At 39.3% G+C, this 57,671-nt stretch carries 56 protein-coding genes, 2 tRNA genes and 1 other annotated feature (2 of these 59 cut by a window edge); of the genes, 49 read left to right on the top strand and 9 right to left on the bottom strand.

The features are described 5' to 3' along the window. The 11 genes from tilS to EYB29_RS07590 all read left to right on the top strand — a co-directional run. On the top strand, positions 1-1,040 hold the 3' portion of the coding sequence (gene tilS, locus EYB29_RS07640; RefSeq protein ID WP_166627029.1) for a tRNA lysidine(34) synthetase TilS. Its footprint begins 205 nt before the window's first position; 1,040 of the gene's 1,245 nt are visible here — the last part of the coding sequence; its start codon lies beyond the left edge, outside the window; it ends in the stop codon at positions 1,038-1,040. Further along, positions 1,024-1,566: a hypoxanthine phosphoribosyltransferase gene (gene hpt / locus EYB29_RS07635; protein ID WP_205710601.1), complete on the top strand. Its 543-nt coding sequence runs from the start codon at positions 1,024-1,026 to the stop codon at positions 1,564-1,566. Before tilS ends, hpt begins: the two co-directional genes overlap by 17 nt. A gap of 72 nt (positions 1,567-1,638) precedes the next feature. Then, positions 1,639-3,708, top strand: a complete 2,070-nt coding sequence (gene ftsH / locus EYB29_RS07630; RefSeq protein ID WP_026866177.1) for an ATP-dependent zinc metalloprotease FtsH — start codon at positions 1,639-1,641, stop codon at positions 3,706-3,708. 156 nt (positions 3,709-3,864) lie between these two features. Then, complete coding sequence (gene hslO, locus EYB29_RS07625) at positions 3,865-4,737, top strand: Hsp33 family molecular chaperone HslO (protein ID WP_166627028.1); 873 nt, start codon at positions 3,865-3,867, stop codon at positions 4,735-4,737. Between the two features lie 70 nt (positions 4,738-4,807). Next, positions 4,808-5,743 carry a cysteine synthase A gene (cysK, locus tag EYB29_RS07620; protein WP_026866175.1) on the top strand — a complete coding sequence of 312 codons (936 nt, stop codon included), beginning with the start codon at positions 4,808-4,810 and terminating at the stop codon, positions 5,741-5,743. A 150-nt stretch (positions 5,744-5,893) separates the two neighbouring features. Then, complete coding sequence (gene folP, locus EYB29_RS07615) at positions 5,894-6,682, top strand: dihydropteroate synthase (RefSeq protein WP_166627027.1); 789 nt, start codon at positions 5,894-5,896, stop codon at positions 6,680-6,682. Continuing rightward, positions 6,682-7,047: a dihydroneopterin aldolase gene (gene folB / locus EYB29_RS07610; protein WP_026866173.1), complete on the top strand. Its 366-nt coding sequence runs from the start codon at positions 6,682-6,684 to the stop codon at positions 7,045-7,047. Before folP ends, folB begins: the two co-directional genes overlap by 1 nt. After that, positions 7,047-7,514, top strand: coding sequence for a 2-amino-4-hydroxy-6-hydroxymethyldihydropteridine diphosphokinase (gene folK / locus EYB29_RS07605; protein ID WP_026866172.1), 468 nt, complete (start codon positions 7,047-7,049; stop codon positions 7,512-7,514). The genes folB and folK overlap by 1 nt, the downstream gene beginning before the upstream one ends. A gap of 22 nt (positions 7,515-7,536) precedes the next feature. Further along, positions 7,537-9,024 carry a lysine--tRNA ligase gene (gene lysS / locus EYB29_RS07600; RefSeq protein ID WP_166627026.1) on the top strand — a complete coding sequence of 496 codons (1,488 nt, stop codon included), beginning with the start codon at positions 7,537-7,539 and terminating at the stop codon, positions 9,022-9,024. A gap of 132 nt (positions 9,025-9,156) precedes the next feature. After that, positions 9,157-9,231, top strand: a tRNA-Gly gene (locus EYB29_RS07595). 28 nt (positions 9,232-9,259) lie between these two features. Further along, positions 9,260-9,333, top strand: a tRNA-Ile gene (locus tag EYB29_RS07590). Between the two features lie 58 nt (positions 9,334-9,391). Here the strand turns inward: EYB29_RS07590 and EYB29_RS07585 are convergent. Then, a complete protein-coding gene (locus EYB29_RS07585) occupies positions 9,392-10,714 on the bottom strand; it encodes a MurT ligase domain-containing protein (RefSeq protein ID WP_166627025.1) in 1,323 nt (440 codons plus the stop codon). A gap of 118 nt (positions 10,715-10,832) precedes the next feature. Between EYB29_RS07585 and EYB29_RS07580 the strand changes: the two genes are divergently transcribed. After that, positions 10,833-11,642 (top strand): ZIP family metal transporter, encoded by an 810-nt coding sequence (locus EYB29_RS07580; protein ID WP_166627024.1) that lies wholly within the window; start codon positions 10,833-10,835, stop codon positions 11,640-11,642. Between the two features lie 47 nt (positions 11,643-11,689). On the opposite strand, the gene EYB29_RS07575 is transcribed toward EYB29_RS07580, so the two are convergent. Then, positions 11,690-12,901: a NupC/NupG family nucleoside CNT transporter gene (locus tag EYB29_RS07575; RefSeq protein ID WP_026866168.1), complete on the bottom strand. Its 1,212-nt coding sequence runs from the start codon at positions 12,899-12,901 to the stop codon at positions 11,690-11,692. Positions 12,902-13,114: 213 nt separating this feature from the next. On the opposite strand from EYB29_RS07575, the gene EYB29_RS07570 reads away from it, so the two are divergent. The 29 genes from EYB29_RS07570 (at position 13,115) to tuf (ending at position 43,768) form a co-directional block, all read left to right on the top strand. Beyond that, on the top strand, positions 13,115-13,582 hold the full coding sequence (locus tag EYB29_RS07570) for a CtsR family transcriptional regulator (RefSeq protein ID WP_026866167.1): 468 nt from the start codon (positions 13,115-13,117) through the stop codon (positions 13,580-13,582). A gap of 4 nt (positions 13,583-13,586) precedes the next feature. Next, positions 13,587-14,102, top strand: a complete 516-nt coding sequence (locus EYB29_RS07565; protein WP_026866166.1) for a UvrB/UvrC motif-containing protein — start codon at positions 13,587-13,589, stop codon at positions 14,100-14,102. Continuing rightward, on the top strand, positions 14,092-15,108 hold the full coding sequence (locus EYB29_RS07560; protein ID WP_035855726.1) for a protein arginine kinase: 1,017 nt from the start codon (positions 14,092-14,094) through the stop codon (positions 15,106-15,108). The genes EYB29_RS07565 and EYB29_RS07560 overlap by 11 nt, the downstream gene beginning before the upstream one ends. Further along, the gene (locus EYB29_RS07555; RefSeq protein WP_026866164.1) at positions 15,109-17,553 is read left to right on the top strand and encodes an ATP-dependent Clp protease ATP-binding subunit; all 2,445 of its coding nucleotides are present in this window, start codon (positions 15,109-15,111) and stop codon (positions 17,551-17,553) included. A 233-nt stretch (positions 17,554-17,786) separates the two neighbouring features. Beyond that, positions 17,787-19,166: a DNA repair protein RadA gene (radA, locus tag EYB29_RS07550; protein WP_026866163.1), complete on the top strand. Its 1,380-nt coding sequence runs from the start codon at positions 17,787-17,789 to the stop codon at positions 19,164-19,166. 32 nt (positions 19,167-19,198) lie between these two features. Next, a complete protein-coding gene (locus tag EYB29_RS07545) occupies positions 19,199-20,251 on the top strand; it encodes a PIN/TRAM domain-containing protein (protein ID WP_026866162.1) in 1,053 nt (350 codons plus the stop codon). Then, positions 20,248-20,922 carry a 2-C-methyl-D-erythritol 4-phosphate cytidylyltransferase gene (ispD, locus tag EYB29_RS07540; RefSeq protein ID WP_026866161.1) on the top strand — a complete coding sequence of 225 codons (675 nt, stop codon included), beginning with the start codon at positions 20,248-20,250 and terminating at the stop codon, positions 20,920-20,922. The genes EYB29_RS07545 and ispD overlap by 4 nt, the downstream gene beginning before the upstream one ends. Before the next feature lies 1 nt (position 20,923). Further along, a complete protein-coding gene (ispF, locus tag EYB29_RS07535; RefSeq protein WP_026866160.1) occupies positions 20,924-21,409 on the top strand; it encodes a 2-C-methyl-D-erythritol 2,4-cyclodiphosphate synthase in 486 nt (161 codons plus the stop codon). After that, positions 21,409-22,860, top strand: a complete 1,452-nt coding sequence (gltX, locus tag EYB29_RS07530; protein ID WP_371807499.1) for a glutamate--tRNA ligase — start codon at positions 21,409-21,411, stop codon at positions 22,858-22,860. Before ispF ends, gltX begins: the two co-directional genes overlap by 1 nt. Positions 22,861-23,108: 248 nt before the next feature. Further along, positions 23,109-23,765: a serine O-acetyltransferase gene (gene cysE / locus EYB29_RS07525; protein ID WP_026866158.1), complete on the top strand. Its 657-nt coding sequence runs from the start codon at positions 23,109-23,111 to the stop codon at positions 23,763-23,765. After that, entirely contained in the window at positions 23,749-25,143 is a 1,395-nt protein-coding gene (cysS, locus tag EYB29_RS07520) for a cysteine--tRNA ligase (RefSeq protein WP_026866157.1), read from the top strand. The genes cysE and cysS overlap by 17 nt, the downstream gene beginning before the upstream one ends. Beyond that, entirely contained in the window at positions 25,136-25,537 is a 402-nt protein-coding gene (locus tag EYB29_RS07515; protein WP_026866156.1) for a Mini-ribonuclease 3, read from the top strand. Before cysS ends, EYB29_RS07515 begins: the two co-directional genes overlap by 8 nt. Further along, entirely contained in the window at positions 25,534-26,274 is a 741-nt protein-coding gene (gene rlmB / locus EYB29_RS07510; protein WP_026866155.1) for a 23S rRNA (guanosine(2251)-2'-O)-methyltransferase RlmB, read from the top strand. Before EYB29_RS07515 ends, rlmB begins: the two co-directional genes overlap by 4 nt. A 1-nt stretch (position 26,275) precedes the next feature. Continuing rightward, positions 26,276-26,800: an NYN domain-containing protein gene (locus tag EYB29_RS07505; protein ID WP_235678858.1), complete on the top strand. Its 525-nt coding sequence runs from the start codon at positions 26,276-26,278 to the stop codon at positions 26,798-26,800. A gap of 63 nt (positions 26,801-26,863) precedes the next feature. After that, complete coding sequence (locus EYB29_RS07500; protein WP_166627022.1) at positions 26,864-27,520, top strand: RNA polymerase sigma factor; 657 nt, start codon at positions 26,864-26,866, stop codon at positions 27,518-27,520. A 10-nt stretch (positions 27,521-27,530) separates the two neighbouring features. Beyond that, positions 27,531-27,668, top strand: a complete 138-nt coding sequence (gene rpmG, locus EYB29_RS07495; RefSeq protein WP_084145681.1) for a 50S ribosomal protein L33 — start codon at positions 27,531-27,533, stop codon at positions 27,666-27,668. Between the two features lie 17 nt (positions 27,669-27,685). Beyond that, a complete protein-coding gene (secE, locus tag EYB29_RS07490; protein WP_026866152.1) occupies positions 27,686-27,862 on the top strand; it encodes a preprotein translocase subunit SecE in 177 nt (58 codons plus the stop codon). Between the two features lie 18 nt (positions 27,863-27,880). Then, positions 27,881-28,420 carry a transcription termination/antitermination protein NusG gene (gene nusG, locus EYB29_RS07485; protein ID WP_026866151.1) on the top strand — a complete coding sequence of 180 codons (540 nt, stop codon included), beginning with the start codon at positions 27,881-27,883 and terminating at the stop codon, positions 28,418-28,420. Positions 28,421-28,567: 147 nt separating this feature from the next. Continuing rightward, the gene (rplK, locus tag EYB29_RS07480) at positions 28,568-28,993 is read left to right on the top strand and encodes a 50S ribosomal protein L11 (protein WP_026866150.1); all 426 of its coding nucleotides are present in this window, start codon (positions 28,568-28,570) and stop codon (positions 28,991-28,993) included. 59 nt (positions 28,994-29,052) lie between these two features. Beyond that, positions 29,053-29,751, top strand: coding sequence for a 50S ribosomal protein L1 (rplA, locus tag EYB29_RS07475; protein ID WP_026866149.1), 699 nt, complete (start codon positions 29,053-29,055; stop codon positions 29,749-29,751). A gap of 44 nt (positions 29,752-29,795) precedes the next feature. Then, positions 29,796-29,940, top strand: a sequence feature (ribosomal protein L10 leader region). 27 nt (positions 29,941-29,967) lie between these two features. Beyond that, positions 29,968-30,474, top strand: a complete 507-nt coding sequence (rplJ, locus tag EYB29_RS07470) for a 50S ribosomal protein L10 (RefSeq protein ID WP_026866148.1) — start codon at positions 29,968-29,970, stop codon at positions 30,472-30,474. Positions 30,475-30,514: 40 nt separating this feature from the next. After that, positions 30,515-30,880, top strand: coding sequence for a 50S ribosomal protein L7/L12 (rplL, locus tag EYB29_RS07465; protein WP_026866147.1), 366 nt, complete (start codon positions 30,515-30,517; stop codon positions 30,878-30,880). A gap of 77 nt (positions 30,881-30,957) precedes the next feature. After that, complete coding sequence (locus EYB29_RS07460) at positions 30,958-31,545, top strand: class I SAM-dependent methyltransferase (RefSeq protein ID WP_166627021.1); 588 nt, start codon at positions 30,958-30,960, stop codon at positions 31,543-31,545. A 239-nt stretch (positions 31,546-31,784) separates the two neighbouring features. Further along, the gene (rpoB, locus tag EYB29_RS07455) at positions 31,785-35,327 is read left to right on the top strand and encodes a DNA-directed RNA polymerase subunit beta (RefSeq protein WP_026866145.1); all 3,543 of its coding nucleotides are present in this window, start codon (positions 31,785-31,787) and stop codon (positions 35,325-35,327) included. A gap of 41 nt (positions 35,328-35,368) precedes the next feature. After that, positions 35,369-38,989 (top strand): DNA-directed RNA polymerase subunit beta', encoded by a 3,621-nt coding sequence (gene rpoC / locus EYB29_RS07450; protein WP_166627020.1) that lies wholly within the window; start codon positions 35,369-35,371, stop codon positions 38,987-38,989. Positions 38,990-39,355: 366 nt separating this feature from the next. After that, positions 39,356-39,778 carry a 30S ribosomal protein S12 gene (rpsL, locus tag EYB29_RS07445; RefSeq protein ID WP_026866143.1) on the top strand — a complete coding sequence of 141 codons (423 nt, stop codon included), beginning with the start codon at positions 39,356-39,358 and terminating at the stop codon, positions 39,776-39,778. A gap of 65 nt (positions 39,779-39,843) precedes the next feature. Further along, entirely contained in the window at positions 39,844-40,314 is a 471-nt protein-coding gene (gene rpsG, locus EYB29_RS07440) for a 30S ribosomal protein S7 (protein WP_026866142.1), read from the top strand. Positions 40,315-40,373: 59 nt separating this feature from the next. Continuing rightward, a complete protein-coding gene (gene fusA, locus EYB29_RS07435) occupies positions 40,374-42,455 on the top strand; it encodes an elongation factor G (RefSeq protein WP_026866141.1) in 2,082 nt (693 codons plus the stop codon). A gap of 125 nt (positions 42,456-42,580) precedes the next feature. Next, positions 42,581-43,768: an elongation factor Tu gene (gene tuf, locus EYB29_RS07430; RefSeq protein ID WP_166627019.1), complete on the top strand. Its 1,188-nt coding sequence runs from the start codon at positions 42,581-42,583 to the stop codon at positions 43,766-43,768. A 53-nt stretch (positions 43,769-43,821) separates the two neighbouring features. Here the strand turns inward: tuf and EYB29_RS07425 are convergent, their stop codons facing one another. From EYB29_RS07425 to EYB29_RS07415, 3 genes are read right to left on the bottom strand one after another with little or no spacing between them, the layout of a single operon-like run. Then, complete coding sequence (locus tag EYB29_RS07425; RefSeq protein ID WP_166627018.1) at positions 43,822-44,994, bottom strand: M20 metallopeptidase family protein; 1,173 nt, start codon at positions 44,992-44,994, stop codon at positions 43,822-43,824. Then, complete coding sequence (locus EYB29_RS07420) at positions 44,994-46,181, bottom strand: M20 metallopeptidase family protein (RefSeq protein WP_026866138.1); 1,188 nt, start codon at positions 46,179-46,181, stop codon at positions 44,994-44,996. The genes EYB29_RS07425 and EYB29_RS07420 overlap by 1 nt, the downstream gene beginning before the upstream one ends. After that, positions 46,172-47,359: an amidohydrolase gene (locus tag EYB29_RS07415; protein WP_026866137.1), complete on the bottom strand. Its 1,188-nt coding sequence runs from the start codon at positions 47,357-47,359 to the stop codon at positions 46,172-46,174. The genes EYB29_RS07420 and EYB29_RS07415 overlap by 10 nt, the downstream gene beginning before the upstream one ends. Before the next feature lie 166 nt (positions 47,360-47,525). Between EYB29_RS07415 and EYB29_RS07410 the strand changes: the two genes are divergently transcribed. The 8 genes from EYB29_RS07410 to EYB29_RS07375 all read left to right on the top strand — a co-directional run bounded on the left by EYB29_RS07410 (position 47,526) and on the right by EYB29_RS07375 (position 54,949). Next, on the top strand, positions 47,526-48,716 hold the full coding sequence (locus EYB29_RS07410; protein WP_026866136.1) for a glycine C-acetyltransferase: 1,191 nt from the start codon (positions 47,526-47,528) through the stop codon (positions 48,714-48,716). A 29-nt stretch (positions 48,717-48,745) separates the two neighbouring features. Further along, positions 48,746-49,693 carry an NAD-dependent epimerase/dehydratase family protein gene (locus tag EYB29_RS07405; protein WP_166627017.1) on the top strand — a complete coding sequence of 316 codons (948 nt, stop codon included), beginning with the start codon at positions 48,746-48,748 and terminating at the stop codon, positions 49,691-49,693. 39 nt (positions 49,694-49,732) lie between these two features. Beyond that, complete coding sequence (locus EYB29_RS07400) at positions 49,733-50,434, top strand: HAD family hydrolase (protein ID WP_026866134.1); 702 nt, start codon at positions 49,733-49,735, stop codon at positions 50,432-50,434. Next, the gene (tadA, locus tag EYB29_RS07395; RefSeq protein ID WP_035855716.1) at positions 50,427-50,918 is read left to right on the top strand and encodes a tRNA adenosine(34) deaminase TadA; all 492 of its coding nucleotides are present in this window, start codon (positions 50,427-50,429) and stop codon (positions 50,916-50,918) included. The genes EYB29_RS07400 and tadA overlap by 8 nt, the downstream gene beginning before the upstream one ends. Before the next feature lie 157 nt (positions 50,919-51,075). Further along, entirely contained in the window at positions 51,076-52,020 is a 945-nt protein-coding gene (gene qoxA / locus EYB29_RS07390; RefSeq protein ID WP_026866132.1) for a cytochrome aa3 quinol oxidase subunit II, read from the top strand. Between the two features lie 18 nt (positions 52,021-52,038). Continuing rightward, positions 52,039-53,985: a cytochrome aa3 quinol oxidase subunit I gene (gene qoxB, locus EYB29_RS07385; RefSeq protein ID WP_026866131.1), complete on the top strand. Its 1,947-nt coding sequence runs from the start codon at positions 52,039-52,041 to the stop codon at positions 53,983-53,985. Further along, a complete protein-coding gene (gene qoxC, locus EYB29_RS07380; RefSeq protein ID WP_166627016.1) occupies positions 53,978-54,583 on the top strand; it encodes a cytochrome aa3 quinol oxidase subunit III in 606 nt (201 codons plus the stop codon). The genes qoxB and qoxC overlap by 8 nt, the downstream gene beginning before the upstream one ends. Next, the gene (locus tag EYB29_RS07375) at positions 54,584-54,949 is read left to right on the top strand and encodes a cytochrome C oxidase subunit IV family protein (RefSeq protein ID WP_026866129.1); all 366 of its coding nucleotides are present in this window, start codon (positions 54,584-54,586) and stop codon (positions 54,947-54,949) included. It begins immediately after the preceding gene. A 58-nt stretch (positions 54,950-55,007) separates the two neighbouring features. Here EYB29_RS07375 and folE2 read toward each other — a convergent pair whose 3' ends face one another. The 4 genes from folE2 to thiD all read right to left on the bottom strand — a co-directional run. Further along, the gene (folE2, locus tag EYB29_RS07370; protein ID WP_026866128.1) at positions 55,008-55,886 is read right to left on the bottom strand and encodes a GTP cyclohydrolase FolE2; all 879 of its coding nucleotides are present in this window, start codon (positions 55,884-55,886) and stop codon (positions 55,008-55,010) included. An 11-nt stretch (positions 55,887-55,897) separates the two neighbouring features. Continuing rightward, positions 55,898-56,572, bottom strand: a complete 675-nt coding sequence (gene bshB2 / locus EYB29_RS07365) for a bacillithiol biosynthesis deacetylase BshB2 (protein WP_026866127.1) — start codon at positions 56,570-56,572, stop codon at positions 55,898-55,900. Positions 56,573-56,583: 11 nt separating this feature from the next. Continuing rightward, entirely contained in the window at positions 56,584-56,946 is a 363-nt protein-coding gene (locus tag EYB29_RS07360) for a DUF1806 family protein (protein WP_026866126.1), read from the bottom strand. Between the two features lie 69 nt (positions 56,947-57,015). After that, on the bottom strand, positions 57,016-57,671 hold the 3' portion of the coding sequence (gene thiD, locus EYB29_RS07355) for a bifunctional hydroxymethylpyrimidine kinase/phosphomethylpyrimidine kinase (protein ID WP_026866125.1). 178 nt of this gene lie beyond the right edge of the window; 656 of the gene's 834 nt are visible here — the last part of the coding sequence; its start codon lies beyond the right edge, outside the window; it ends in the stop codon at positions 57,016-57,018.

Genomic DNA, 57,671 nt, shown 5'->3' with positions numbered 1-57,671 from the left:
GTGTAAACTTTGAGTCAGTTGTTCTTGATTTTGAGGGGCATTTTTCTCAAGAAGCAGGACGTAAAAAGCGGTATGCATTCTTTAGAGATATTGTAAAAAAACATCGTCTAAATGTTTTGTTGATGGCGCATCATGAGGATGATCAGTATGAAACTGTCTTGCATCAGCTATTAACTGGACGGTATTTACACGGCAACCTCGGTATACCAGAAGCCAATGAAACAGCAGGTATAAAAATATCAAGGCCGCTGATGATGGTACGTAAAAGAGACATCAAGAAATATCAACGCACACATATGGTGAAGTATTTTGAAGATGAAAGTAACCATGAAGATACTTACACAAGAAATTATATTCGGCATCATATTGTTCCAGACATCGAAGACACAGAGACTTTAGATTTAAAGCAGTTAGTGAGTCTAAAAAATGACATAAATGCGTTAAGTGATTTTGTTAGTGGTTTTGCTAAAAACTTTACTAGTAATGGTAGTCTTTCGAGGGAAACTTATAAACAATATAGTCCATTAGTTAGAATATATATTTTAAATGCACTCTTATCTGAGTCATCAACTATAATGAGCCGAAAGGCTTTGGAATCACTTGATCAAACATTGATGTCAGGACCATCACAGACGGTATATCAACTTGATTCCCATACAGTACATATCGAATACGATCAAGTTTATGTAAAAAAAACAACGTTAAGCCCCATTAGCGAACCTCTGATTGTTGAGGATAATGGGAACTTTATTTATAATAATTATCATATCGTGGTAAAATTACCGAGTGATGAACTTCCGTTGACTATACGTCCTAGATTAGATGGTGACCGTGTTCAACTTAAACAAGGCGGTAGTAAGAAAGTCAGTCGTCTTTTTATCGATAAAAAGATAGTGGCAAGCGAAAGAGAGGCGATGCCGGTGGTTTTGAATCAACACGGTATAATTGTTGCAGTCGGTACCATTTATAATATAATTGAACCAGCTGAAAATCGAATTTTAAAGATAACGAAGGAGCAAGAAGATGACAATAAAAAATGATATCAGTGAAATTGTACTTTCTGAGTCAGATATAGATGCAATTAACAAACGTCTCGGAGAGAAAATCACTAAAGACTATGAAGGTAAGACGCCGATTATGGTGGGCCTTTTAAAGGGATCAATTATGTTTATGGCAGACCTCATTAAGCATGTGGATACACACATGGAAATTGATTTCATGGATGTCTCTAGCTATGTTGGGACAAAGTCAACTGGAGAGGTTAAAATACTTAAGGACTTATCAACTTCTGTAGAAGGTAGGCATATACTGATTGTTGAAGACATTGTTGAAACTGGAACAACTTTAAATTCTATTATCGAATTTCTGCAGTATAGAAAGGTTGCATCCATTGAAATTGTAACCTTATTAGATAAGCCTGTTGAAGAAAGAAAGTTAGATGTTAATGTAAAATACGTTGGAACAGAAATTCCAGATGGGTTTGTTGTAGGATACGGCTTGGATTTTGATCAAAAATACAGAAATTTACCGTACATTGGTTTGTTAAAACCTGAATTTTACAGCTAAATCATATCACTGGAAGTTAAAAGTTATTTTTGTTACTATTTTTTGTAATGTATTAGAAATGGAGGATTACGGATGCCGAAGAATACTGGCCGTAACATATTACTTATCGCCATATTAACAGTTGTCATGTTTGGTATATTCCAACGTTTCAACGGCTCTGACGGCGACGAAGAAGAACTTCAATATAATGAGTTCGTCGATGCCCTAGAAAATGGTGAAGTGGCTGAGTTAACATTGCAGCCTGAAAACAATGTTTATTTAGTTAGCGGTCGCTTAGCTGATCAAAGTGACCAAGAGTCATTTACTTCTGTTGTGCCTTTTAATAGTGCGGATGATATCCAGCAAATTACAGACACGGCACGAAATCAAGATGACCTAACATTTAATGTAGAACCTGAAGAAGAACCAAGTCCTTGGACAAGCATGTTATTTACAATTATTCCATTACTTATTATCTTCTTCTTATTCATCTTCCTCATGAGCCAAGCCCAAGGTGGCGGCGGAGGCGGCGGAGGCCGCATGATGAACTTTGGTAAGAGTAAAGCCAAGCTTTATGACCAAAGTAAAAAACAAGTTCGCTTCGACGATGTCGCTGGTGCAGATGAGGAAAAAGCTGAACTAGTGGAAGTTGTCGACTTCCTAAAAGATCCACGTCGCTTTGATAGAATCGGTGCCAGAATTCCTAAAGGGGTACTACTTGTTGGTCCTCCAGGTACTGGTAAAACATTGATTGCAAGAGCGGTAGCAGGTGAAGCAGGGGTACCATTCTTCTCAATCAGTGGTTCTGACTTCGTTGAGATGTTTGTTGGTGTTGGTGCATCTCGTGTACGTGATTTATTTGAAAATGCTAAGAAAAACTCGCCTTGTATCATCTTTATCGATGAGATTGATGCAGTGGGTCGTCAGCGTGGTGCTGGTGTTGGTGGTGGTCACGATGAGCGTGAACAAACACTAAACCAACTATTAGTTGAGATGGACGGTTTCGCAGATAATGAAGGTATCATTATGATTGCTGCAACTAACCGCCCTGATATTCTAGACCCAGCACTCTTACGTCCAGGTCGTTTCGACAGACAGATTCAAGTAGGGCGTCCGGATGTTAAAGGTCGTGAGGCTGTACTTAAAGTACACGCACGTAACAAGCCACTTGATGAGACTGTAGACCTTGCAGCACTTGCACAGCGTACGCCAGGTTTCTCTGGTGCAGACCTTGAGAACCTATTAAACGAAGCTGCTTTAGTCGCTGCTAGACAAAACAAGAAGTTGATTGATATGCGTGATGTCGATGAAGCGACTGACCGTGTGATTGCAGGACCAGCTAAGAAGAGTCGTGTAATGAGTAAGAAAGAACGTAATATCGTTGCCTACCATGAGGCAGGACATACGATTATCGGTATGGTCTTAGACGATGCTGAGACAGTTCACAAGGTTACCATTGTCCCTCGTGGACAAGCTGGTGGTTATGCTGTAATGCTTCCTAAAGAGGATCGTTACTTTATGACGAAACCAGAATTGGAAGATAAGATTGTTGGATTACTTGGTGGTCGAGTATCCGAAGAAATTAACTTCGGTGAAGTATCAACAGGTGCCCACAATGACTTCCAAAGAACAACAAGTATCGCTAGAAGCATGGTAACTGAATACGGTATGAGTGAAAAACTCGGGCCAATTCAGTTCGGTGAATCAAACGGTCAAGTATTCCTTGGTAAAGATATGTCTAACGATTCGAATTACTCAGATAGTATCGCTTATGAAATCGACCAAGAAATGCAAAACATTGTGAAAACACAATATGAGCGTTGTCGTCAGATCCTTACAGAGCATAAAGAACAGCTTCAATTAATTGCTGAAACATTACTTGAAGTGGAAACACTCGACAGAGAACAAATCGAAGGACTTTTCTACAACGGTAAACTACCTGAAAGAAACTTTGATAATGAACCTGTTGAGGAAGATAAGGATTCAGACAAAGCAGGAGCATCTTATGATGAAGTTAAAGAAAAGATGTCACATGATGAAAAAGACCTTGAGTCTGAAGAACAAGTTGAGGAAAGACCAGACATGGTTGAACCTGATGAGTCGACTGACCAAGAAAATCAATCTTCAAATGACTTAGAAGAAGACCGTAAAGATAACAGATAAGAAACTTTAAGCGCAGCGGATGATGCTGCGCTTATTTTTTCGTAGGAAATGACATAAAGCACGTGAATTGACTATCTTTGACGTTTACTATATTATGCATGATAGTAAACTATGTTTATAAAAAATTTGATGTAAAAATCGTTTGGAGGAACGACTATGACAGACCACTTAATAAGAGGATTAGGATTAAATGATGAAGTAAGAATATTTGCTGTAGATACTACAGCTACTATAAATGAGGCAGTGCAGAGACATGTGGCTTACCCAACTGCAGCTGCAGCACTAGGTAGAGCGATGAGTGCAGGAGTAATGATGGGTGCTATGTTAAAAGGTGAAGACAAGAATACAATTACCATTGAGGGTGGTGGACCAATTGGTGCGATTGTTGTAGATAGTGATGCAAACGGTCATGTCAGAGGATACCTTGGTAATCCACAAGTCCACTTTGATTTAAATGATCAAGGAAAGCTTGATGTTAGACGAGCAGTTGGTACAAATGGTTACCTTAGAGTCGCTAAGAATATTGGTTTAAAAGATAACTTTGTTGGATCTACTGAGATTGTTTCTGGAGAATTAGGAGAGGACTTCTCTTATTACTTCTATGCGAGTGAACAAGTCCCATCTATTGTCGCTTTAGGCGTGCTTGTAAACCCGGATAACACAATTCAAGCAGCGGGTGGCTTTATAATCCAAGTTTTACCTTCAGCAAGTGAGGAAACGATTAACTGGCTTAATGAACGTGCCAAAGAAATGACGCCGGTTTCTAAACTGCTCGCTAAGGGTATGACACCGAACCAAATTATTGATGAAGCAATCGGTGAGGAAAATTGGAGACAACTGAGTGAGATGCCAGTTAGTTTTGAATGTAACTGTTCTAAAGAACGCTTTATTAATGCGATAAGTGCCTTAGACCCTAAAGAAATTATGTCTATGATTCAAGAAGATGGCGGTGCTGAAGCGGATTGTCATTTCTGCCGTAATAAAGAATGGATTACAAAAGAAGAGCTTCAAGCCCTTATCACACACTAATTAATTGAAAAATAGTAGGGATAATGTTATATTATTCATAGTTAAAAACTAGGAATAGGAGTGTTTGATTGTGAGTAATGTATATAACAATATTTTAGAAACAATTGGAAATACGCCTTTAGTGAAATTAAATAAGTTAACAGATGAAAATAGTGCAGATGTCTATGTAAAAGTTGAATTTATGAATCCAGGTAGTTCCGTAAAAGATCGTATCGCCTTAGCGATGATTGAAGCTGCAGAAGAAGCAGGCAAACTTAATGAAAACACGATTATTGTTGAACCAACCAGTGGTAACACGGGAATTGGTCTGGCAATGGTAGCAGCTGCAAAAGGGTACAAATCAGTTCTTGTTATGCCTGATACGATGAGTAAGGAACGTCGTAATCTATTACGTGCATATGGTGCAGAACTTGTCTTAACACCAGGTGCTGACGGTATGAAAGGTGCAATTAAAAAAGCTGGAGAACTTGCTGAGAAAGATGGATACTTCATGCCCCAACAGTTCGAAAACCCAGCAAACCCAGAAATCCACGAGAGAACGACTGGTAAAGAGCTAGTGGAACAAGCGAATAGTGCTGGCTTGTCTATAGATGCTTTCATCTCTGGTATTGGTACAGGTGGTACGATCACCGGTGCAGGTAAAGTGTTGAAGGATAACTTTAAAGATGTACAAGTGATTGCTGTTGAACCAACGGATTCAGCAATTCTAAGTGGTAAAGAACCAGGACCGCATAAGATTCAAGGGATTGGTGCTGGCTTTGTACCAACGACATTAGACACAGATATTTATGATGAAATCATTACGATTGAAAATGAAGAAGCAATGGATACTGCTCGTCAGTTAGGTAGAGAAGAAGGTATCCTTGGTGGAATTTCGTCTGGTGCTGCTGTCTTAGCAGGGCTTCAGACAGCCAAAAAACTAGGCAAAGGTAAAAATGTGGTCGTTGTACTACCATCAAACGGTGAGAGATATTTATCTACACCACTATTTAACTTTGAAGCTTAAGTCAATAATCTTAATCCAAACTAAAGAGCTTAGAGATCTATATGAACATAGATTTCTAAGCTTTTTTGTATGAGATTTTTAATCAGGCATGTACTTTTAAACATGTTATAATATGACTATTCAACAAATGTATAAGTAGAGGTTGGTATGATGGAAAAACTGAAGATAATGGGTATTTTAAACACAACACCAGACTCTTTTAGCGATGGTGGAAAATATGACTCTGTAGAGAAAGCCGTAGATCGTGCCAAGGAAATGGTAGAGGAGGGCGTCGATATTATAGACGTCGGTGGCTACTCTACACGACCTGGCTATAGTGAAATTACAGTGGAAACAGAGATAGAGCGGGTTGTCCCTGTCGTACAGGCGATTCGAGCAGCAGGTATAAAGACAGACATCTCTGTAGATACATTTCGCTCAGAAGTTGCAAGGGCAGCCTTAGAAAAGGGTGCAACGATGATTAATGATCAGTGGCGAGGTCTTTATGATGAAAAAATCTTAGATGTTGTTGCTGAATTCGATGCTGAAATATTCCTTATGCACAACAACAATCACGCTCAATATGAAGATGTGGTTAGTGAGATGATTGATGAGTTAAAATTATCAGCTGATAAAGCCCTTGAAGCTGGCGTTAAGAAAGAAAAAATTTGGCTGGATCCAGGTATCGGTTTTGTAAAATCTAGAGATGAAGAAATCGAGGTCATGCGTAACTTGGATGAACTCGTTAAAGAGGGATATCCTGTTTTACTCGCGACAAGCCGTAAACGTATGGTAAAAGAACTGATTGGTCATGATACAGATGCTGACGAACGGGACGCAGCAACCCTCGCAACAACGATTTTAGGCATTGATGCAGGTGTCGATGCTGTGAGAGTGCACAACGTAAAAATGAATAGGCAGGGTGCAGATGTCTATATGAAGTTAAAAGGTGAACTATAATGGATAAAATTCATATCAACGGTATTAAAACTTATGCTTATCATGGTGCAATAAAAGAAGAACGTGTGCTTGGTCAGTACTTTATTACTGACTTAGTAATTAGCTTAGATTTATCTCAAGCATCTTTGACGGATGATTTGAATGAAACGGTACATTACGGTGAAGTATACGAACTTGTTGAAAATATTGTTAAAGGTGATTCAGTGAGTTTAATTGAGCATTTAGCAGGGAAAATCAATGCCCAGCTATTTGACCGATATGCTAAAATAGTAGAGGTAGAAACTACGATTACTAAACCTAATCCACCGATAGATGGTAACTATGACAGTGTGGGTATTACCTTAAAAGGAAAGCGGGAAAGATAATGGCTATAGCGTATCTCGGACTCGGTAGTAATATCGGGGACAGAGAAGAGAGTTTAAGACAAGCCCTAAAAAAAATATCTGAAGTTCCTGGGATTACCGTTACTAAAATATCTTCAAGATATGAAACTAAACCATATGGTAAGACAGATCAGCCAGATTTTATAAATATGGCTGTAGAATTGGAGACAAATTTAACGCCTTTGGATTTGCTTGAAGTCGTACTTGGCATTGAACATGAACTTGGTCGTGTACGTAAGGAAACATGGGGTCCGAGGTCGATTGATATCGATGTACTCTTATACGAAGATTTGGAACTGGATTTAACAGATTTGAAGGTGCCTCATCCGGAAATGCACCTCCGTTCTTTTGTGATTGATCCGATGAGTGAGATTGCACCAAAAAGAGAACATCCAACTTTGAAAATGACAATCGAAGAAATTAAAAACAAATTAGATAACGAACAATAATGACTTTTAGGAGTGGAATATAGTGTCTGAAGAACTAAATGATCAGCTGGCTGTACGCCGCGAGAAAATGCAACAATTAAGAGAACAAGGATTAGATCCATTTGGTAAACGTTTTGACCGTTTACATTATGCTAATGAACTCGTTGAAGAGTGGGACCAGTTCTCAAAAGAAGAATTAGCAGAAAGAGAAGATGAGTCAGTAACAGCAATTGCTGGACGTATCATGACTAAGCGTGGCAAAGGTAAGGCTGGATTTGCACATATCCAAGATATCAACGGTCAGATTCAAATATACGTTAGAAAAGATCAAATTGGTGATGAAGCGTTTGAGGTATGGAACCAGGCAGATTTAGGTGATTTTGTTGGTGTTAAAGGACCGATGTTCAAAACGAATACGGGCGAATTATCGATTAAACCAACAGAGTTTACATTACTTACAAAAGCCCTTCGTCCACTTCCCGATAAATATCACGGTCTAAAAGATGTTGAAGAGCGTTATCGTAAACGTTACTTAGATTTAATTACAAGTAAAGAGTCTAGAGAAACATTTATTAAAAGAAGTAAAATTATACAAGAAATGCGTAACTACTTAAATGAGAATGAATTCTTAGAAGTAGAAACACCAATGATGCACTCAATCGCAGGTGGTGCGCAGGCACGTCCGTTCATTACTCATCACAATGCTTTAGATACAGATTTATATATGCGTATTGCCTTGGAGCTGCATTTAAAACGCCTCGTAATCGGAGGTATTGAGAAAGTCTATGAAATTGGTCGCGTGTTTAGAAATGAAGGGGTATCTACAAGACATAACCCTGAGTTCACAATGATGGAACTATATGAAGCTTATGCTGATTACAGAGACATTATGACTTTAACAGAAGAGATGATTGCTTATATTGCTGAGAAAGTGAATGGGACGACTAAAGTTGTGTATGATGGTGAAGAGATTGACTTAGCACCAGAGTGGAAACGCGTGCACATGGTAGATATCGTTAATGAATATACAGGGGTTAACTTCTATGATATTAATTCAGTAGAAGAAGCAAGAGAAGCAGCTAAGGCACACAATGTAGAAATTGGTGACAACATGCAGTATGGTCACATTCTAAATGAATTCTTTGAACAAAAAGTAGAAGAAGAATTAGTGCAACCGACCTTTGTATACGGCCATCCTGTAGAGATTTCACCGTTAGCTAAGAAAAATGATGAGGATCCTAGATTCACTGATAGATTTGAGTTATTTATCGTTAGACGTGAACATGCCAATGCGTTTACAGAGTTAAATGATCCGATTGATCAGCGTGAGCGCTTTGAAGCACAAGTTGCTGAGCGTGATCAAGGTAATGATGAAGCGCATGAAATGGATGAAGACTACCTAGAGGCGATGGAATACGGTTTACCACCAACAGGTGGACTGGGTATCGGAATTGATAGATTAGTAATGTTACTGACAGACTCAGCTTCAATCCGTGATGTTTTATTGTTCCCTTCAATGAGAGAAAGATAAGAAAAATCGTACTTATTCTTAAAGAATAAGTACGATTTTTGTAATTATTAATTTTGTGTAAAAATTGGTTGACAATTTAGGTGGTTATCGCTAAAATAATTAATAGTTTGATTTTGCTGCTATACATATTATGCGGAAGTAGTTCAGTGATAGAACATCACCTTGCCAAGGTGGGGGTCGCGGGTTTGAATCCCGTCTTCCGCTCCATTTTATTTTTTTGCTTTTTTCCATATAAGGGCCTATAGCTCAGCTGGTTAGAGCGCACGCCTGATAAGCGTGAGGTCGGTGGTTCGAGTCCACTTAGGCCCACTAATATAAAAGGTCACTGATGAGTTTTCATCAGTGACCTTTTTGTTTAGAGTGAACTTTATTTAATGTGACCTTTTTCTATTAATGCTTTACGAATCTCAAGCATAGCAGTATAGGTGGCGATCATGTGGATTTTTGTCGTCGGTGCTTTTTCAATAGCTTCTACAACATTTTCTAGTGTACCAGCACTATAAAGTATTGAGGAATCGAATCCAGCAGTGAGCAAGCGATCTGTCATCTTATCGACTGCGATACCACCAGTAATTATTTGTTTGATGTCTAAGTCAGTTAGGGATTCAAAGTTTGTATCAGCTAACCAAGATAGGTCGACACCGTCTGCTGGTCGGTTGTTCAAGAGTGATACAAAAGTAAATGGTTCTTTTTCAAGTTTAATAAGATTCAATACCTGATCTAACCCTACTGGGTTTTTAACAACATTAAGGACGATTTTCTTATCGTATGCGACGATGACTTCTTGGCGACCGAAAACACGTTCATTGACATTAAATGCATCGACAATATCTTCTTTTGGAACATCAAAATGACGACCGACCGAGTAGGCTGCTAGGGCATTGTATATGTTGTATATTCCCGCATTATGCAGAGTGTATGTGTGATGGTCGATCGTAAATGTGGAATGCGTAACATCTAATTCTTTGACCGAAGTGACTCTATGGTCTAATTCAGGGCGTTTATACCCACAAGATGAACATGAATAGTCTCCAAGGTTTGCATAAGTATAAATTGTATACTCTAAATCATGTCCACAGTTTGGGCAGGCTGTGTCTGCTTTTGATTGGTTCCCTGTATCAACATTTGTGTCAAACCCAAAGAATTTTCTGCTGTTAGGTAGTGCGACAGAATTAAATAACGGTAAATCACCATTTGCTATAACAGTAGCATCTGGGGTACTGTTTGCAGCGTCTGTTAGCAACTCATATATTTTTTCTATTGAACCGTAACGATCGAGCTGGTCTGCAAATATGTTAGTATGTAGAAATACTTTAGGTTGTAATTCTTCTACAACATTTTTTAAGGATCCCTCGTCAACTTCTAAGACAGCAATGGCATCTTTTGTCACTCGCGGTGCATTCAGGAAGGCACCAACGATGCCTTGCTTCATGTTAGAACCTGCCTTATTAGTAATTACATTGTTATACTTCTTCGATAAAACACTTGTCGTTAGTGTCGTTGTTAAGGTTTTACCGTTCGTCCCAGTTACAACGACAACATCGTAAGACGCTGCTAAGTTTTTTAGCAGGTTTTTGTCGATTGATAAGGCAACCTTACCTGGTAAGCTGCTGCCTCCATTTGTATATCTCGTTAGGAAATAACTTAATGTTTTTCCGACGTTCTTGGCAATAGTGGATTTAATTGTCATTCGTAGCGCTCCTTTAAGTTCCTTATGAGAAACCATTATATCATTCAGTTTTAATAGGTACTATAATTTTTTGGAAAGCGTTATAATTATTATTAAGAAAATTCTAAGGAGAATGAATATGTTAGATTATCTAATGACCTTGGACCCTTGGCTACAGGCACTTATAGCAACCTTGTTCACATGGACAATGACGGGGCTCGGTGCAGCAGTTGTCTTTTTAACTAAAGGTGTTAGTGAAAACTTTTTAAATATCACGCTTGGCTTTGCAGGCGGTATCATGGTGGCCGCGAGTTTTTGGTCGCTTTTATCACCTGCGATTGATGCGAGTGCAGATAATCCAATAGGAGAATGGTTCCCTGCTTTAATCGGCTTTTTAGGCGGTGCCTTATTTATTTACTTCTTCGATAAAATTATCCCTCACCGTCATAGGGGAGAACACACTGCTGAGGGGCTTACAGTTGCTAGCTCCAGAAGAAGTACCTTACTAGTAACATCCTTAACACTTCACAATATTCCTGAAGGACTCTCTATCGGTATTCTCTTCGGTGCAGCAGGGTTGAGTCAAGATCCAGTCATGATTGCCAGTGCACTTACCTTAGCAGTAGGGATTGGTCTACAAAATATCCCAGAAGGTACTGCAGTTTCCATGCCGTTAAGAGCAGAGGGTGCATCTAAATTTCGAGCATTCTTTTGGGGCTGGATGTCAGCAATCGTTGAGCCGATGGCAGCACTTGTTGGTGTCTTGCTTGTGGCCTCAATGGAGCCAGTATTGCCGTATGCTTTAGCTGCAGGTGCAGGTGCAATGATATTTGTGGTGGTGGAGGAAGTTATTCCAAGCACACAAAAAAATGGTCATTCCGATGCAGCAGTCTTTGCATTCCTGATTGGATTTTCTGTGATGATGGTATTAGACGTAGCTTTAGGATAACAAAAAAGCCTCTAGGGTCTTCCCTAGAGGCTTAAAATTTATAAATTTTAATAGAAGAAACCGATGATTACAGAGCTTAAGATAGATACAAGAGTCGCACCGTATACTAGTTTAAGGCCGAATCTCGCAACTTTGTCTCCGCTCTCACCGTGAAGTCCTTTAACAGAACCAGCGATGATACCGATTGAACCAAAGTTAGCAAATGAGATTAAGAATACTGAAATCATTGCTTGTGTCTTCTCAGAAAGTCCTTCTGCAACATTTATGAATTCAAGAATTGCAACAAATTCGTTAGTGATTAACTTAGTTGCCATTAATGAACCGGCAGTTTGTGCCTCAGCCCAAGGAATACCCATTAGGAAGGCAACTGGCATAAAGATGTAGCCCAAGATATCTTGGAATGAAAGGTTTGAACCAGGAATTAATAAGAAAATCTGGTTCAGTAAACCGATTAGAGCGATGAAACCAATTAACATCGAACCAACGACGAGTACGATTTTACCACCATCGATGATGTAATCACCAAGGACTTGGAAGAAAGATTTACCTTTTTCTGGATTAGTTGAGATTTCAATGTCACCATCTTCGATAACTTCATCATATGGATTGATGATGTGTACGATGATGTAAACACTGAATAAGTTCAGTACAATCGCAATGATGACAAATTGAGGGTCTAACATTGTAAAGAATGCGCCGACAATAGAAAGTGAAATTGAACTCATTGCCTGTGCAGCTAATGTATATAAACGACGTGTTGTAAGCTTAGGCAGCTGATTTTTAAGAGATACGAATACCTCTGACTGTCCAAGCATCATAGATGCCGCACCATTGTATGACTCGATGTATGGCATTCCAGTAATCTTAGTCAGTAAGAAGCCTAATCCTTTTATGATGAAAGGTAAGATTCTAGTGTAAGAAAGAATACCGATAATTGCTGAGATAAAGATGATCGGTATAAGCACGTTGAATAGGAATACATCAACTGGTTCGCCTTCCGCGTTCGTCATCAAATCTCCAAACACAAATTGTGCACCTTCTCTTGCATATCCTAGTAAGTAGTCGAAACCGTTCGCTAAACCAAGGATAATCGTTTGTCCACCCGTAGTGTTAAGGAATAAGAACGTAGCGATAAACTGTAATGCAACTAATATTAATATGTTCTTCCAATGTTTGAACGCAAGTTTTTTGTTGCTACTTGCAATCCAAGCAAGAAAGACAGTGAATAGTATACCAACTATTCCCATTACAATACTCATTGTGAAAGCCTCCAAAAATTATTATGTAAGAAATATTGAAAATGATTTCATTTGTAAATTATATACCAAATGATACATTTATGCGATACTAAATTATTATAATGCAACCGGTTCCAAAAATAAACCCTTTTAATTAAAAATAAACATGTTATTTGCCAATTTTGTTCACAACTTGTATACTTTAGTCAAAGTAGGTCAAGGGAGAGTGATGAGATGCGTAATATGTCGGATATTATTGAAAAATATTTAAAAGAAATGATTGAGAAATCCGGTAACGAAGTCGTTGAAATAAAACGTGCGCACATCGCTGAAAAATTTGATTGCGTACCGTCGCAGTTAAACTATGTTATCAAAACGCGTTTTACAAATGAACATGGCTACGTCGTTGAAAGTAAACGTGGCGGTGGCGGCTATATAAGAATCACCAAAGTAGAAACACATTCTGAGACAGAATACTTAGCGCACTTACAAAATCTTATTGGGGATAACATATCTCAGTTGAATGCGGGTCACCTTGTTCAATCAATGTTTGAAAATGGTGTTATTACCTATAGAGAAGCACAGATCATCGATGCTGTTATGGAAAGAGAAGTTCTATCCATTGAGTTACCTTATAGAGACCGCTTAAGAGCGAAAATTTTACGCCGTGTAATCACGGCAATACTGTACGCTAAGGAGTGAATATATGAAGTGTGAGATATGTAACGAAAATGAAGCCACAGTCCATATTTCGGAAGACTTAGGTCTTGCTCAAAATGTACGGTATTTGTGTGAGCAGTGTGCTGAAAAATCGCTACACGTGAATGACTATCAAGTGGATAATCCTTTTGACATCCATACATTACTGAAGATGTTAGCGGCTAATGCAGAGAAAAAAGAGGTTGAAGTTGAAGCGCCTGAATGTCCATCATGTGGTTCAACATTAAGAAGCGTCGTCGACAATGGCTTGTTTGGTTGTAGTTATTGCTATGACTACTTCGGCGAATACGTACCTCAAATTGTTGAACGTGTGCAGCTGAACCAAAATAGACATCTTGGGAAGATTCCTCATCAAAAAGTAGATGCACTGCGCCTCAAAAGAGACATAGAGTCCTTACAACAGAGACTAGATGACAAGGTGAAAACCCAGGCCTTTGAAGAAGCAGCGGTGATTAGAGACCAGATTCAGGCACTGAAGGATGGTGAGTCACATGGAGAATAATATTAGTAAGTGGCTCAATAGAACAGCAGTCACTGATATTGAACTTTCCTCACGTGTGAGGCTAGCACGGAATATTAATGGTGTACCTTTCACACATATGCTTGAAGATGATGAAGACATCACAGCGCTTGGTAAAATAGTAGAGAAAACTTTACCTAATTTGACTCGTCTCCGCTTATCTGAATTTACTGATGTAGGCCGTGCCTTATTGGTCGAAAAGCATTTGATTAGTCCTAGATTTTCACAAAATGGAGAAAGTGTCTTCATCAATGAAGAGGAAGACGTGTCGGTGATGATTGGTGAGGAAGATCATTTACGAATTCAAAGTCTCGGTGTAAATGAATCCCTTGAGTCGCTATACGAGAAAGCAAGTGCTATAGATGATACATTAGAGAGTAAGATAGAGTATGCATTTGATGAACGATACGGCTATCTTACAGCTTGCCCGACTAATCTAGGGACAGGAATGAGAGCCTCTATAATGCTGCATTTACCTGCCTTGACAGCCTTGAAAAGAATTCAACGTTTTCATAATAATTTAACGCGCTTTGGTTTTACTTTACGAGGTATATACGGGGAAGGGTCTAAGCCCATTGGTTCTGTTTACCAGTTATCGAATCAAGTGACGCTTGGTTTTAGTGAAACAGATATCATTGAAAATTTGACAGAATTAAAAGAACGCATTATTGAAGAAGAACGTAGCGCAAGAGAGCAATTAAAAACTTTAGAAACCTGTGACGCTGTCAATCGTTCTTTTGGTATTCTACAATACGCCTACAAATTACCTTTAAAAGAAGCAGCAATGCATTTGAGTAATGTGAAACTAGGGATTGATTTAGGCTATATAGATTTTGACCGTTTTAACTTTCAAGCATGGTTTCAACAAATCCAACCGGCTTTTATTAGCCAAAAACTGAATGAATTTGAATATGACACTAGTCGACCAAATAATCAGCACGAAAGATTACGGGCGACACTGACACGCGAACTATTAGGAGGGAAATAGATGCTATTTGGAAAACTGACAGAGCGAGCACAAAAAGTACTCGCATTTGCCCAAGAAGAAGCGATCACACTTAAAAACTCTAATATCGGTACAGAACATTTACTATTAGGTTTGGTAAAAGAAAAAGAAGGCATCGCTGCAAAAGTTCTAGCATCGTTTAATATCGATGAACAACGAGTTAATGAAGAAGTGCACAATTTAATAACAACGGGTACAGAAAAAGCATCATCGATTCACTATACACCGCGTGCTAAAAAAGTAATTGAGTTATCTATGGATGAAGCTCGTAAACTACATCACAATTTTGTAGGTACAGAACACTTACTATTAGGCCTGATTCGTGAGAGTGAGGGCGTGGCAGCGAGAGTATTGGCTAATCTTGACTTAAATATTACTAAAGCACGTGCAGCAGTGATTAAAATGCTTGGTAATCCAGAAGCTTTCCAGTCACATTCAAGTGTCCAAAAAGATACAAATACGCCGACATTAGACTCTTTGGCACGTGACTTAACTCAAATGGCCAGAGAGAGTCAGTTAGATCCAGTGATTGGTCGTTCTAGTGAGATTACACGTGTTATAGAAGTGCTAAGCCGTAGAACGAAGAACAATCCCGTGTTAATTGGTGAACCTGGTGTTGGTAAAACAGCTGTGGCTGAAGGCCTAGCCCAAGCAGTGATTAACAGTGAAGTGCCTGAAAACTTAAAAGATAAACGCGTGATGTCTCTAGATATGGGGACTGTTGTTGCAGGTACGAAGTACCGTGGTGAATTTGAAGAGAGAATGAAGAAAGTAATGGATGAAATCCATAAGGCTGGTAACGTTGTACTATTTATTGATGAGTTACACACACTAATCGGTGCGGGGGGAGCTGAAGGTGCGATCGATGCATCTAACATTCTTAAACCAGCTCTTGCACGTGGCGAACTGCAGTGTATCGGTGCGACAACTTTAGATGAATTCCGTAAACACATTGAAAAAGATGCGGCATTAGAACGTCGTTTCCAGCCGGTAATGGTCGATGAGCCTAAGGCAGAAGATGCCGTGTTGATCCTAAAAGGCCTACGTGATCGTTACGAGGCGCACCACCGCATTAATATTACAGATGAAGCACTGGAAGCGGCAGTTCGTATGAGCAGCCGCTATATTCAGGACCGTTTCTTACCTGATAAGGCAATTGATTTAATTGATGAAGCTTCATCTAAGGTTAGACTAAGAAGTTATTCTACACCTCCAGATCTTAAAGACTTAGAGACGCGTTTAGAAGCAGTGAAAAAGGAAAAAGATGCGGCGGTTCAAAGCCAAGAATTTGAAGCAGCAGCAAACTTTAGAGATCAACAAACAAAAATTGAAAATGAAGTTAAAGAATGTGAAGAAAACTGGAAGAAACAACAGGGTCAATCTTCACAATCAGTTACAGCAAGTGATATTGAGCTTGTAGTCGCTGGTATTACAGGTATTCCATTATCTAAGATTGCTGAAGACGAGTCGGATAGACTGATGAATCTTGAATCCATTCTACACGAGCGTGTGATCGGACAGGATTCTGCAGTAAAATCGATATCTAAGGCAGTAAGACGTGCGCGTGCTGGACTGAAAGATCCTAAGCGTCCAATCGGTAGTTTCATCTTCTTAGGACCGACAGGTGTCGGTAAAACTGAACTCGCTAGAGCCTTAAGTGAAACAATGTTTGGTGAAGAAGATGCGATGATTCGAGTAGACATGAGTGAATATATGGAGAAACATTCCGTATCTCGTTTAGTTGGTTCGCCTCCAGGCTATGTAGGCTATGATGATGGGGGACAATTAACCGAAAGAGTAAGAAGAAAACCATACTCTCTTATACTCTTCGATGAAATTGAAAAAGCGCACCCTGATGTGTTTAACTTGCTCTTACAAGTGTTAGATGATGGACGTTTAACAGACTCTAACGGACGCATGGTGGATTTCCGCAATACAATTATTGTTATGACATCAAATGTAGGTGCGAGAGAATTACAAGATCAGAGATTCGTAGGCTTTGGTGGTCCAGAGGCTGAAAGCTATGAAAATATTAGAAGTACAATGATGAAAGAATTGAAGAATACCTTTAGACCAGAATTCATTAACCGAATTGATGACATTATTGTCTTCCACAAACTTGAGAAAGAACATCTTAAAGAAATTGTTAGCTTGATGATTGATACTTTAAGAGCGAGATTAACTGACCAGAATATTCATATTGAGGTTACAGATCGAGCGACTGAGCGTATTGTTGAAGAAGGTTACGATCCGGAATATGGGGCGAGACCTTTGTCTAGAAGTATTCAAAAGAATATAGAAGATACTCTAAGTGAATCATTACTATCAGGTGAAAGTTTTGAGAATAAACTTGTTACAGTGGATTATGTTGATGATGCATTCAAAGTCACAACAGAAGACAAAGTTAACGAAACTGTTGAACAGTAATCCTGGATAGATTTTAATAAGCATCTCTGACTCATGATATATTCCCTCTTATGTAGACACTTAAAAAGTGAATACTTAAGAGGGATATTTTATAACTAGTAATATAATTTTACTTTTGTGAATTACTCAACAAAATTCTATAAAAGTCTTTAACTGTAAGGTTTTAGCCTTTTAAAACATGTAGATAAATAATACAATAGTAAAAGAAATACAATGGGGGAGTGTATACACGAATGGCAAAACCAAAAGTTACTTTTGAGTGTATGGCATGTGGTTATGAAACACCTAAATGGATGGGTAAATGTCCAAATTGCGGTGCGTGGAATCAGCTTGAAGAAAAAATTGTACATAAAGAAACCGTTAGTGGTCGAGGGACGCTCGGAAAAAATAAGATAGATGAGCGTAGTAAAGCATCTAAATTAAGTACCATTGAAAAGAAAGTCACACCAAGAACAACTACGCGTTCTGGGGAATTCGATAGAGTGCTCGGTGGTGGTATTGTTAATGGATCGCTTATTTTAATTGGTGGTGACCCAGGTATAGGGAAGTCCACTATTCTCTTACAGACTGCATTAATTCTAGCTGAAAACCATAACGTTTTATACGTATCTGGGGAGGAATCTCTAGAGCAGATTAAAATGCGTGCAGACCGCATTACCTCAAAACCATCCAATTTAACAGTCTTTTGTGAGACAAACCTTTTGTATATTCATGATGAAATTAAAAAGATCCAACCAGATTATTTGATTATCGACTCAATTCAGACTGTCTTTCACCCAGACGTTACAAGCGCACCAGGTTCAGTGGCACAAGTGAGAGAGAGTACACAGTCTATTATGAATATCGCTAAGGGCAATAATATTGCAACCTTTATAGTTGGACATGTCACAAAGGATGGACAGATTGCAGGTCCTAGATTGCTTGAACATATGGTTGATACTGTACTCTATTTTGAAGGGGATCAGCATCATACTTATCGTATCTTAAGAGCAGTGAAAAACAGGTTTGGTTCAACAAATGAGATGGGTATTTTTGAGATGAAAGCGAGTGGTTTAGAAGAGGTGTTAAACCCTTCTGAAATCTTCTTGGAAGAACGTTCGAAAAATGCGCCAGGATCAGCTATTGTTGCCACTATGGAGGGTACGAGAGCGATGCTAGTAGAAGTACAATCCCTTGTTACGCCTACCCACTTTCACAATCCAAGACGCATGGCAACCGGTATCGATACTAACCGTCTATCGCTACTTATGGCAGTGTTAGAAAAATCGGAAGGTCTGCTGATGCAGCAACATGATGCTTATATTAAAGTAGCAGGTGGTGTGAAATTAGACGAACCTGCAGTAGACTTAAGTATAGTCATCAGTATTGCATCAAGTTTTCAAAACATTGCTGTACGAGGAGATGATTGTTTCATTGGTGAAGTTGGCTTAACTGGGGAAATCAGACGTGTGACAAAGATCGAACAGAGGCTACAAGAAGCGGCAAAACTTGGCTTCAAAAGAGCTATTGTTCCTCAGTCCAATTTAAGTGGGGTCCAAGTACCTGATGGTTTAGAAGTGTTGGGTGTTAAGACTTTAAAACAAGCATTGAGACATACAAAATTTAATGATTAATTTTAAAAAAGCTTAAGAGAGGAGGCGATAAGATGCTTAAATACTTACTCTATGCAGTCTATTTAGTGATTGGCTTATCATTAGGTGCTTGGCTATTCCCAGAACTAGCAGTTTGGCTACCGTTTGATATTCCGAGAGTAGTAGACAATGTGCTTGTATATGGCCTATTAGGTATTCTTTTATTTTTCTTATTATTTGGCTGGACAATCAAGCATGCTTACAACTTTTTGAAGAAAAGCGAAGGTTATTTATTGAGTAGAAGTTTGACCGAAATTGTTTTTGCAACACTCGGAATGGTACTAGGTTTAGTGATTGCAGTACTAATCACACTATTGATTAATACTTTAGAAATTCCACTTGTCGGAGAGATTGTACCGATTGTGTCGGCAGTTGTTTTTGGCTACTTAGGTTTCATTATCGGCTTGAGAAAGTTCAGTGAGGTTCTGGACTTCTTTCCAAAGAATAACCCGAAGGAAAAAATGATTTCCGAAGCTAAGACGAAGTTTATCGATACGAGTGTGATTATCGACGGACGCATAGTCGACGTAGTTGAAACGGGCTTTTTAGAAGGAGACATTGTCATTCCACAATTCGTCTTGGATGAACTGCAACTTATTGCGGATGCGACTGACCCTGTGAAAAGAGAAAAGGGGCAACGTGGTTTAGACATGTTGAATAAGTTACAGACCAATAATGAAAACGTAAAAATTGAACCCGTAACTTATGAGAGACTTGATGTAGATCAACAGTTGATTGATATCGCCAAAAAAGAAGGCGGTGCAATTTTAACGACGGATTATAATTTAAATAAAATCTGTCAGCTCCACGATATTCCAGTCTTAAACGTGAACGAATTATCTAATGCAATAAAAACTGTAGTTGCACAGGGTGATGTTTTTGAACTCTTTATTTCCAAAACTGGTAAAGAAGAGAACCAGGGTGTCGGTTACCTTGAAGATGGAACGATGGTGGTTGTCGAACGTGGAGAGCAATTGATTAACCAAACAGTTAAAATCATTGTAACTAGTGTACTGCAGACAAATTCTGGACGTATCGTCTTTGCGAAAAGAGAGAAAAACAAATGAGGTATACAGTAATTATTCCGGCAGCAGGACTTGGTTCTAGAATGGGCCTCGGCTACAACAAAGTCTTATTAGACATAGGCGGGGAATCTATTATTTCACGCACGGTTAGATTTTTTGATGAAGACCCGGACTGTGAAGCAATACATTTATCTGTCCGAGCGGAAGAACGAGATGTTGTATCTGACTTGTTTCATAGTGTCGCTAAGGTAAAAGGGATCCATACTGGTGGTAAAGAACGTCAGGACAGCATTTATAATGCATTAATTAATGTAGACTCTGCTGAATATATTTTTGTCCACGACGGGGCGAGGCCATTTGTTAGTCAGGATATTATCCTACGATTGAAAGAAAAGGTTCAAGAAACTGGTGCAGTCATTTGCGGGGTAAAAGTTAAAGATACTTTAAAGCGAATTGTAAATGATAAAGTCGTTGAAACGTTACCGAGACAGGAAATAATTTCTGTACATACACCCCAAGCATTTAAAGCAAGCATTTTAAAAAGAGCTTATGAACATGCAAAAAAGCATCATCTTGACGTCACTGATGACTCTATGATGGTAGAGGCAATCGGGGAGTCTGTCTATATAACAGAATCATCCTATGATAATATTAAGATAACGACAGCTGAAGATATTCAGCTTGCCAAGTTGATACTTGAAGGGAAAGGTTAATATGATGAGAATAGGTCATGGATACGATGTTCATGCCTTTGATGAAAATCGTCCACTAATTTTAGGTGGTATGGAAATACCACATGACCGTGGTTTGAAGGGTCATTCGGATGCAGACGTCGTCTTGCACACTGTTACTGATGCCATCCTCGGCGCTTTAGCCCTTGGAGATATCGGTAAGTTTTTCCCTGATACGGATGCACAATATAAGGATGCGGACTCAAAGAAATTATTGTCGGCAGTCGTCGAAATGATGACTGAAAAAGGATACGAAATTGGAAATATTGATGTTGTTGTCATTGCAGAAAAACCAAAGCTGAGAGAGTACATTGATACAATGCGGCAGAATGTAGCCGATCTTTTATTGACAAAGATAGAGAATGTTAATATCAAGGCAACAACATCTGAAAAACTTGGATTTACAGGTAGAGAAGAAGGCATCGCAAGTGAAGCGGTAGTCTTACTTAACAAACAGGAGGCAAAATAATGAGTAAAGTTAGAGTTAGATATGCACCGAGTCCTACAGGATTCCTACACATCGGTAACGCGCGCGCAGCATTATTTAATTATTTATTTGCACGCCACTATGATGGTGATTTTATAATTCGTATTGAAGATACTGATAAGCAACGTCACGTTGATGAAGGTGAATCATCACAGCTCAACTATTTAAAATGGTTGGGCATCGACTGGGATGAAAGTGTCGACGTTGGTGGAGACTATGGACCTTACCGCCAATCTGAACGTGGTGATATCTACGCACCTTACATTCAGAAATTGTTAGATAATGATCTTGCATATCGTTGCTACATGACTTCTGAAGAGCTGGAAGCGGAAAGAGAAGAACAACTAAGAAATGGACAGACACCGATGTATGGTGGAAAGCATGCGCACCTTACAGCTGAACAGGAAGAAGCATTTAAGGCTGAAGGTCGTGAACCTTCAATTCGTATTCGTGTACCGAGAGATAAAACATATACCTTCAACGATATGGTTAAAGGTGAAGTGTCGTTCGATTCTAATGGTTTTGGTGACTGGGTCATTGTTAAAAAAGATGGTGTACCAACGTACAACTTTGCGGTTGTCATTGATGATTATGAAATGAAAATCACCCATGTTTTACGTGGGGATGATCATATCTCAAATACACCAAAACAAATGATGGTTTATGACCTTCTCGACCTACCATTACCGAAGTTCGGTCATACGGCGTTGATCGTAAATGAAGAGAAGAAAAAATTATCTAAACGTGATGCATCAATTATCCAATTCATCGAACAGTATGAAGAATTAGGATATCTACCAGATGCAATGTTTAATTTCATTGCTTTACTTGGTTGGTCTCCAGAAGGTGAAGAAGAACTATTCACTAAGGAAGAATTGATTAATAATTTCGATGAAAATCGTCTATCTAAAGCTTCAGCATTCTTCGATAATCAAAAGTTAATGTGGATTAATAACCAGTACATGAAGCAAAAAAATGCTGAGGAAATTTTCGATATGTCTCTACCATTCCTACAAAAAGCAGGGAAGGTTTCAGAAAACCCAGATGATAGAGAGTTGGACTGGGCGCGTAGGCTTGTTGCCTTATACCAACCACAGATGAGCTATGCTGCTGAGATTACTGAGTTATCAGAACAGTTCTTTAAAGACCATGTTGAATTTGATGAAGATGCGAAAGAAGTGCTAGAACAAGATCATATAAATGAATTGATGACGGCACTGTATAGCCATTTTGAAGCGATGGAAGACTTCTCGCCTGAAGCAATTAAAGCTGAAATCAAAGCTGTCCAAAAAGAAACAGGTATAAAAGGTAAGAAATTATTCATGCCAATTCGTGTCGCAGTAACTGGAGAAACTAAAGGACCAGAATTACCAGATGCGATTTCATTGATTGGTCAAGAAACAGCATTAGAAAGAATTGAACGCTTGAAATAAACTGAAATGTTGAAAATGGTGCGGTGACGAAGTATAATATGGGTGTTAAAAGTTTAGTATATAAGGTGCTGGACATGTAGAGATTATCCGGTTGGTGAAAAGGATAACAATAAACCTTATAGAATTGCGCTTTTACGTACTTTAAACCTTATATTAAAGAGTAAAATCAGAGTGGAACCGTGCTTATGCGCCTCTGTCCCAATATGGACAGAGGCGCTTTTATATTACTTATGTGAAGGAGGGTACAGATGTTTCAAAGAATGAAAGACGACTTGAATATGGTGTTAGAGCTCGATCCAGCAGCAAAGAATCGGCTAGAAGTATTCTTTACTTACTCTGGAATTCACGCAGTATGGGCGCATTTAGTTGCGCATTGGTTCTATAAGAAAAATTTTAAAATTATTGCCCGGGTAATTTCGCAAGTCACACGGTTTATGACAGGAATAGAAATTCACCCAGGAGCGAATATCGGCAAGCGTCTATTTATTGACCATGGTATGGGTGTAGTGATTGGTGAGACATGTAACATTGGTAATAACGTGACAATCTACCAAGGGGTAACACTCGGTGGAACGGGTAAAGAAGACCATAAAAGACACCCTGATATTGATGATAACGTGTTAATTGCTGCAGGGGCTAAAGTACTTGGAAACATCCGCATCGGAGCGTCCTCAAATGTTGGAGCGAATTCTGTTGTATTAAAGAATGTACCAGCTCATTCCACAGTGGTCGGAATTCCTGGTCACGTCGTTAAGCAGCATGGCCAGCGCATAAGAAAGCATAATAATTTCGATCATAGAGATATACCAGATCCGCTGTTTGAAAAATTATTGGAACTTGAAAAAGATATTAATAACTTCAGAAGAGAAGTAGGGAGTGAGGTAAAAGATGGTTCGCATATATAATTCAATTACTAGAAAAAAGGAAGAATTTGTACCATTACAAGAAGGTAAAGTCAGCATGTATGTTTGTGGTCCGACAGTGTATAACTATATTCATATTGGAAATGCAAGACCAGCAATTGCTTTTGATACAGTACGTCGATACTTGGAATACAAAGGTTATGATGTGAAATACGTCTCTAACTTTACGGATGTAGATGACAAATTAATAAAGGCATCTAAGGAGCTTGGTGAGACAGTGCCAGAGATTGCAGAACGTTTTATCGAAGCTTTCTTTGAAGATACAGGTGCTTTAAATGTTAAGAAAGCAACAGTCCATCCACGCGTGCTCGATCACATGCCTGATATTATCGAATTTATTAAAATATTGATCGATAAAGGGCATGCTTATGAATCAGATGGTGATGTTTATTTTAAAACACGTTCATTTGATAACTACGGGAAATTGTCTCAACAATCAGTTGATGACTTGAAGGTCGGTGCGAGGATTGAAGCGGGTGAGAAGAAAAAAGATCCACTAGATTTTGTTCTTTGGAAACAAGCGAAAGAAGGAGAAATCAGTTGGGAATCACCTTGGGGAGAAGGTCGTCCAGGTTGGCATATTGAATGTTCAGTTATGGCCCGTCGTCATCTTGGAGACACGATAGATATTCACGCTGGTGGTCAAGATTTAACTTTCCCTCACCATGAAAATGAGATTGCTCAAAGTGAATGTATGACAGACAAAACGTTTGCGAATTATTGGATGCATAACGGGTACATCAATATTGATAATACGAAAATGTCTAAGTCTTTAGGGAACTTCATTCTTGTGCATGACATTATTAAGGAGATTGAGCCTAATGTGCTTCGCTACTTTATGATCAGTGTGCATTATAGAAATCCAATTAACTATAACCGTGAATTAGTTGATGCAGCAAGAAGTAGTTTAGAACGCATTCAAGATAGCTACCATCATGCACTTGAACGTCTTGAAAAAGCGGTTGGTGAAGCATCTGATGGTAAAGTGCTTGAGCTTATTGATGATAATATTAAATTATTTGAAAGTCATATGGACGATGACTTCAATACTGCTAATGCCATTACCGCATGGCATGAGTTGACGGGTGAGTTGAACAAATACTTACGCCGTCCAGCAACTTGCAAGGCAGTTCTACAGAAGTTTATCGAAACCTTTGATGCATACTCACAAGTACTAGGTGTCAGTTTAGGACGTAAAGAGGTACTCCTAGATGAAGAAATAGAAGCGCTGATTGAAGAAAGAGAAAGTGCCAGAAAAAATAAGGATTTTGCACGCGCTGATGAAATTAGAGACAACTTGAAAAATGAAGGAATTATCCTAGAAGACACTAAAGATGGCGTGAGATTTAAACGTGGATAATATAGATATTAATAGAATTCCATCACTATCCCTTGCATTTTTAGGTGACGCGGTCTATGCGGTTAAAGTCCGTGAGCATTTAATTGAAAATGAACCTTATTCAAAACCGGATGCCCTACACAAAGCGGCCAATAAGTTGGTTAGCGCTAGGGCGCAAGCAACTGCATTACACTATTTGAAAAATACTAGCGTGCTCACCGAAGATGAGTGGGACATTGCGAGAAAAGCGCGTAATAAATCGAGTCAAACCAGAGCGAAGAACGCAACGATTCAAGAATATAGAAATGCTTCTGGTATAGAGGCATTGATTGGGTATTTAACCTTGACTGGAGAGACTGACAGAGTAGATGAACTTATGAAACTTATAATTACAGATGGGAGTGAAGACATTTGACTGGTTCAGTAATTGCAGGACGTCATGCTGTTAGAGAACTACTGCGTACAGATGCAGATATAAACAAGGTATACGTTCAGGACACAGCAAACAAGCAACAGCTAAAAGAAATTTTAGATCTCGCTAAAGAGAGAAAGATTGTTGTTTCTATGGTGCCGAAAAATAAGATTGATGGCATGACTGAAGAACGTCATCAGGGTGTTGTGGCGATGGTTAGTGCGCATGAATATATGCCACTTGAGACCTTTTTAGAAAATGTTGAGGGGAAAACAGCAAATGTTATTATTTTAGATGGGCTTGAAGACCCGCATAACTTAGGGTCAATCATAAGAACTTGTGATGCTTCTGGTTTTGATGCGGTCATTATTCCTAAACGTCGTTCAGTACAATTGACAGATACAGTGGCAAAAACCTCCACAGGGGCGATTGAATATGTACCTGTAATTAGAGTGACTAATATCAACCAAACAATCGATACCTTAAAAGCGCATAACTTCTGGCTTGTTGGTACGGATGGAACAGGACAAACGGATTATCGTGAGATTAATGCTAAGGGGAACACTGCAGTAGTAATCGGTAGCGAAGGTGAAGGTATCAGTAAGAAGACGCTAGAGAAATGTGATTTTGTCGTTCGTATACCGATGGCAGGAGAAATAACGAGTTTAAATGCTTCGGTTTCAGCTGCACTTTTAATGTATGAGGTATACAGGCAGCAAAACCCACTTGGGCGTGGTTAATGTGCGTAAAAAAAGAAGGGTATTACTCGTCGATGGCTACAATTTAATTGGGGCAAATTCTGATTTATACCGTGAAGCGCAGATGTCTCTACAACTCGCAAGAGATGAAGTATTAAAGCTATTGAGCGAATACCAAGCAGTTCAGAATTATGAGATTATCTGCGTCTTTGATGCTTACGAGGTCAAAAGCAAAGAAGCCGTGATGGATTATTACGGTATTGAAGTGGTCTACACGAAAGAAAAAGAAACGGCAGACGAATTTATCGAAAGATTTGTCTATGATAATTACCATCCATTTCTATGTGATATCAGTGTAGTAACGAGTGACTTAACTGAACAAAATGCAATCTTTGCTTATGGAGCTTACCGAATCTCATCGAGAGAAATGTGGTTGAACTTGTCCGAGGCAGATAAAAATATTAGTAAAAGAATTAAGGCAATAAATGAAAAACTGCCTAGGACAAAATTGGATATTTCGGATGAAATACTTGCAGAAATGGAAAAACTGCGACGGGGAGAAAATTGACAACTTGAAGATATCCCCCCTCCAACTTATATTTAGGTTAACTAAAGGTTGGAGGGGAATCGATTGTATAGGATCAAGGTTTCTAGTCATTTAGTGTTGGAAAGGCGTACAAGTTACAAAGATAGTGATTTAGAAGATTTAGATAGAGCTGCTTGCCGTGTGAAGAACGGTGACTATGCTGCCTTTGATACAGTTGATAAACTGCTTAGGTCTCATATATTAAGAATGTCATTTAAATATGAAATAACGTCATATGATCGAGATGACCTGGTTCAAGATATGATGATCGAGGTGTTTATGATGTGTTTTAGATATGATTATGAACGCGGTCATTTTATGAACTATGCGCTTCGTTCTATACGTTTTAAAATGTATAACAAGATAGTGGTGAATCCTGGAGCATGGAACAGCTGGGAGCCATTACTTGAAACTATCTTTGATAGTACACATTCGGATGCATTAGCAGGTATTCATTTAAAGGAAAGGGCAGAAGACTACTTATCTGCTGTAGAAAGCTTATCCACTCGTGAAAAATACGTACTAAAACTTTTTTTAGAAAGATATTCCGTTCAAGAAATAGCGAGTATTTTAAAGTGTGGTCTAAAGTCTGTGAAAAACACAGTTCATCGGTTGAAAATAAAGTTTGGTGAGGTTGAAGATTTACACAGTATTGTTGACAACAACGCTTCAAATCGATATAGTATATTAGAATTGAAATGAGGATTTTAAGATGAAAATTGCACTGATTTGCAGTGAATGTGGGTCTCGTAACTACTCATTGAACAGACCAACCCACACAGAGAGACTCATCATGAAAAAGTTTTGCCCCAAATGCAATAAGCATACAACGCATAAGAGTTCTATATAGTTCAGGAGGAACGATTGATGAATAATAATAAGAACTTCTTCCAAAATGTCGTCAGCGAGATGAAAAAAGTCAGCTGGCCGACTGGTCAGGAAGTCGTCCGTTATACGACAACAGTTGTAGTGACAGTTGTATTTTTCTTAGTGTTTTTCTATGTGCTTGATCTGGGTATCACAGCACTAATTGATTTAATGTAATTTTAAAGGAGCGGTATAATGTCTCTAGACAAAGAGTGGTATGCAGTACATACTTATTCAGGCTATGAAAACAAAGTAAAAGCAAACTTAGAGGCGCGCCTCGAGTCAATGAATATGCAAGATCTAATTTTCCGTGTCGTTATTCCTGAAGAAGAGGAAACATCTATAAAAGATGGTAAGAAAAAGACGGCAATGAAGAAAACATTCCCTGGTTATGTTTTAGTAGAGCTCGTCATGACGGATGAGTCTTGGTATGTTGTTCGTAATACACCAGGAGTTACAGGTTTTGTTGGTTCACAAGGTGCGGGTAGTAAGCCAAACCCACTCTTACCAGAAGAAGTGAAATTTATCCTTCGTCAGATGGGTATGAGTGAGAAAATTGTGGATGTTGAGGTTGAAGTTGGTGAATCCATTAACATCGTTTCAGGACCGTTTAATAATCAAACGGGCGTGATTGAATCGATTGATGAGGAACGTTATAAGCTAACGGTACTTGTTGAGATGTTTGGTAGAGAGACACCGGTTGAAGTTGAATTTGATCAGATTGAAAAACTTTAATTTTACACTTGGAAATTACAGGTTAATATGCTATACTTTTATGGTCGCAAAATTGCGGCCATCTTTATTTGTATAAAGACTTATGAGTGGGAGGATGAAATCTAAACATCCTGTGACCACATCACGATTATGAGGAGGTGCAACATCGTGGCTAAAAAAGTTATTAATGTTGTGAAATTGCAAATCCCTGCAGGAAAGGCTAACCCGGCACCACCGGTAGGTCCAGCACTAGGGCAAGCAGGTGTAAATATCATGGGATTCTGTAAAGAATTCAATGCGCGTACACAAGAGCAAGCAGGTTTAATTATCCCTGTTGAAATTTCAGTATTTGAAGATCGCTCATTCACATTCATCACAAAAACTCCACCAGCAGCAGTTTTACTTAAAAAAGCAGCTGGTACTGAAAAAGGTTCTGGAGAGCCTAACAAGAACAAAGTAGCAACTGTTACAGAAGCTCAAGTTCGTGAAATCGCAGAAACGAAAATGGAAGACCTAAACGCGGCAACTGTTGAAGCAGCAATGCGTATGGTTGAAGGTACAGCACGAAGCATGGGCTTCACTGTCGAAAAATAATAAGTATTAATACGGTCGTGGGAGGATTAACCCCGCTATAACCACAAGGAGGAATATAAATGGCTAAAAGAGGTAAAAAGTATCAAGCTGCTCTAGAAAAGTTTGATCAAAACTCTACATTTTCAATTGAAGAAGCAGTCAAGCTTGCAAAAGAAACTTCTATTGTAAACTTTGACGCTTCAGTTGATGTTGCATTCCGTCTAGGTATTGATACGCGCAAAAATGATCAACAGATCCGTGGTGCACTAGTACTTCCACACGGTACTGGTAAAACACAGCGTGTATTAGTATTTGCGAAAGGCGACAAAGCAAAAGAAGCAGAAGCAGCAGGCGCTGACTACGTTGGTGAAGCTGAGCTAGCACAAAAAATTAACGGTGGATGGTTTGATTTCGACGTTATCGTTGCAACACCGGACATGATGGGTGAAGTTGGTAAACTTGGTCGCGTATTAGGACCTAAAGGTTTAATGCCTAACCCTAAAACTGGTACAGTAACGATGGACGTGACTAAAGCAGTTGAAGAAATCAAGGCTGGTAAAGTTGAATACCGTGCTGAAAAAGCAGGTATTGTTCACGTTGGAATCGGTAAAGTTTCATTCTCTGATGAGCAACTTGTAGACAACTTTAAAGCTGTTCACGATATTTTAGAAAAAGCTAAACCATCTTCTTCTAAAGGTGTTTACTTTAAATCTGTTACAGTTTCAAGCACAATGGGCCCTGGCGTTACAGTAGACCCTAATGTAATTAGAACTGTTTAAAAATAGATATTGACAAGTGTAGGTATACGAGGTATATTTACACTTGTAAATTTTAAAGATTACCTAAGACAGCAGGAGCTTTTATAGCTTAATATCTTTCCTGCCGAGGCAAATAAAACGACTTGAATTATATTTTCATATATTCGAGCGCTTTTTGCCGCTGGTAAAAGGTGCTTTTTTATTTGCTCCAGACAAAAATTATGGAGGTGTAACGACATGTCAAACATCATTGAACAAAAACAGCAACACGTTGAAATGATTACTGAACAACTTAAAAACTCAGTTTCTACTATTCTTGTAGATTACCGTGGTTTATCAGTTTCAGAAGTCACAGAATTACGTAAACAATTACGTGAAGCTGGTGTTGAATTCAAAGTTTACAAAAACACAATGACTCGCCGTGCGGCTGATGCATTGGAACTTTCTGAACTTAACGAATTCCTAGTTGGACCAAGTGCATTAGCATTCTCTAATGAAGATGTTATCGCTCCAGCTAAAATCATTAACAACTTTGCTAAAGAGCACGAAGCTTTAGAGATTAAAGCGGGTGTCATCGAAGGCAGCTATGTACCTGTTGAAGATGTAAAAGCTATCGCATCTCTTCCATCAAGAGATGGCCTACTTTCTATGCTTCTTTCAGTGCTACAAGCACCAGTACGAAACTTCGCTTATGCAGTTAAAGCAGTCGGTGAAGACAAAGAGAACGAAAACAACGAAGCTTAATTTAAGCTAAAAACCAATTATAAAATGGAGGAAAATAATCATGGCTAACATTGAAACAATCATTGAAAGCATTAAAGAAATGACAGTTTTAGAATTAAACGATTTAGTTAAAGCAATTGAAGAAGAATTTGGCGTAACAGCGGCTGCTCCTGTAGCAGCAGCAGGTGGCGGAGAAGCTGCTGCTGCTGAAGAAAAATCTGAATTTGACGTTGAACTTACAGATGCAGGTTCATCTAAGATTAAAGTAATCAAAGTAGTTCGTGAAGCGACTGGTCTTGGACTTAAAGACGCTAAAGAACTTGTTGACAACGCACCTAAAGTTGTTAAAGAAGGTCTTTCTAAAGAAGACGCTGAAGCACTTAAAGCTCAACTTGAAGAAGTTGGCGCTGGTGTAGAACTTAAATAGTATCTATAATTTTTGTCACAAAAAGTCTCCGCAAACTTAGTTTAGCGGAGACTTTTTTCTGATTGGAGGAAATTTATTTGTCACATTATTATACGACAGATGACACGCCACATGAGTATGGTGAAACAACCTTCGATTTTAACGATTATACTTACCGCTTTAAAACTGACCGCGGTGTATTTTCTAAAAATAATGTTGATTACGGTAGTGCCTTACTTATTAAAACGGTAGTTGACACTTATCAAGGCGATGGAAGTTTTATCGATATGGGCGCAGGTTATGGTCCGATCGGAATTGTAATCGGTCGTGAATTAGGTATGCATCCCATTATGGTTGAAGTGAATAAGGATGCAGCAGACCTTGCAGATGAGAATGCCAAAAGAGCGGGAATCTCAGTGGAAGTGATGAGCCGTCATGACTTTGATGAGTCAAATATTGATACCTCTCTTTATGTTACGAATCCGCCATTTAGAGCGGGGAAAGATGTGGTCTTAGAAATCTTAAGAGATGCATATGAACGCTTGACCTTAGACGGTGCAATCTATATGGTTGTCCAGAAGAAGCAAGGTATGGCATCATATAAGAAATACTTGCACTCAACTTTTGGTAATGTGCAGATTGTCGTTAAAGATAAAGGGTATTATATATTGAAAAGCATTAAATAAAATATAAAGAATATTTGACTTGACAAATTGTCTGTGTTATTCTTATAGAATGTTAAATTAATATCAATAAGTATGTACTTTTCTGTACATTTGTTGAATGGAGCGTTTAAAAAAGTGTCCAGTTTAATAGAAAATGGGGTTGAATACGATTCCGTTTTCTTTTTGTCTTTACAATGAATAGGGTGCGGCCTTAAACGCCATTATAGTTTACGCAAATATTATTAGGGGTGAATCTGTCGATGAGTCAATTGATTCAGTATGGAAGACATGCACAACGTAGAAGTTATGCGCGTATCGAAGAGAAGTTGGAACTACCTAACTTAATTGAGATTCAGACGAAATCGTACGAGTGGTTCCTGGAAACGGGTTTAATCGAAATGTTTAAAGATATTTCTCCGGTAGAAGATTTTACTGGTAATATGTCTTTACAATTTGTCGATTATAAACTTGGCGAGCCGAAGTATAACGAAGAAGAAGCGAAAGACCACGATGCGACTTACTCAGCTCCGCTGAGAGTTAAAGTTCGCTTAGTCATCAAAGAAACCGGCGAAGTAAAAGAGCAGGATGTATTTATGGGAGATTTCCCGTTGATGACGGATACAGGTACTTTTATTATAAATGGTGCTGAACGTGTTATCGTTTCACAATTAGTAAGAAGCCCATCTGTATACTTCTCCGAGAAGTTTGACAAGAACGGTAAATTAAACTTCGGAGCAACTGTCATCCCTAACCGAGGCGCTTGGCTCGAGTATGAAATCGATGCTAAAGATGTCGTATACGTAAGAATAGACCGCACGCGTAAATTGCCAATTACAGTATTATTACGTGCCCTAGGCTTTCAAACAGATGAAGAAATCATCAACCTTCTTGGCGACAACGAATACCTTCGTAATACGCTAGAGAAAGACACGACAGAAACAGTAGATCAAGCACTTTTAGAAATATATGAAAGATTACGTCCGGGTGAACCACCTACAGTGGAAAACGCACGTAATTTATTATACTCAAGATTCTTTGATCCAAAACGTTATGATTTAGCGAATGTGGGTCGTTATAAGATGAATAAAAAACTTCACCTAAAACACCGCTTGTTTAACCAAGTGCTCACTGAGCCAATCGTTGACAGCGAAACAGGTGAAATCATTGCAGAGGCAGGTTCAACAATCGATCGTCGTACTTTAGATGCGATTATGGACCAGTTAGAATCTACAGCGAACTTGAAGACTTACCACTTAGAGCAGGGGTTACTTGATGAGCCTGTAGAAGTTCAATCAATAAAAGTACGTTCTCATAATAACGAAGAAACATCGACGACGGTAATCGGTAACGCATTCCCAGATGTTGAAGTTAAATCAATTACACCATCTGACATTGTGTCTTCAATGAGTTACTTCTTTAACTTATTAGAAGGCGTTGGACAGACTGACGATATCGACCACTTAGGTAACCGTCGTTTACGTTCTGTTGGTGAATTGTTACAAAACCAATTCCGTATTGGGGTTTCTCGTATGGAACGTGTGGTTCGTGAAAGAATGTCTATTCAAGACACTGAAACTGTCACACCACAACAATTAATTAATATCCGTCCAGTAATTGCATCTATTAAAGAGTTCTTTGGTAGTTCACAGTTATCTCAGTTCATGGACCAAACAAACCCACTTGCAGAGTTGACGCACAAACGTCGTTTATCTGCATTAGGGCCTGGTGGTTTAACACGTGAACGTGCTGGTATGGAAGTGCGTGACGTTCACTATTCTCACTATGGACGCATGTGTCCGATTGAAACACCAGAGGGACCAAACATTGGTTTGATCAACACTTTATCAAGTTATGCTAGAGTGAACGACTTTGGTTTTATCGAAACTCCTTATAGAAGAGTAGACCCTGAAACAAACAGAGTAACGAACCAAATCGACTACTTAACAGCAGACGAAGAAGATAGTTACGTTGTTGCACAGGCGAATGCACCATTAAATGAAGATGGTAGCTTCACTAATGAAGAAGTAATTTGTCGTTTCCGTGGTAATAACACGCAAATGGACCGTGAGCGTATGGACTACATGGACGTTTCACCTAAGCAGGTTGTTTCTGCAGCGACGGCTTGTATTCCGTTCCTAGAAAACGATGACTCAAACCGTGCCTTGATGGGTGCAAACATGCAACGTCAAGCTGTACCATTATTAAATCCTGAATCACCATTCATTGGTACAGGTATGGAGCACGTATCTGCACGTGACTCTGGTGCTGCGGTCGTTTCTCGTTACAAAGGACGCGTTGAACATGTTGAAGCAAAAGAAGTTCATGTTCGTCGTATCGAAGAGAAGAATGGTAAAGAAGTAGAAACTGAAAAAGACGTTTATAGAATGTCTAAATTCATTCGTTCAAATGCGGGGACTTGTTACAACCAAAAACCAATCGTTGAAGAAGGAAATATCGTAACAAAAGGCGAAATCTTAGCAGATGGTCCATCGATGGACAAGGGTGAGATGGCGCTTGGACGTAACGTTGTTGTCGGCTTCATGACTTGGGATGGTTATAACTATGAGGATGCCGTAATCATGAGCGAACGCTTAGTTAAACAAGATGTTTACACATCAATTCATATTGAAGAATATGAGTCGGAATCAAGAGATACTAAACTTGGACCAGAAGAAATTACGAGAGATATCCCTAACGTTTCAGACAGTGCCCTGAAAAAACTTGATGACCGCGGTATTGTATATATTGGTGCGGAAGTTAATGATGGAGATATCTTAGTTGGTAAAGTTACGCCAAAAGGTGTGACTGAATTAACTGCTGAAGAACGTTTACTACATGCAATATTCGGAGAGAAAGCGCGTGAAGTTAGAGACACGTCTCTACGTGTACCTCACGGTGCTGGTGGTATTGTTCTAGATGTTAAAGTGTTTAACCGTGAAGATGGCGACGAATTATCTCCAGGTGTTAACCAACTTGTACGCGTTTATATCGTTCAGAAGAGAAAGATTTCTGAAGGGGATAAAATGTGTGGACGTCACGGTAACAAAGGTGTTATTTCAAAAATCCTTCCAGAAGAAGATATGCCTTACTTACCAGACGGCACGCCAATCGACATCATGCTTAATCCACTCGGTGTTCCATCACGTATGAACATCGGTCAGGTGCTAGAACTACATCTTGGTATGGCTGCTCGTGCGATGGGCTTAAGAATGGCGTCACCAGTATTCGATGGTGCAAATGAGGAAGATGTATGGTCAACAATGGAAGAAGCAGGACTTGCACGTGATGGTAAGACCGTTCTATATGATGGCCGTACAGGAGAACCATTTGAAAACCGTATTTCTGTTGGTGTGATGTATATGCTTAAACTTGCACACATGGTTGACGATAAACTTCACGCAAGAAGTACTGGACCATACTCACTCGTTACACAACAACCACTTGGTGGTAAAGCACAATTCGGTGGACAACGTTTCGGTGAGATGGAAGTTTGGGCACTTGAAGCATACGGTGCTGCATATACACTCCAAGAGATCTTAACTGTTAAATCTGATGATACTGTCGGACGTGTTAAGACATATGAATCAATCGTTAAAGGTGAAAACCTTCCTAAACCAGGTGTCCCTGAGTCATTCAGAGTATTGATGAAAGAACTTCAAAGTCTGGGCTTAGATGTAAGCATCATGGATGAAAACGATGAGGAAATTGAACTACGCGATACTGATGAAGACGATATTCCGAATCAACCGGCTCAACCGGTCAAAGAAACAGACGCTGCTGCTAACGAAAATGTTACTGAATAGTAACGTTCTGAGCTTCGAGAAAACTGAGGGAGGAAAGCTCATTGATAGATGTAAACAGATTTAAATATATGAAAATAGGTTTAGCATCACCTGAAAAAATTCGTTCTTGGTCATTCGGTGAGGTCAAAAAACCGGAAACAATTAACTATAGAACATTAAAACCTGAACGTGATGGTTTATTCTGCGAAAAAATCTTTGGTCCTACTAAAGATTGGGAATGTAGCTGTGGTAAATACAAACGCGTTAGATATAAAGGCATGGTATGTGACCGTTGTGGTGTAGAAGTGACGCGCGCTAAAGTAAGACGTGAAAGAATGGGGCACATTGAACTTGCAGCTCCAGTTACTCATATTTGGTATTTCAAAGGAATACCATCACGTATGGGACTATTACTTGATATGTCTCCGCGTTCTTTAGAGGAAATTATTTATTTTGCGTCATATACTGTTATTAAACCAGGTCCAACAGGCCTAGAACCTAAACAACTGCTAAGTGAACGCGAATACCGTGAATACTACGATAAGTTCGGTAATACTTTCACTGCTAAAATGGGTGCTGAAGCAATCAAGGAACTCTTACAACAAGTTGATCTAGGATCTGAACTAGAGATGCTTAGAAAAGAACTTGAAACTGCAACAGGTCAGCGCCTAACAAGAGCGATCAAACGCCTAGAAGTGGTGGAAGCATTCCGCCACTCTGGTAATGATCCTTCTTGGATGATTTTAGATGTCCTACCAATTATTCCACCGGAAATTCGTCCGATGGTTCAATTAGATGGTGGACGATTTGCCACAAGTGATTTAAACGACCTTTATCGTCGTGTAATCAACCGTAATAATCGTTTGAAACGTCTACTTGATTTAGGAGCACCTGGAATTATCGTGCAAAATGAAAAACGTATGTTACAAGAAGCTGTCGATGCTCTAATCGATAATGGTCGTCGTGGCCGTCCTGTAACAGGACCAGGTAACCGTCCATTGAAATCACTATCTCACATGCTTAAAGGTAAGCAAGGTCGTTTCCGTCAGAACTTACTTGGTAAACGTGTCGACTATTCTGGTCGTTCGGTTATCGTCGTTGGTCCTGGACTGAAAATGTATCAGTGTGGTTTACCTAAGGAAATGGCACTTGAGCTATTTAAGCCATTCGTAATGAAAGAGCTTGTTAAGCGTGAGCTAGCAACTAACATTAAGAATGCCAAAGGTAAAATCGAGCGCATGGAAAATGAAGTTTGGGATGTACTTGAAGATGTCATCACAGAACATCCAGTACTCCTTAACCGTGCACCGACACTTCACCGTTTAGGTATCCAAGCCTTCGAAGCGACACTAGTAGAAGGACGTGCGATTCGCCTTCACCCACTAGTAACAACAGCATATAACGCTGACTTTGATGGAGACCAAATGGCTGTACACGTACCACTTTCTAAAGAAGCACAAGCAGAGGCACGTATGTTGATGCTTGCTGCACAAAACATTCTTAACCCGAAAGATGGTAAACCAGTCGTTACACCTTCACAGGATATGGTCCTAGGTAACTACTACCTAACATTAGAACGTGAAGCGACTAAAAATGAGGGGCACATCTTCAAGAGCATTGAAGAGGTCATTATGAGTTACCAAAATGGTTACACTTCACTGCACACTCGTATTGGTATCCATACTAAGGATATGCCTGTAGAGAAAGTGTCTGAAGAGAACAAAGGTAAAATTTTAATGACAACTGTTGGTAAGGTAATCTTTAACCAGATTATGCCACCTTCATTCCCTTATATAAATGAACCGACTAAGGATAACTTAGAACGTAAAACTCCAGATAAGTACTTTATTGCTGCGAGTGACTTAAGTGAGGAAGGCTTAATCGAGAAGATTACAGAAATGCCACTTGTTGATCCGTTCAACAAAAAATTCCTTGGACAAGTTATTGCAGAAGTGTTTAATAAGTTCCACATTACTGAAACTTCAGTGATGCTCGACTTGATGAAAGACTTAGGCTTCAAGTACTCTGCTAAAGCAGGTATTACAGTTGGGGTATCTGATATTGTGGTACTTCCAGACAAACAGGTCATCATCGACGAAACTGAAGAAAAAGTTGAGAAAGTTCAAAAGCAATTCTCACGTGGTCTTATCACTGAAGAAGAGCGCTACAATGCAGTTATTGAGCTTTGGACTAAGGCGAAAGATGTTATCCAAGATAAGTTGATGTCATCACTTGACCGTCTAAACCCAATATTCATGATGAGTGACTCAGGTGCCCGTGGTAACGCATCTAACTTTACTCAACTTGCTGGTATGCGTGGTCTAATGGCCAACCCATCTGGTGAGATCATTGAGTTACCAATCAAATCAAGTTTCCGTGAGGGACTTACAGTACTCGAGTACTTTATCTCTACACACGGTGCGCGTAAAGGTCTTGCCGATACAGCACTGAAAACTGCCGATTCTGGTTATCTGACTCGTCGTCTTGTAGATGTTGCTCAAGATGTTATTGTTCGTGAAGAAGATTGTGGCACAGATAAAGGACTTCATGTATCTGCCTTGATGGAAGGTACTGAGTTAATCGAACCACTACTTGACCGTCTAGAAGGACGTTACACGAAAGAAACAGTTAGACACCCAGAAACTGATGAAGTGATCATTGGCGTTAATGAATTAATTACTCAAGATATCGCTAAAGAAATTGTTAACAGTGGTATCGAACAAGTATATATCCGCTCAGCATTTACATGTAACACGCGTCATGGTGTATGTGAACGTTGTTACGGTAAGAACCTTGCTACAGGTGAAAAAGTTGAAGTTGGGGAAGCAGTTGGTACAATTGCTGCTCAATCAATCGGTGAGCCTGGTACACAGCTTACAATGCGTACATTCCACACAGGTGGGGTAGCAGGTAGCGATATCACACAAGGTCTTCCACGTATCCAAGAATTATTTGAGGCGCGTAATCCTAAAGGGCAAGCGCAGATTTCAGAAATTCACGGTACTGTAACTGACATTGAAATCGTTAAAGACCGTCAACAAGAAGTTAAAGTTAAAGGTGAACACGAAACTCGTACGTACAATGTACCAGGTGCAGCACGTCTCCTCGTTGAAATTGGAGATAAAGTTGAACCAGGTGGCGTATTAAACGAAGGTTCAATCGAACCTAAGTCATTACTTCAAGTTGCCGGGTTAAATACAACTCAAGAGTATCTGTTGAAAGAAGTACAAAAAGTATACCGCATGCAAGGGGTAGAAATCGGCGATAAACACGTTGAAGTTATGGTTCGTCAAATGTTACGTAAGGTACGTATCATAGATGCCGGAGATACTAACTTATTGCCAGGTGCTTTAGTGGAAATTCACCAATTTACAGATGCGAACAAGGAAATCTTTAAACAAAGAAAACGTCCTGCCACTGCAAAACCTGTATTACTCGGAATCACGAAAGCGTCTCTTGAAACTGAAAGCTTCTTATCAGCTGCCAGCTTCCAAGAAACAACTCGTGTACTTACAGATGCAGCAATTAAAGGTAAGCGAGATGATCTTCTCGGGCTTAAGGAGAACGTCATTATTGGTAAGCTGATCCCTGCAGGTACAGGTATGACGAATTATAAAGATGTTGATATTTCAGTAGCTGATGAAGCTATCGCTGAAGAAGATGTCGTCTTAACTGAAGACTAATTCTACAGAGTTAGATGGTAAGAACTTATGGGTCAAGTTCTTATGAAAATGATTATATAGAGCGGAACCTCAACGTCGAGGTTCCGTTCTTGTTTTATTAAAATTGGAACTCGACTAGTTTTGTATAGTGCTCTATGTTATTATGTTTTATGTGTCTAAGAGCATTAACTTTTTCACTGTGAATGCTTGACACATTTCTTTTGGAAATGGTATTATTGTTAAGGTTACTTTAAGAAGGGACTAATGTGCCTTTTTTAAAGGAGACAAAGTGTATTTTTGTAAGATTGTTATCTTACAGATTTTTTATACTCAAAAAATGAACCACCTGGATGTGTGGATTAAGTTACGAGAGGAGGACATTCAAAGATGCCAACTATTAATCAGTTGATTAGAAAGTCACGTACTACTAAAACGCAAAAATCTGACTCACCTGCATTAAACAGAGGTTTCAACAGTCTCAAAAAGCGTGTAACTAACGAAGCTGCGCCACATAAACGCGGTGTTTGTACACGTGTAGGTACTATGACACCTAAGAAACCAAACTCTGCATTACGTAAATATGCTCGTGTAAGATTATCAAATAACGTCGAAGTTAACGCGTATATCCCTGGAATTGGTCACAACCTACAAGAACACAGTGTTGTACTTATCCGTGGAGGTCGTGTAAAAGACTTACCTGGTGTGCGCTACCACATCGTTCGTGGTGCTTTAGATACTTCAGGCGTTGAAGGACGTAAACAAAGCCGTTCACACTACGGTGCTAAAAAACCTAAAGAAGAGAAGAAATAATCTCGCTTTAGATGTGAATTTTAAATATAAATAATGATAAAATAAAAAATGGAAGGAGGATAATTATGCCACGTAAAGGTCCTGTACCAAAGAGAGATGTTCTACCGGATCCGATTCACAACTCTAAGCTTGTGACTAAACTCATCAACAAGATGATGGTTGACGGTAAACGAGGAACTTCACAAAAAATTCTTTATAATGCATTCGATATCGTACAAGAACGTTCTGGTAAAGATGCAATGGAGGTTTTTGACGAAGCAATTGAAAACATTATGCCACTTCTTGAAGTTAAAGCACGCCGTGTTGGTGGGTCTAACTACCAAGTACCGGTTGAAGTTCGTCCAGAACGCCGTACTACTCTAAGCTTACGTTGGCTTGTGAACTACGCACGTCTGCGTGGGGAAAAGACAATGGAAGAGAGACTAGCTAACGAAATTCTTGATGCTGCTAACAACACAGGTGGAGCAGTTAAAAAACGCGAAGAAAGTCATAAAATGGCTGAAGCTAACAGAGCATTTGCACACTACCGTTGGTAGTATGCTAAGTTCTTTAGTATATAAATCTAATCCATTCCTGGAAGGAGCAAAGAATACTCATGGCAAGACCATTCACTTTAGAGAAAACGCGTAATATCGGTATCATGGCACACATCGATGCAGGTAAAACTACGACGACTGAACGTATTCTTTATTACACAGGACGTATCCACAAATTAGGTGAAACGCACGAAGGTGCATCACAAATGGACTGGATGGAGCAGGAGCAAGAACGTGGTATTACTATCACATCTGCTGCAACTACAGCTCAGTGGGACGGCCACCGTGTAAACATTATCGATACTCCTGGACACGTAGACTTCACTGTTGAAGTTGAACGTTCACTTCGTGTACTCGATAGTGCGGTAACAGTACTTGATGCACAATCAGGTGTTGAACCACAAACAGAAACAGTTTGGCGCCAAGCGACAACTTACGGCGTACCAAGACTAGTATTCGTCAACAAAATGGACAAGATCGGTGCAGACTTCCAGTATTCAGTAGGCACGATCAAAGACCGTTTACAAGCGAATGCACACCCAATTCAGTTACCAATCGGATCTGAGGATGATTTCAGAGGGATTATTGACCTTGTTGAAATGAAAGCAATCCTATACAGTAACGACTTAGGTACTGATATTGAAATTACAGAAATCCCTGCAGAATTCGCAGATGAAGCAGCAGAAGCTAGAGAATCTCTTATCGAAGGTTTAGCAGATGTCAACGAAGACGTCATGGAAAAATACCTAGGTGGAGAAGACCTATCTGTAGATGAGCTTAAAGCAGCAATTCGTAAAGCGACTTGTGATGTTGAGTTCTACCCTGCACTTTGTGGTACTGCATTTAAAAATAAAGGTGTTCAATTACTATTAAATGCAGTAATCGACTACCTACCATCACCATTAGATGTTAAACCAATCGTTGGTCATAAAACTGACGATGAGGAAGAAGAGTACATTGCTCGTCCTGACGATTCAGAACCATTCGCAGCACTTGCATTTAAAGTTATGACAGATCCATTCGTTGGTAAATTAACTTTCTTCCGTGTTTACTCTGGTACACTAGACGCTGGTTCTTATGTACAGAACACTACTAAAGATAAGCGTGAACGTGTTGGACGTATCTTACAGATGCACGCCAACTCACGTGAGGAAATCTCAACTGTTTACTCAGGAGATATCGCAGCTGCAGTAGGTCTTAAAGATACTGGTACTGGTGATACGCTTACACAAGAGAAACTTGATATTGTACTTGAATCTATGGAATTCCCTGAGCCGGTTATTCACTTATCGGTTGAGCCGAAGTCTAAGAGTGACCAAGACAAGTTAACAACTGCTCTTGTTAAGTTACAAGAAGAGGACCCGACTTTCACAGCACGTACTGATAAGGAAACTGGACAAGTTATTATCGGTGGTATGGGTGAGCTTCACCTAGACGTACTTGTTGACCGTATGAAACGTGAATTCAAAGTTGAATGTAACGTTGGTGCGCCAATGGTATCATACCGTGAAACATTTACAGTGCCTGCACAGGTTCAAGGTAAATTCTCACGTCAGTCTGGTGGTCGTGGTCAATACGGTGATGTTCACATCGAATTCACTCCAAACGAACAAGGTGGCGGTTTCGAATTCGAAAACGCAATCGTTGGTGGGGTAGTTCCACGTGAATACATTCCATCTGTTGAAGCTGGACTTGTAGACTCAATGGAAAACGGTGTAATTGCTGGTTATCCATTAGTAGACGTTAAAGCTAGACTTTACGATGGGTCTTACCACGATGTCGACTCTTCTGAGATGGCCTTTAAAGTAGCTGCATCATTAGCGCTTAAAGAAGCAGCTAAAGTGTGTAAACCAGTTCTTTTAGAGCCAATGATGAAAGTTGAAATCGTAATGCCTGAGGAGTACTTAGGAGACATTATGGGTGACGTAACAAGTCGTCGTGGACGTGTTGAAGGTATGAACGCGCGTGGTAACGCACAAGTTGTTAACGCATTCGTTCCACTTTCTGAAATGTTCGGTTATGCGACTGCACTACGTTCTAACACTCAAGGTCGCGGTACTTATACTATGGTATTTGATCACTATGAAGAAGTGCCTAAGTCAGTATCAGAAGAAATCATCAAGAAAAACACTGGTGCTTAATTCATATACTTGATTTTTTTAAGCAAATGCTTTATAAGTGTTGTAAGAAAGACTCCAAAGGTGGGTTACCCCACCTTGGGTTTTAAATAAAAAATAATGTTATATATAAGGAGAGGTATTTTACAATGGCTAAAGAAAAATTTGACCGTTCGAAAACACATGCCAACATTGGTACAATTGGTCACGTTGACCACGGTAAAACAACTTTAACAGCAGCAATCGCAACTGTACTTTCTAAGCACGGTGACGGTGTAGCTCAAAGTTACGACATGATCGATAACGCACCAGAAGAAAAAGAGCGTGGTATCACAATCAACACGTCTCACATCGAATACGAAACAGAAAAACGTCACTATGCACACGTTGACTGCCCAGGTCACGCTGACTATGTTAAAAACATGATCACTGGTGCTGCACAAATGGACGGCGGTATCTTAGTAGTATCTGCTGCAGATGGCCCAATGCCTCAAACTCGTGAGCACATCTTACTTTCACGTAACGTAGGTGTTCCGGCATTAGTAGTATTCTTAAACAAAGTTGACATGGTTGACGATGAAGAATTACTAGAATTAGTTGAAATGGAAGTTCGTGAATTACTTTCTGAGTATGACTTCCCTGGAGATGACATTCCTGTAATCGCTGGTTCAGCACTTAAAGCTCTTGAAGGCGATGCTGACTACGAGCAAAAAATTCTTGATCTTATGAACGCAGTTGATGAGTACATTCCAACTCCAGAACGTGACTCTGACAAACCATTCATGATGCCTGTTGAGGACGTATTCTCAATTACAGGTCGTGGTACAGTTGCAACTGGTCGTGTTGAGCGTGGACAAATCAAAGTCGGTGAAGAAATCGAAATTATCGGTATCACTGAAGAGTCTAAGAAAACAACTGTTACAGGTGTTGAAATGTTCCGTAAGCTTCTTGACTATGCAGAAGCTGGTGACAACATTGGTGCCCTTCTACGTGGTGTATCACGTGAAGACATCCAACGTGGTCAAGTTTTAGCAGCTCCTGGTTCAATCACACCACACACAAACTTCAAAGCAGAAGTTTACGTTCTTTCAAAAGACGAAGGTGGACGTCACACTCCATTCTTCACTAACTACCGTCCTCAGTTCTACTTCCGTACAACTGACGTAACTGGTGTAGTTAACCTTCCAGAAGGAACTGAAATGGTTATGCCTGGAGACAACGTTGAAATGACAGTAGAACTTATTTCACCAATCGCTATTGAAGACGGTACTCGTTTCTCAATCCGTGAAGGTGGACGTACTGTAGGATCAGGCGTTGTAACTGAAATCATTAAATAATAATTTTTTGATATAAGAAAAGCTGAGATCAAATGATCTCAGCTTTTTTGTGTTTATTTCTTATTAAAGTTAAGTACAGCTTTTAACATAGTTTCTACACCTGTCTTCATTCCATCTTCATCGATATCAAAATGAGGATGGTGATGAGGTGTATCAGCTTTCTTATCACTATTTCTCACGCCAGTATAGAAGTAACATCCTGGTCGATTTTCTGCAAAATACGAAAAGTCTTCTCCTCCCATGGCAGGACCTACTTCTTCAACATCCTTAACATAAAATGAATCTTCTCTTACATTATCGATGACGTAATCAAGTAGCTCGTGATCGTTTTTTAATGAAGGGTAACCGTATGTGATTTCAATGTCGGCATGAACATTAAAACTTGCGCTGATTCCCATACATAGTTGCTCTAGTCTCTCTGCAACAATTTGTCTAACTTCTTCAGTGAACGTTCTGAAAGTACCTTTTATTTCTGCTTTACCAGGTATGACATTAAAGACAGAACCTGCATTATAGGCGCCTATAGAAACTACAGCAGAATCCAATGGACTGACTGATCTTGAGACAATAGTCTGTATCTGTTGAATAAGGGATGCTGATGCAATAATTGGATCTTTTGTAACTTGTGGGGTTGCACCGTGACCACCTAGTCCATTGACAACAATTTTAAAGGAGTCTGCATTTGCGTACATCGTGTCGTAGTTATATTTAATTGTACCGACAGGGAACTTTGTAGAAACATGTGTGCCAATGACATAGTCAACATTTTCTAAGGCACCATCTTCAATCATTGCTTTTGCACCGCCTGGTAGTAACTCCTCAGCATGTTGATGAAGGAATACTACATTGACAGGCAACTCCTCCTTATGCGCTGATAACACTTTTGCCATTGTAATCAGCATCGCTGTGTGCGCATCATGCCCACATGCATGCATGACACCAGGCGTTTTAGAACGGTAGGGTACATCTTTTTCATCCTGTATTGGTAGGGCGTCAAAATCTGCACGAATCGCAACTGTTTCGTAAGAATCATTTACTTGAAGACGTGCGACAATACCATTACCCCCAACATTCTCTCTAATATCTAAGCCAAGATCTTTAATCTGTTCGTAAATCCATGCTTTAGTATTTTCTTCTTGGAAGGATACTTCTGGATATTGGTGCATATATCTACGAAGTTCTACCATTGACTCGAAATTATCATCTATGACTTTTTTAATGTCCATTATTGTGACTCCTTTTCAAAATAGGTAAATACAGATTCAAGCATGACACTGACTGCATTCATCATCCCTTTTTCATCGATATCGAAGTGGCCATGATGGTGAGGGAAGTCTGCCTTAAAACTAGAGTTTTTAACACCCGTATAGAAAAATGTACCTGGAACTTTTTGTAGGTAGTAAGAAAAGTCTTCACCACCAAGGTCTGGTTCTAGACGAATGGTTTCAGATACAGTACTGATTTTATTTGCACTCTTAACGACTATATCAGTCATTTCATCATCATTAACGACTGGTGGATAGCCTCTCATATAGTCCAAATCATATGAAACCCCCGTAGTTCTAACGAGTCCTTCCAAAGTGTTATTCAACTCAGTAATCATTAAATCCTGCATGTCATGGTTGAAGGTACGAATTGTTCCACCAATTGTGACTTCATCTGGGATGATATTGTGTTGACTGCCAGCATTAAACATTGTAATCGATAAAACAACTGAATCCATTGCATTGGATTTTCTTGTGACTGCATATTGAAGTTGGTTGCAGAGTGAGATGCCGGCAGCTACTGGATCAATTGCATTATGTGGACGGGACGCATGCCCGCCCAGACCTTTGAGTTTAATGGTGAAGTCATCGGGCATGCCTGTTGCTGTACCATATTTGTAGCCGACCTTTCCAACATCAAGAGACGTAGTAACATGTGTTCCGAATATTGCATCCACGTTTTCAAGACAGCCATCAGCAATCATTTGAATGGCACCACCAGGATCTACTTCTTCCGCATGTTGGTGTATGAAGACAATATTGCCTTTTAATTGATCTTTCATACTGCTTAAAATCCTTGCGGCCGTTAAGACAATGGCAGTATGTGCATCATGCCCACAGGCGTGCATAACACCTGGAACAGTGGACTTGTATGGTGTGTCCTTTAAGTCTTGAATTGGTAAGGCATCAAAGTCTGCCCGAAGTGCGACCGTAGGTAGTGATTCATCGACAATCAACTTACCGACGACCCCGCGGCCACCGACACCTTCCTGAACTTCTATACCGAGTCCTCTTAGATACTCTGCGATGTAGGCCGGTGTATGGACTTCTTGAAAGGACAGTTCGGGGTACATATGCAGATGACGACGGATTTTTACCGTTTCATTGAAATGCGATTTAACCTGAGATTCAATTTGTTTTAGTTCCATTCAATCACCGACTCTAATTCAAGAATTTTCATGAACATCATCAGCGCACTTTCTAAACCATCTTCATCTAAATCGAACATATCTGTGTGGTGGGCATGACGAGAGTTTTTGTCGATGTTTCCCGTACCTGTGTAGAAGAAGGCACCTGGTTTTTCCAAAATATAATAAGAGAAATCTTCACCAATCATTAATGGATCTGCTTCTTTATACGGTAAATCGAGTGATTTTGCTGCAGCTTCGATAACTTTAGCTTCTTCCTCATGATTAATGACTGCTGGGTAACCGAATACGTAGTCCATGTTATAGGTTGCCCCGCGTTTTTTGGTCGTATGCTCGACTTCAGCTTTAAAAATCTCATATATTTTTTCTTTTACTTCTTGTTTAAACGTTCTCACCGTTCCGATGACACGTACTGTATCAGGAATGACATTAAAAGCATCTCCACCTTGGACACTACCTACTGTCACGACTGCATTGTCGATAGCAGAGATTTGTCTAGATACAGCTGTTTGGAGATTGGTGATGAGTTCAGCAGCAACCACAATTGGATCCACAGTCGTATCTGGATAAGCAGCGTGACCACCAGAACCTTTAATAGTGATGTAGAATCCATCTGGACTGGCAATTAAGGCACCTGGACGTGTTTGAATTTCATTGGTATCAAATTGACTCCAGTAGTGTTGGCCGTATACTTTATCTACACCTTCTAAGGCACCATCATTGGTCATAGCCATGGCACCACCAGGTTGTTCTTCCTCGCCGTATTGGAAGATAAAGGACACAGTCCCCTTTAAATTTGCCTTATTCAGTACAACTGTATCGACCAATGCGAGTAAGGTCGATGTGTGTCCATCGTGACCACAGGCATGCATAACACCTGGATTTTGAGATTTATATGGGACGTCTTTTTGATCTTCGATTGGCAATGCATCAAAATCTGCACGTACCGCAATGTGAGGATGACCTTCACCAATGGAGGCAACGATACCTCTACCTTCATTTTGTTCATTGGTGCCCACATTCTCACGAATTTTAAGTTCAGGGTACTGCTGTAGATGATTTAGTATAAACTGATAAGTTTCTTTCTCTTTAAATGAAACCTCAGGATGCATATGCATATGTCTGCGATTCTTAATCATCTCAGGGAGTTTCTGGGACGCTATTTCTTTAATGCTCATGGGTCAACCTCCGTATTGTTTTTTTCTATTCATCTTATCAAAACTTTGGATACTTTTAAACTAAGATAGCTTAAAATATTAGAAAATTAGCATTATATAAACAATAGGCTTTCATTAAAGGTAAACGCTTAAATATGCTAAAATAAAAGTCAAGGAGGGGACGTATATGTCAAAAAAATTAGAACAGTATTTACAGGATAACCTGAACTATTTGAAAGAAAATGGACTATATAACGTAATCGATACAGTAGAGGGGGCAAATGGTCCAGAAATTAAAATCGGTGGACAAACACTGGTTAACTTATCTTCTAACAACTACTTAGGTTTAGCGACAGAAGAGAAATTGAAGGAAGCAGCAATATCTGCAGTTCAGTCTCACGGTGTTGGTGCAGGTGCGGTACGGACAATTAACGGTACGTTAGATTTACACGTAGAACTAGAGAACACATTAGCAGAATTTAAAGGTACAGAAGCGGCTGTAGCCTTCCAATCTGGTTTTAACTGTAATATGGCAGCAATTCAAGCGGTAATGAATAAAGAGGATGCAATTCTATCAGATGAGCTTAACCACGCTTCTATCATTGATGGGTGTCGTTTATCACGCGCGAAAATCATTCGTGTTAATCACTCGGATATGGATGATTTAAGAAGAAAAGCTAAGGAAGCCGTAGAATCAGGCCTTTACAAAAAAGTAATGTACATTACTGATGGCGTCTTTTCTATGGATGGTGACGTTGCAAAATTACCTGAAATCGTAGAGATTGCTAAAGAGTTTGACCTTATTACTTATGTGGATGATGCACATGGCTCTGGTGTAATGGGCAAAGGTGCAGGAACAGTAAAACACTTTGGTCTAGAAAAAGAAATTGATTTACAGATGGGGACATTATCTAAAGCAATTGGTGTTGTCGGTGGTTATGTTGCAGGGTCACAAGACTTAATTGACTACTTAAAAGTTGCTGCACGCCCATTCTTATTCTCAACTTCTTTAACTCCAGGAGATACTAAAGCAATCACTGAGGCTGTTAAAATGCTAATGGCTTCAACTGAACTACATGACAAACTTTGGGAAAATGGGGACTACTTAAAAGCAGGACTTAAAGATCTTGGCTTTGATATCGGAGACTCAGAAACACCAATCACACCATGTATTATTGGTGACGAGAAGAAAGCTCAAGAATTCTCTAAGCGTCTAAAAGAAGAAGGCGTCTATGCTAAATCAATCGTCTTCCCAACAGTGCCAAAAGGGACAGGACGCGTGAGAAATATGCCTACTGCAGCACATACTAAAGAAATGCTAGACAGAGCTTTAGAAATATACGCTAAGGTCGGTAAAGAACTCGGAATTATTAACTGAAAATCTTCAATATTTAAGGGGAAAAGGCAATGAAACGTATTATACTAACTGGTGCACTAGGACAAATTGGAACGGAATTAACCGTTAAGTTAAGAGAAATTTACGGTGAGGACAATGTCTTAGCAACAGATATTAAAGAACCTGTAGATTCACCGCTTGAAGGTAAACCATTTGAAACTTTGGATGTTACAAACTATGAAGAGATGGAAAGAATTGCACGTGAGTTTAAAGCGGACACAATAATGCATCTTGCTGCATTATTAAGTGCGACATGTGAGAAAAATCCACATCTAGCTTGGGAAATTAACATGGGCGGCTTAGTGAATGCACTTGAAGTTGCACGTAATTTAAACTTACAATTCTTTACACCAAGTTCTATTGGTTCATTTGGACCTTCAACACCAAAAGATCAAACACCACAAACAACAATCCAACGTCCAGTGACGATGTATGGTGTAAACAAGGTATCTGGAGAGCTTCTATGTGACTATTACTATGAAAAATTTGGTGTAGATACTAGAGGTGTACGCTTCCCTGGTCTAATCTCACATGTGAGAGAGCCAGGAGGTGGGACAACAGATTATGCTGTTGAAATTTATTTTGAAGCAGTAAAAAATGGTAAGTATACATCGTTTATCGACAAAGGTACATTTATGGATATGATGTACATGGATGATGCGATTCAAGCAATTATTGACCTTATGGAAGCAGATGCTGATAAGCTTGAAGATAGAAATGCTTTCAATGTCTCAAAACTAAGCTTTGATCCAGAAATACTTGCTGAGTCTATTCGTCGCCACTACCCAGACTTTGAATTAAGCTATGATGTCGATCCAGTGAGACAAGGTATTGCAGAAAGTTGGCCAAATAGTATCGATTCATCTGAGGCGAAGCGTCAGTGGGGCTTTGATGCTAAATTCGATATTGATAAAATGACGGACACTATGATTGAAGCAATTAAGAAAAAATATAGGTAGCTTCCTAGAGAAGGTCCTACCTAGTCATGGAGGATGACGATGAGTCGAGTAATATTATATGACAAGGACGGGACCTTGCTCAATTTTCAGAAGTTGTGGACACCATATGCTAAGAAATGTATAGATGTATTCGCTAAGGACTTTGATGCAGAAGATATAAAAGAAGAAGTCGCTGAAGATTTAGGATATGTTAATGGTGAAATACAGGCGAATTCTACTATTGCTCAAGGTACAGGTCGAGATATTCACAAAGTATTTGAGTCTTACCGTAATGGTGGAGCGAAATGGGCAAAAGACTTCTATGAATCAAATCTCGATATGCTTCGAGACGAGATGGTATTGATTGACGGTGCACTAGATGCTCTTAAAAAAGGTCAAAAACTTGGTTTTAAAAATGTCATTGTCACAAGTGATAGTAGAGATTCCACACTTCGATTTATAGAGAAGTTTAATCTCGAACCATACATCTTCGATATTATTTGTGGAGATGATAATGATTTCCACAAGCCTGACCTTAGGTTCATTAAACCCTTCCTGGATAAGCACCAGTATAAAGTTAAAGAGCTTGTGATGATTGGTGACAATCATGCGGATACAATGCTTGGTTATGAAGAAGACTTATATACGATTGGTGTCTTAAGTGGGACGAGCTCAGAAAGCCATTTAAATGGTGCCAATATGATTATTGATAGTGTGAAGGACTTATTTAATCAAGAAGGAGATTTTATTCTCGATGCATGAGATCTACATGGCTGAAGCAATAAAAGAAGCACATAAGGCAGAAGCCTTGGAAGAGGTGCCAATTGGGGCTGTCGTAGTTAAGAATGATGAGATAATTGCGAGAGCGCATAACCTAAGAGAAACGAGTCAAAACCCAGTGACACATGCTGAGTTGTTAGTGATCCAAGAAGCGGCTAAAGTTCTTGGGTCATTTCGATTAGAAGAATGTACATTGTACGTTACTCTAGAGCCCTGTGTAATGTGCTCCGGCGCCATTATTATGTCTAGAGTACCTCAGGTTGTCTACGGGGCGCCGGACCCTAAAGGCGGTACTGTAGATAGTTTAATGCATTTATTGGATGAACCAAGGTTCAATCATCGTGCAAATGTCATCAGCGGAATAATGGCTGAGGACTGTGCAGCATTACTTAGAAATTTTTTTAAAAATTTAAGAACAAAGAAGAAACAACAAAAGATTGATGAAACATCCTCGACAGATTTATGAACAGTCGAGGTTTTTTTGTGAAAGTGGCAGAAATATTACGATTCAGTCAACATTCTATGAGAATTCGACAAAATAGGTTTATGGGCGAAACAAATAGATAATATAATGCGTGTGAGTCTCTTATATTTATTTGTAAATCACATATGGAGTGTGAACAATGAAGAGAAAGAAAAGAATGTACAAAATAAGTTCTATATTGAGCATGGTTATGTTTGCTCTAATCCTATCTGGATGTAGTAATTTAGAGGTATTTGATCCTGCTGGTCCAGTTGCTGAGAGTCAGCGAGATTTAATTTATTACTCTTTATACTTTATGGCTGGTATTATTGTTGTTGTTTTTACTATTTTTACTGTTTTTGTTATCAAGTATAGAGCCAATCGTAAAGGCAGAAAGCCATCAGATTATAAACCAGAAATGCATGGCAATATGAAACTAGAGATCGTTTGGTTTACAATACCGATTCTTATTGTCACTGCCTTATCCATACCGACTATTAATTTGCTCTTTCAACTTGAGGAACCACCTGAATCTTCAAGTGATCAAGAGCCACTCGTTGTATATGCAACATCTGCGGACTGGAAGTGGATATTTAGTTACCCTGAAGAAGGGGTGGAGACTGTTAACTATTTAAATATCCCAACAGACCGAGCAGTAGAATTTAGATTATCTTCTGCAGATTCAATGGCATCCCTATGGATACCTCGTTTAGGTGGGCAAAAGTATACGATGGCAGGTATGGAAAACGTACTTTATCTGCAAGCAGATGAAGAAGGGACCTTCCTAGGTAGAAATTCAAACTTTACAGGTGAAGGCTTTGCTGCACAAACGTTCGAAGTGAATGCCGTCAAACATGATGAATTTGACAGCTGGGTCACAGACGTACAGCAAAATGAACCTGAATTAACTCAAGAGAAGTACGATGAGATATTAGCACCGAGTATAGTTGACAAAAAAACATTTTCATCTACGCATCTGGATTGGGTCAATCATGGAAAGAATGAATTCAGAGATTATTCCGTCGAAAGACATGAAGAAAAGTATGAAAAAGGTTTAGATTTATACAATCAACCAGAATTTAAACCAAATGAAATTTCAGAATGATGAAGGAAGGTCAAGTATATGCAATTGGATGAATTTTTTGTAACCGGAGAGCCCTTAGTTTATATAGGGATGGTTTCGATTGTATTAGTTTCAGCTACGATCATTTTTGTTTTGACCTACTTTAAAAAATGGAAATGGCTATGGAATGAATGGTTAGTTACAGTCGACCACAAAAAGATTGGTATTATGTACATTCTCATCGCCTTAGCGATGTTCTTTAGAGCGGGTGTTGACGCGTTAATGATGCGTATTCAGCTCGCATTCCCAAATATGAACTTTTTAAATTCACAACATTATAATGAAGTGTTTACGACGCACGGAACAATCATGATATTTTTTGTTGCAATGCCGTTTTTAATTGGTTTAATGAACTATATCGTACCATTACAAATCGGTGCACGTGACTTTGCATTTCCTTATGTAAATGCTGTGAGTTTATGGTCTACCTTCTTTGGTGCTTTACTATTTAACTTATCTTTTGTTATTGGTGGTTCACCAGATGCGGGATGGACCAATTACGCACCACTAGCAGGTGCAGAATTAAGTCCTGGTCCGGGAATTAACTTTTACCTATTAGGATTACAATTATCAGGTATCGGAACTTTAGCAACAGGAATTAATTTAATGGTGACGATATTGAGAATGCGTGCACCGGGAATGAAAATGTTTCAGATGCCAATATTCACTTGGTCCACGTTAATTACATCATTTATTATCATTTTTGCCTTTCCAATTTTAACAGTGGCATTGGCATTGATGACGATTGATCGTATTTTTGGCTCTCACTTCTTTGCATTGACAGGTGAAGGTATGCCGATGATGTGGGCGAACCTGTTTTGGATGTGGGGACACCCTGAAGTTTATATCGTAATTTTACCAGCCTTTGGTATTTTCTCTGAAATAATTGCGACCTTTGCTCAAAAGCAATTATTTGGGTACAAAACAATGGTATGGGCAATTATTGGTATAGCAGGTCTGAGCTTTGTTGTTTGGGTGCACCACTTCTTTACAATGGGTGCTGGCGCCTTTGTTAACTCAATCTTTTCTATTACAACAATGGCAATTGCCATACCGACAGGTGTGAAGATCTTTAACTGGTTGGCGACAATCTATAAATCTAAGATTTTATTTACGACACCTATGCTATGGTCATTAGCCTTTGTACCAAGTTTTACAATTGGTGGTGTAACGGGTGTTATGTTAGGAATGGCAGCTGCTGATTATCAGTTCCATAACACGTATTTCCTCGTATCTCACTTCCACTATGTACTTATTCCAGGTACTGTATTTGCAAGTTTTGCAGGTCTAATATTCTGGTTCCCTAAGATGTTTGGGTACCAGTTAAATGAAAGAATAAATAAATGGGCATTCTGGTTATTCTTAATTGGCTTCCACGTCACCTTCTTCCCACAATATTTCCTAGGGCTAGATGGAATGGCAAGAAGGTTATTTACGGCAGGTCCAGAATGGTTCACCCTTAATTTCATCTCAACAATTGGTGCCTTTGTTATGGGTGCTGGCTTCGCAATATTTGTTTACGGTATCGTCTACAGCTACCTCAAGAGTACCCGTCAGTTAGACGGAGATGTGTGGGGTGTAGGACGAACACTTGAGTGGGCAACACCAACACCAGTACCAAAATATAATTTTGCCACTCTACCAGAAGTCGATTCTACTGATGCCTTAATTGAAATGAAAAAGAAAGGTGAAACGACTTTCGATAAGCGTAAATTATCAAGAATACACATGCCTAATGATACTGGACAGCCTTTTATTATGACGGCAATAATGTTTTTTGCAAGTTTCTTCCTAGTCTTTGAATGGATTACGCTAGCGGTCATTGGGCTCATCGCTACAATCGTAATGATGATAATGAGATCATTTGATTATAGAGATGGCTATCACTTTGAAGTTGATGAAATAGAAAGTATAGAACGCGAGTTAAGGGGGGCTGAAAATGAGTGAAGATATTCGAACTGATGTCTCAATGGAATATAGTACTGAAGAAGGACAGAATAAAATAATTGGGTTCTGGCTATTTTTAGCTGCTGAGATGTCATTGTTTGGAACCTTGTTTGCCACTCATGCTGTCTTAATGGGACGTACAGCTGATGCCCCGACTACAGTGGAGATGTTTCAACCAAACATCGTCCTCATTATGACCTTTTTACTACTGACAAGTAGTTTCACATGTGGCTTGGCAGTTCACTTTATGAGAGAGCAGTCATTAAAAGGGCTTATTAGTATGTTAGCAGTAACTTTACTACTAGGCTTATCATTCCTAGGCTTAGAAATATATGAATTCGTGCACTATGTACATGAAGGTGTGACACTACAATCTAGTGCTTATTGGTCAGCCTTCTTCACCTTAACAGGTACACATGGTTTGCACGTACTCCTAGGGATTGGTTGGATGGTAGCATTAATTATTCAACTCAGAAAACGTGGCTTGACGCCTGTTACAACTAGGAAGGCCTTTGTTCTAAGTCTATATTGGCACTTCTTAGATGTGGTTTGGATCTTCATCTTTTCTGCAGTCTATATGCTAGGGATGGTGTTGTAGATGAGTGAGAATAACAAAAAGAAATATCCTATAAATCATATAATTGGTTTTGTATTATCAGTGTTACTGACTATATTAGCTGCCTGGACTGCACTCTCATCAGATATGCCAGTGATGTGGATTGTTATTTCAGTTCTAGCACTTGCAGTCATTCAAGCCTTTATACAGTTATTTATGTTCATGCATATTACAGAGCGCGGAACCACTCATGCACCGTGGCATATGATCTTCCACGCCTTCATATTGGCGGCAATTATTGTTGCAGGTTCTATCTTTACTATGTCCTTTGGATTTAGCCATAATCACGGAGACGGTTCACACGAACAACATGATATGCAATCCGAAGAAGCAGATGATTCTCATTAAATACAATAAGAATCCGCACTGACCTGAAATAGGTGAGGTGCGGATTACTTATTATATATTATTTTTGATATTTCAGTCTTGAGAATGCGTCGTGTTGATGTATACTTTCTTCGTTACGGCATTCCAATACAAAGCCTTTGACCCATGGTAATTCAACTAGGTCGTAAGCTACAAGACGAATGAGGTCTTCAACAAAACGTGGGTTTTCATAAGCACGTTCTGTGACCATTTTTTCATCTGTACGTTTCAACACTGGGAATAGTTGACTAGATGCATTTATTTCTAGTATTTCAAATAAGTCTTCTTTATAAGTTTTAGGTAATTCAACACTATCATCAATGTCGATGAGCACCTTAACATTACCACGTTGGTTATGTGCACCATATTCACTAATTTCTTTTGAGCATGGGCATAGTGTTGTAACTTGTGCAGTCATTCCAAATTGTTTACGTGTGAATTTTTCTCCATCATGAGAAGCTGAATATTTTACATCTGCATGAGCGATACCATTGATGTTCGTACCTGGTGAAGGTTTGTTAAAGAACCAAGTTCCATCAACTGTTACTCCTGCATCATTCTGATTCATGCGTTCTCTTAAGTGCAATAATAGAGACTCTATTGTATCGAAATTTAATGGGACGCCATTTTCATTTACAGTTTCAAGAGACTCAATTAGACGGCTCATATTGATACCTTTTTCGTCTTTGTTTAAGCTTGTAGACAGTTCGAAATTACCAACGGATTGGAAATCTCCAATTACAACAGGGTAGGTTAAGTTATTGATTCCTACTGAATCGACTTCGAATAAGAAGTCTTTACGAGAGTTTTGTAAGTCTGCCATATCTTCTTTTTTCTTCGGTTTCGAACCAACGATAGGGTCTACTGAGCCGAAATGTTTAAAACGACCTTCTCGTGTCGTTAGATCATATTCTTCCATAGTGATACTCCTTAATCTATTTCATAACTGTAAAAGTTTTCGTATTTCATCCATCGATTACGTGCGTCGTCACCTTGTTGAGTATCAGCTGCTAAGTCTTCTAACAGCTTACCTGTTTGAGAACGATGGGCAGCCATGACTTCCATCTTACGGTCGGTGTAACCATCGATATCATTAACGATATCAGGTTCACCAAGATCATCAAAAGTTCGATTATCAAAGGCAATCATCTGTAACTTTGGACGATCCTTTATAGGCATATCTTTAACCGCTTCAATCACTGCATCAGCAGTTGCTTCATGGTCAGGGTGCACAGAATAGCCAGGGTAAAAACTAATGATACGTGTTGTAGATAATTCTTCTACTAAGTTAGTAATGACCTCTTTTAGAATTCCTTTTTCTTCGAATTCAAGTGTTTTATCTCTGAAGCCTAAGAGACGTAAGTCTTTAAGCCCCATTACTCTAGCTGATTCTTCAACTTCAGCTTTCCTAATGGCACGAAGTGATTCTCTTGTAGCGAAAGGTGGATATCCTAACATGCGACCCATATCGCCAAATGTAAGGCATGCATAAGTGACGGGAACACCCGCATCTATATATTTCATAATTGTCCCACTCACACCAAATGCTTCATCATCAGGGTGGGGGAAGACAACAAGTACATGATTTTCATTTGCAAAATCCATGGAACAGCCTCCTACTTAGTAAATGGTTTGGTTGAGATTTCTAGAGCTGCAGCAAGTTTGCCTTCACCGTTAAAGCCATGCATAATAAACGCCTCGTCCTCGTTCACAATGTAATGTGTAAGACCGAGTACGTAAATCCAACCACCGTTAGTCAATTTTAAACCGACACGGTGCTCTTTAGAACGATTTCCGCCTCGGATTGTACCTTGAATATATTCGACTTGAATATTGCGTAGGAAAGTTCCGGCATTAAAAACGCTATCGTCTAGGTGGCTTGCGTACATACCGCTGGTAATTTCAACGTGTAAATAAACCGGTGTATTTTGAAAACTCGTTAAAATTTCCTGAACTTTTTTCTTTTCAATTTTTTTCATTTCCATGAATAGCAAACTCCTAAATAGTTAGTCATTGAATAGAAAAGAGATAGCAAGCTATCTCTCAACTTAGTTCAATACCTTATCGAGTACTTCGATTTTCTCTACTGAATTGTATGCACCATGTCTCACAACGCCAACATGATCATTCATCTTCCAACCATTTTTTATGGCACTTGTAACGAATGATTTAGCGTCTTGAACTGATTCTAATGGTGATTTTCCATTTGCTAAGTTTGCTGCGATTGCAGCCGCAAAAGTACAACCTGCACCATGGTTATATGAAGAGTCAAATTTTGGTGACTCTAGTAAGTGCATTTCTTTACCATCATAGAAGACATCAATTGCATTATCTCCCTCGATACCAGTACCACCTTTAACGACAACATTATTGGCACCTTTTTCATGAATTAATCTAGCTGCATCCTTGATTTCCTCAAGCGTACGCGGTGTTTTAACACCCGCTAAATGGCCAGCTTCTACAAGGTTAGGTGTAACGACCGTAGCATTAGGAATTAGATTTTCGATCATTGATTCAACTAATCCTGGGTTTAGAACCTCGTCGTCCCCTTTACAAACCATTACAGGATCAACTACGAAATGTTTAGCATTTGAATTTAGGAAGGCATCTTTTGAAAGTTCAACAACTTCTTCAGAAGGGAGCATACCTGTTTTTATAACGTCTGGATTAAGCGATAGTGCTGTCTCCAGTTGGTTTTTAACAT

The organism is Jeotgalicoccus sp. S0W5 (genome assembly GCF_011634875.1).
Taxonomy (GTDB): Bacteria; Bacillota; Bacilli; order Staphylococcales; family Salinicoccaceae; genus Jeotgalicoccus; species Jeotgalicoccus marinus.
The sequence above is the reverse complement of the archived record's forward strand: the minus strand, read 5'-3'. Positions and strand labels throughout refer to the sequence as shown.

Excerpts from the sequence above, each read along its gene's own strand:
- tuf (WP_166627019.1), top strand. The coding sequence starts at position 42,581 with ATGGCTAAAGAAAAATTTGACCGTTCGAAAACACATGCCAACATTGGT.
- EYB29_RS07560 (WP_035855726.1), top strand. The coding sequence starts at position 14,092 with ATGGAGAATAATATTAGTAAGTGGCTCAATAGAACAGCAGTCACTGAT.
- rpmG (WP_084145681.1), top strand. The coding sequence starts at position 27,531 with ATGAAAATTGCACTGATTTGCAGTGAATGTGGGTCTCGTAACTACTCA.
- EYB29_RS07575 (WP_026866168.1), bottom strand. The coding sequence starts at position 12,901 with ATGAGTATTGTAATGGGAATAGTTGGTATACTATTCACTGTCTTTCTT.
- ispF (WP_026866160.1), top strand. The coding sequence starts at position 20,924 with ATGATGAGAATAGGTCATGGATACGATGTTCATGCCTTTGATGAAAAT.
- EYB29_RS07420 (WP_026866138.1), bottom strand. The coding sequence starts at position 46,181 with ATGGAACTAAAACAAATTGAATCTCAGGTTAAATCGCATTTCAATGAA.
- rpsG (WP_026866142.1), top strand. The coding sequence starts at position 39,844 with ATGCCACGTAAAGGTCCTGTACCAAAGAGAGATGTTCTACCGGATCCG.
- ftsH (WP_026866177.1), top strand. The coding sequence starts at position 1,639 with ATGCCGAAGAATACTGGCCGTAACATATTACTTATCGCCATATTAACA.
- rplA (WP_026866149.1), top strand. The coding sequence starts at position 29,053 with ATGGCTAAAAGAGGTAAAAAGTATCAAGCTGCTCTAGAAAAGTTTGAT.
- rpoB (WP_026866145.1), top strand. The coding sequence starts at position 31,785 with ATGAGTCAATTGATTCAGTATGGAAGACATGCACAACGTAGAAGTTAT.
- radA (WP_026866163.1), top strand. The coding sequence starts at position 17,787 with ATGGCAAAACCAAAAGTTACTTTTGAGTGTATGGCATGTGGTTATGAA.
- hslO (WP_166627028.1), top strand. The coding sequence starts at position 3,865 with ATGACAGACCACTTAATAAGAGGATTAGGATTAAATGATGAAGTAAGA.
- qoxA (WP_026866132.1), top strand. The coding sequence starts at position 51,076 with ATGAAGAGAAAGAAAAGAATGTACAAAATAAGTTCTATATTGAGCATG.
- rplJ (WP_026866148.1), top strand. The coding sequence starts at position 29,968 with ATGTCAAACATCATTGAACAAAAACAGCAACACGTTGAAATGATTACT.
- EYB29_RS07415 (WP_026866137.1), bottom strand. The coding sequence starts at position 47,359 with ATGAGCATTAAAGAAATAGCGTCCCAGAAACTCCCTGAGATGATTAAG.
- rplL (WP_026866147.1), top strand. The coding sequence starts at position 30,515 with ATGGCTAACATTGAAACAATCATTGAAAGCATTAAAGAAATGACAGTT.
- folE2 (WP_026866128.1), bottom strand. The coding sequence starts at position 55,886 with ATGGAAGAATATGATCTAACGACACGAGAAGGTCGTTTTAAACATTTC.
- EYB29_RS07400 (WP_026866134.1), top strand. The coding sequence starts at position 49,733 with ATGAGTCGAGTAATATTATATGACAAGGACGGGACCTTGCTCAATTTT.
- EYB29_RS07360 (WP_026866126.1), bottom strand. The coding sequence starts at position 56,946 with ATGAAAAAAATTGAAAAGAAAAAAGTTCAGGAAATTTTAACGAGTTTT.
- EYB29_RS07585 (WP_166627025.1), bottom strand. The coding sequence starts at position 10,714 with ATGACAATTAAATCCACTATTGCCAAGAACGTCGGAAAAACATTAAGT.
- EYB29_RS07555 (WP_026866164.1), top strand. The coding sequence starts at position 15,109 with ATGCTATTTGGAAAACTGACAGAGCGAGCACAAAAAGTACTCGCATTT.
- EYB29_RS07545 (WP_026866162.1), top strand. The coding sequence starts at position 19,199 with ATGCTTAAATACTTACTCTATGCAGTCTATTTAGTGATTGGCTTATCA.
- EYB29_RS07410 (WP_026866136.1), top strand. The coding sequence starts at position 47,526 with ATGTCAAAAAAATTAGAACAGTATTTACAGGATAACCTGAACTATTTG.
- folB (WP_026866173.1), top strand. The coding sequence starts at position 6,682 with ATGGATAAAATTCATATCAACGGTATTAAAACTTATGCTTATCATGGT.
- EYB29_RS07375 (WP_026866129.1), top strand. The coding sequence starts at position 54,584 with ATGAGTGAGAATAACAAAAAGAAATATCCTATAAATCATATAATTGGT.
- tadA (WP_035855716.1), top strand. The coding sequence starts at position 50,427 with ATGCATGAGATCTACATGGCTGAAGCAATAAAAGAAGCACATAAGGCA.
- folK (WP_026866172.1), top strand. The coding sequence starts at position 7,047 with ATGGCTATAGCGTATCTCGGACTCGGTAGTAATATCGGGGACAGAGAA.
- EYB29_RS07580 (WP_166627024.1), top strand. The coding sequence starts at position 10,833 with ATGTTAGATTATCTAATGACCTTGGACCCTTGGCTACAGGCACTTATA.
- EYB29_RS07570 (WP_026866167.1), top strand. The coding sequence starts at position 13,115 with ATGCGTAATATGTCGGATATTATTGAAAAATATTTAAAAGAAATGATT.
- qoxB (WP_026866131.1), top strand. The coding sequence starts at position 52,039 with ATGCAATTGGATGAATTTTTTGTAACCGGAGAGCCCTTAGTTTATATA.
- folP (WP_166627027.1), top strand. The coding sequence starts at position 5,894 with ATGGAAAAACTGAAGATAATGGGTATTTTAAACACAACACCAGACTCT.
- hpt (WP_205710601.1), top strand. The coding sequence starts at position 1,024 with ATGACAATAAAAAATGATATCAGTGAAATTGTACTTTCTGAGTCAGAT.
- EYB29_RS07565 (WP_026866166.1), top strand. The coding sequence starts at position 13,587 with ATGAAGTGTGAGATATGTAACGAAAATGAAGCCACAGTCCATATTTCG.
- nusG (WP_026866151.1), top strand. The coding sequence starts at position 27,881 with ATGTCTCTAGACAAAGAGTGGTATGCAGTACATACTTATTCAGGCTAT.
- bshB2 (WP_026866127.1), bottom strand. The coding sequence starts at position 56,572 with ATGGATTTTGCAAATGAAAATCATGTACTTGTTGTCTTCCCCCACCCT.
- EYB29_RS07425 (WP_166627018.1), bottom strand. The coding sequence starts at position 44,994 with ATGGACATTAAAAAAGTCATAGATGATAATTTCGAGTCAATGGTAGAA.
- fusA (WP_026866141.1), top strand. The coding sequence starts at position 40,374 with ATGGCAAGACCATTCACTTTAGAGAAAACGCGTAATATCGGTATCATG.
- ispD (WP_026866161.1), top strand. The coding sequence starts at position 20,248 with ATGAGGTATACAGTAATTATTCCGGCAGCAGGACTTGGTTCTAGAATG.
- rpsL (WP_026866143.1), top strand. The coding sequence starts at position 39,356 with ATGCCAACTATTAATCAGTTGATTAGAAAGTCACGTACTACTAAAACG.
- gltX (WP_371807499.1), top strand. The coding sequence starts at position 21,409 with ATGAGTAAAGTTAGAGTTAGATATGCACCGAGTCCTACAGGATTCCTA.
- EYB29_RS07405 (WP_166627017.1), top strand. The coding sequence starts at position 48,746 with ATGAAACGTATTATACTAACTGGTGCACTAGGACAAATTGGAACGGAA.
- secE (WP_026866152.1), top strand. The coding sequence starts at position 27,686 with ATGAATAATAATAAGAACTTCTTCCAAAATGTCGTCAGCGAGATGAAA.
- cysS (WP_026866157.1), top strand. The coding sequence starts at position 23,749 with ATGGTTCGCATATATAATTCAATTACTAGAAAAAAGGAAGAATTTGTA.
- cysE (WP_026866158.1), top strand. The coding sequence starts at position 23,109 with ATGTTTCAAAGAATGAAAGACGACTTGAATATGGTGTTAGAGCTCGAT.
- qoxC (WP_166627016.1), top strand. The coding sequence starts at position 53,978 with ATGAGTGAAGATATTCGAACTGATGTCTCAATGGAATATAGTACTGAA.